General features: G+C 69.5%; 56 protein-coding genes and 4 pseudogenes. 29 read left to right on the top strand and 31 right to left on the bottom strand.

Going from position 1 to position 55,876, the window contains the following annotated elements; all coding sequences use genetic code 11:
* The first annotated feature begins 435 nt into the window (after positions 1-435).
* The gene (locus ALI22I_RS08090) at positions 436-1,251 is read left to right on the top strand and encodes a hypothetical protein (protein WP_143532053.1); all 816 of its coding nucleotides are present in this window, start codon (positions 436-438) and stop codon (positions 1,249-1,251) included.
* Here the strand turns inward: ALI22I_RS08090 and ALI22I_RS53265 are convergent.
* The 4 genes from ALI22I_RS53265 to ALI22I_RS08070 form a co-directional block, all read right to left on the bottom strand.
* Positions 1,248-1,517 carry a hypothetical protein gene (locus ALI22I_RS53265; RefSeq protein WP_238598201.1) on the bottom strand — a complete coding sequence of 90 codons (270 nt, stop codon included), beginning with the start codon at positions 1,515-1,517 and terminating at the stop codon, positions 1,248-1,250. The genes ALI22I_RS08090 and ALI22I_RS53265 overlap by 4 nt on opposite strands.
* Before the next feature lie 518 nt (positions 1,518-2,035).
* Positions 2,036-2,173 (bottom strand): winged helix-turn-helix domain-containing protein, encoded by a 138-nt coding sequence (locus tag ALI22I_RS55475; protein WP_083751541.1) that lies wholly within the window; start codon positions 2,171-2,173, stop codon positions 2,036-2,038.
* 15 nt (positions 2,174-2,188) lie between these two features.
* Positions 2,189-2,518, bottom strand: coding sequence for a helix-turn-helix domain-containing protein (locus ALI22I_RS47520; RefSeq protein ID WP_083751540.1), 330 nt, complete (start codon positions 2,516-2,518; stop codon positions 2,189-2,191).
* 181 nt (positions 2,519-2,699) lie between these two features.
* Complete coding sequence (locus ALI22I_RS08070; RefSeq protein WP_077004854.1) at positions 2,700-3,323, bottom strand: PadR family transcriptional regulator; 624 nt, start codon at positions 3,321-3,323, stop codon at positions 2,700-2,702.
* A gap of 469 nt (positions 3,324-3,792) precedes the next feature.
* Here ALI22I_RS08070 and ALI22I_RS08065 point away from each other — a divergent pair, with 469 nt between their 5' ends.
* Positions 3,793-4,173, top strand: a complete 381-nt coding sequence (locus ALI22I_RS08065) for a hypothetical protein (protein WP_077004853.1) — start codon at positions 3,793-3,795, stop codon at positions 4,171-4,173.
* A 69-nt stretch (positions 4,174-4,242) separates the two neighbouring features.
* Here the strand turns inward: ALI22I_RS08065 and ALI22I_RS08060 are convergent, their stop codons facing one another.
* Together ALI22I_RS08060 and ALI22I_RS08055 are read right to left on the bottom strand one after the other, a co-directional pair.
* Entirely contained in the window at positions 4,243-5,325 is a 1,083-nt protein-coding gene (locus ALI22I_RS08060; protein ID WP_077004852.1) for an integrase core domain-containing protein, read from the bottom strand.
* A 141-nt stretch (positions 5,326-5,466) separates the two neighbouring features.
* Positions 5,467-7,443 (bottom strand): NACHT domain-containing protein, encoded by a 1,977-nt coding sequence (locus tag ALI22I_RS08055; protein WP_179118145.1) that lies wholly within the window; start codon positions 7,441-7,443, stop codon positions 5,467-5,469.
* 501 nt (positions 7,444-7,944) lie between these two features.
* Between ALI22I_RS08055 and ALI22I_RS08050 the strand changes: the two genes are divergently transcribed.
* Entirely contained in the window at positions 7,945-9,030 is a 1,086-nt protein-coding gene (locus tag ALI22I_RS08050; protein WP_077004850.1) for a GTP-binding protein, read from the top strand.
* Between the two features lie 20 nt (positions 9,031-9,050).
* Here the strand turns inward: ALI22I_RS08050 and ALI22I_RS53260 are convergent, their stop codons facing one another.
* Positions 9,051-9,728, bottom strand: a complete 678-nt coding sequence (locus ALI22I_RS53260) for a hypothetical protein (protein WP_238598200.1) — start codon at positions 9,726-9,728, stop codon at positions 9,051-9,053.
* Between the two features lie 88 nt (positions 9,729-9,816).
* Here ALI22I_RS53260 and ALI22I_RS50555 point away from each other — a divergent pair, with 88 nt between their 5' ends.
* Complete coding sequence (locus ALI22I_RS50555; protein WP_179118144.1) at positions 9,817-9,966, top strand: hypothetical protein; 150 nt, start codon at positions 9,817-9,819, stop codon at positions 9,964-9,966.
* Positions 9,967-10,147: 181 nt separating this feature from the next.
* On the opposite strand, the gene ALI22I_RS54540 is transcribed toward ALI22I_RS50555, so the two are convergent.
* Complete coding sequence (locus ALI22I_RS54540) at positions 10,148-10,270, bottom strand: hypothetical protein (protein WP_274522765.1); 123 nt, start codon at positions 10,268-10,270, stop codon at positions 10,148-10,150.
* 567 nt (positions 10,271-10,837) lie between these two features.
* Entirely contained in the window at positions 10,838-11,131 is a 294-nt protein-coding gene (locus ALI22I_RS48900; protein ID WP_443216905.1) for a hypothetical protein, read from the bottom strand.
* On the opposite strand from ALI22I_RS48900, the gene ALI22I_RS55470 reads away from it, so the two are divergent.
* Positions 11,130-12,086: a hypothetical protein gene (locus ALI22I_RS55470; protein WP_443216904.1), complete on the top strand. Its 957-nt coding sequence runs from the start codon at positions 11,130-11,132 to the stop codon at positions 12,084-12,086. The genes ALI22I_RS48900 and ALI22I_RS55470 overlap by 2 nt on opposite strands.
* Entirely contained in the window at positions 12,083-12,406 is a 324-nt protein-coding gene (locus ALI22I_RS50550; RefSeq protein WP_077004849.1) for a hypothetical protein, read from the top strand. Before ALI22I_RS55470 ends, ALI22I_RS50550 begins: the two co-directional genes overlap by 4 nt.
* A 157-nt stretch (positions 12,407-12,563) precedes the next feature.
* Here the strand turns inward: ALI22I_RS50550 and ALI22I_RS08020 are convergent, their stop codons facing one another.
* On the bottom strand, positions 12,564-13,283 hold the full coding sequence (locus ALI22I_RS08020; protein ID WP_238598199.1) for a hypothetical protein: 720 nt from the start codon (positions 13,281-13,283) through the stop codon (positions 12,564-12,566).
* A 213-nt stretch (positions 13,284-13,496) separates the two neighbouring features.
* The gene (locus ALI22I_RS08015; protein WP_077004848.1) at positions 13,497-14,387 is read right to left on the bottom strand and encodes a LysR family transcriptional regulator; all 891 of its coding nucleotides are present in this window, start codon (positions 14,385-14,387) and stop codon (positions 13,497-13,499) included.
* Positions 14,388-14,481: 94 nt separating this feature from the next.
* On the opposite strand from ALI22I_RS08015, the gene ALI22I_RS08010 reads away from it, so the two are divergent.
* Genes ALI22I_RS08010 through ALI22I_RS08000 form a run of 3 tightly spaced genes read left to right on the top strand, consistent with a single transcriptional unit; the run spans position 14,482 to position 16,006 of the window.
* Entirely contained in the window at positions 14,482-14,982 is a 501-nt protein-coding gene (locus ALI22I_RS08010) for a cysteine dioxygenase family protein (protein WP_077004847.1), read from the top strand.
* 12 nt (positions 14,983-14,994) lie between these two features.
* Complete coding sequence (locus ALI22I_RS08005; protein ID WP_077004846.1) at positions 14,995-15,492, top strand: pyridoxamine 5'-phosphate oxidase family protein; 498 nt, start codon at positions 14,995-14,997, stop codon at positions 15,490-15,492.
* 52 nt (positions 15,493-15,544) lie between these two features.
* A complete protein-coding gene (locus tag ALI22I_RS08000; protein WP_077004845.1) occupies positions 15,545-16,006 on the top strand; it encodes a VOC family protein in 462 nt (153 codons plus the stop codon).
* A 339-nt stretch (positions 16,007-16,345) separates the two neighbouring features.
* On the opposite strand, the gene ALI22I_RS07995 is transcribed toward ALI22I_RS08000, so the two are convergent.
* Positions 16,346-16,636, bottom strand: a complete 291-nt coding sequence (locus ALI22I_RS07995; protein ID WP_077004844.1) for a DUF4342 domain-containing protein — start codon at positions 16,634-16,636, stop codon at positions 16,346-16,348.
* A 1,224-nt stretch (positions 16,637-17,860) separates the two neighbouring features.
* Between ALI22I_RS07995 and ALI22I_RS07990 the strand changes: the two genes are divergently transcribed.
* The 3 genes from ALI22I_RS07990 (at position 17,861) to ALI22I_RS52220 (ending at position 19,325) form a co-directional block, all read left to right on the top strand.
* Entirely contained in the window at positions 17,861-18,352 is a 492-nt protein-coding gene (locus ALI22I_RS07990) for a DUF5662 family protein (protein ID WP_238598191.1), read from the top strand.
* A 6-nt stretch (positions 18,353-18,358) separates the two neighbouring features.
* A complete protein-coding gene (locus ALI22I_RS07985) occupies positions 18,359-18,751 on the top strand; it encodes an AbfB domain-containing protein (protein WP_274522764.1) in 393 nt (130 codons plus the stop codon).
* 136 nt (positions 18,752-18,887) lie between these two features.
* Positions 18,888-19,325 carry a rhamnogalacturonan lyase family protein gene (locus ALI22I_RS52220; RefSeq protein WP_202970864.1) on the top strand — a complete coding sequence of 146 codons (438 nt, stop codon included), beginning with the start codon at positions 18,888-18,890 and terminating at the stop codon, positions 19,323-19,325.
* A gap of 145 nt (positions 19,326-19,470) precedes the next feature.
* On the opposite strand, the gene ALI22I_RS07975 is transcribed toward ALI22I_RS52220, so the two are convergent.
* Complete coding sequence (locus ALI22I_RS07975) at positions 19,471-21,816, bottom strand: hypothetical protein (RefSeq protein WP_143532050.1); 2,346 nt, start codon at positions 21,814-21,816, stop codon at positions 19,471-19,473.
* A gap of 265 nt (positions 21,817-22,081) precedes the next feature.
* Positions 22,082-23,176 carry an SGNH/GDSL hydrolase family protein gene (locus ALI22I_RS07970; protein WP_077004842.1) on the bottom strand — a complete coding sequence of 365 codons (1,095 nt, stop codon included), beginning with the start codon at positions 23,174-23,176 and terminating at the stop codon, positions 22,082-22,084.
* A 1,275-nt stretch (positions 23,177-24,451) separates the two neighbouring features.
* Between ALI22I_RS07970 and ALI22I_RS47515 the strand changes: the two genes are divergently transcribed.
* Positions 24,452-25,762: an RICIN domain-containing protein gene (locus ALI22I_RS47515; RefSeq protein ID WP_202970857.1), complete on the top strand. Its 1,311-nt coding sequence runs from the start codon at positions 24,452-24,454 to the stop codon at positions 25,760-25,762.
* A 178-nt stretch (positions 25,763-25,940) separates the two neighbouring features.
* Positions 25,941-27,392: an RICIN domain-containing protein gene (locus ALI22I_RS07955; RefSeq protein WP_238598185.1), complete on the top strand. Its 1,452-nt coding sequence runs from the start codon at positions 25,941-25,943 to the stop codon at positions 27,390-27,392.
* A 322-nt stretch (positions 27,393-27,714) separates the two neighbouring features.
* Here the strand turns inward: ALI22I_RS07955 and ALI22I_RS54535 are convergent, their stop codons facing one another.
* Together ALI22I_RS54535 and ALI22I_RS54530 are read right to left on the bottom strand one after the other, a co-directional pair.
* Entirely contained in the window at positions 27,715-28,056 is a 342-nt protein-coding gene (locus tag ALI22I_RS54535; protein WP_274522769.1) for an Ig-like domain-containing protein, read from the bottom strand.
* Positions 28,030-28,686: pseudogene (locus tag ALI22I_RS54530) on the bottom strand (glycosyl hydrolase 53 family protein); the annotation flags it as partial. The gene ALI22I_RS54535 and the pseudogene ALI22I_RS54530, both read right to left, overlap by 27 nt.
* Positions 28,687-28,784: 98 nt before the next feature.
* Between ALI22I_RS54530 and ALI22I_RS07945 the strand changes: the two are divergent.
* A complete protein-coding gene (locus tag ALI22I_RS07945; protein ID WP_202970855.1) occupies positions 28,785-29,399 on the top strand; it encodes an RICIN domain-containing protein in 615 nt (204 codons plus the stop codon).
* 424 nt (positions 29,400-29,823) lie between these two features.
* Here ALI22I_RS07945 and ALI22I_RS07940 read toward each other — a convergent pair whose 3' ends face one another.
* Positions 29,824-30,219 (bottom strand): ATP-binding protein, encoded by a 396-nt coding sequence (locus ALI22I_RS07940; protein ID WP_077004840.1) that lies wholly within the window; start codon positions 30,217-30,219, stop codon positions 29,824-29,826.
* A gap of 632 nt (positions 30,220-30,851) precedes the next feature.
* On the opposite strand from ALI22I_RS07940, the gene ALI22I_RS07935 reads away from it, so the two are divergent.
* On the top strand, positions 30,852-31,292 hold the full coding sequence (locus ALI22I_RS07935; protein WP_077004839.1) for a DUF6292 family protein: 441 nt from the start codon (positions 30,852-30,854) through the stop codon (positions 31,290-31,292).
* A gap of 246 nt (positions 31,293-31,538) precedes the next feature.
* Here the strand turns inward: ALI22I_RS07935 and ALI22I_RS07930 are convergent, their stop codons facing one another.
* Positions 31,539-32,543, bottom strand: coding sequence for a zinc-binding alcohol dehydrogenase family protein (locus tag ALI22I_RS07930; protein WP_083751553.1), 1,005 nt, complete (start codon positions 32,541-32,543; stop codon positions 31,539-31,541).
* Between the two features lie 209 nt (positions 32,544-32,752).
* Between ALI22I_RS07930 and ALI22I_RS07925 the strand changes: the two genes are divergently transcribed.
* Genes ALI22I_RS07925 through ALI22I_RS07915 form a run of 3 tightly spaced genes read left to right on the top strand, consistent with a single transcriptional unit; the run spans position 32,753 to position 34,030 of the window.
* Positions 32,753-32,947: a DUF1918 domain-containing protein gene (locus tag ALI22I_RS07925; RefSeq protein ID WP_077004838.1), complete on the top strand. Its 195-nt coding sequence runs from the start codon at positions 32,753-32,755 to the stop codon at positions 32,945-32,947.
* Positions 32,913-33,629: a hypothetical protein gene (locus ALI22I_RS07920; RefSeq protein ID WP_077004837.1), complete on the top strand. Its 717-nt coding sequence runs from the start codon at positions 32,913-32,915 to the stop codon at positions 33,627-33,629. Before ALI22I_RS07925 ends, ALI22I_RS07920 begins: the two co-directional genes overlap by 35 nt.
* Positions 33,626-34,030: an Imm32 family immunity protein gene (locus ALI22I_RS07915; RefSeq protein ID WP_077004836.1), complete on the top strand. Its 405-nt coding sequence runs from the start codon at positions 33,626-33,628 to the stop codon at positions 34,028-34,030. The genes ALI22I_RS07920 and ALI22I_RS07915 overlap by 4 nt, the downstream gene beginning before the upstream one ends.
* A 765-nt stretch (positions 34,031-34,795) precedes the next feature.
* Here the strand turns inward: ALI22I_RS07915 and ALI22I_RS54525 are convergent.
* The 7 genes from ALI22I_RS54525 to ALI22I_RS07885 form a co-directional block, all read right to left on the bottom strand.
* A complete protein-coding gene (locus ALI22I_RS54525; protein ID WP_274522763.1) occupies positions 34,796-34,921 on the bottom strand; it encodes a hypothetical protein in 126 nt (41 codons plus the stop codon).
* 3 nt (positions 34,922-34,924) lie between these two features.
* Entirely contained in the window at positions 34,925-35,950 is a 1,026-nt protein-coding gene (locus ALI22I_RS07910) for a TerC/Alx family metal homeostasis membrane protein (RefSeq protein ID WP_077004835.1), read from the bottom strand.
* Between the two features lie 298 nt (positions 35,951-36,248).
* Positions 36,249-36,638: a hypothetical protein gene (locus ALI22I_RS07905; protein ID WP_077004834.1), complete on the bottom strand. Its 390-nt coding sequence runs from the start codon at positions 36,636-36,638 to the stop codon at positions 36,249-36,251.
* Between the two features lie 9 nt (positions 36,639-36,647).
* Entirely contained in the window at positions 36,648-37,943 is a 1,296-nt protein-coding gene (locus tag ALI22I_RS07900; RefSeq protein ID WP_077004833.1) for an MDR family MFS transporter, read from the bottom strand.
* The gene (locus ALI22I_RS07895) at positions 37,940-39,862 is read right to left on the bottom strand and encodes an ABC transporter permease subunit (protein WP_083751536.1); all 1,923 of its coding nucleotides are present in this window, start codon (positions 39,860-39,862) and stop codon (positions 37,940-37,942) included. The genes ALI22I_RS07900 and ALI22I_RS07895 overlap by 4 nt, the downstream gene beginning before the upstream one ends.
* Before the next feature lie 17 nt (positions 39,863-39,879).
* Positions 39,880-41,412 carry an ABC transporter substrate-binding protein gene (locus tag ALI22I_RS07890; RefSeq protein WP_077004832.1) on the bottom strand — a complete coding sequence of 511 codons (1,533 nt, stop codon included), beginning with the start codon at positions 41,410-41,412 and terminating at the stop codon, positions 39,880-39,882.
* Between the two features lie 32 nt (positions 41,413-41,444).
* The gene (locus ALI22I_RS07885) at positions 41,445-41,960 is read right to left on the bottom strand and encodes a GNAT family N-acetyltransferase (RefSeq protein ID WP_238598184.1); all 516 of its coding nucleotides are present in this window, start codon (positions 41,958-41,960) and stop codon (positions 41,445-41,447) included.
* Between the two features lie 190 nt (positions 41,961-42,150).
* Here ALI22I_RS07885 and ALI22I_RS50545 point away from each other — a divergent pair.
* The 8 genes and pseudogenes from ALI22I_RS50545 to ALI22I_RS07845 form a co-directional block, all read left to right on the top strand.
* A pseudogene (locus ALI22I_RS50545) lies at positions 42,151-42,297 on the top strand (GTP-binding protein); the annotation flags it as partial.
* A 492-nt stretch (positions 42,298-42,789) separates the two neighbouring features.
* Complete coding sequence (locus ALI22I_RS07875; RefSeq protein WP_077004830.1) at positions 42,790-43,818, top strand: FecCD family ABC transporter permease; 1,029 nt, start codon at positions 42,790-42,792, stop codon at positions 43,816-43,818.
* Positions 43,815-44,627, top strand: coding sequence for an ABC transporter ATP-binding protein (locus ALI22I_RS07870; RefSeq protein WP_077004829.1), 813 nt, complete (start codon positions 43,815-43,817; stop codon positions 44,625-44,627). Before ALI22I_RS07875 ends, ALI22I_RS07870 begins: the two co-directional genes overlap by 4 nt.
* Positions 44,620-45,621 carry an ABC transporter substrate-binding protein gene (locus tag ALI22I_RS07865; RefSeq protein WP_077004828.1) on the top strand — a complete coding sequence of 334 codons (1,002 nt, stop codon included), beginning with the start codon at positions 44,620-44,622 and terminating at the stop codon, positions 45,619-45,621. Before ALI22I_RS07870 ends, ALI22I_RS07865 begins: the two co-directional genes overlap by 8 nt.
* Positions 45,618-47,282 carry an ABC transporter ATP-binding protein/permease gene (locus ALI22I_RS07860; RefSeq protein WP_077004827.1) on the top strand — a complete coding sequence of 555 codons (1,665 nt, stop codon included), beginning with the start codon at positions 45,618-45,620 and terminating at the stop codon, positions 47,280-47,282. Before ALI22I_RS07865 ends, ALI22I_RS07860 begins: the two co-directional genes overlap by 4 nt.
* Entirely contained in the window at positions 47,279-48,931 is a 1,653-nt protein-coding gene (gene cydC / locus ALI22I_RS07855; RefSeq protein WP_077004826.1) for a thiol reductant ABC exporter subunit CydC, read from the top strand. The genes ALI22I_RS07860 and cydC overlap by 4 nt, the downstream gene beginning before the upstream one ends.
* 118 nt (positions 48,932-49,049) lie before the next feature.
* Positions 49,050-49,364, top strand: a complete 315-nt coding sequence (locus tag ALI22I_RS07850) for a transcriptional repressor (RefSeq protein WP_077004825.1) — start codon at positions 49,050-49,052, stop codon at positions 49,362-49,364.
* 29 nt (positions 49,365-49,393) lie between these two features.
* Complete coding sequence (locus tag ALI22I_RS07845) at positions 49,394-49,777, top strand: copper amine oxidase (protein ID WP_077004824.1); 384 nt, start codon at positions 49,394-49,396, stop codon at positions 49,775-49,777.
* A gap of 83 nt (positions 49,778-49,860) precedes the next feature.
* On the opposite strand, the gene ALI22I_RS07840 is transcribed toward ALI22I_RS07845, so the two are convergent.
* Positions 49,861-50,547: an RICIN domain-containing protein gene (locus tag ALI22I_RS07840; RefSeq protein WP_238598183.1), complete on the bottom strand. Its 687-nt coding sequence runs from the start codon at positions 50,545-50,547 to the stop codon at positions 49,861-49,863.
* Positions 50,548-50,780: 233 nt separating this feature from the next.
* Here ALI22I_RS07840 and ALI22I_RS07835 point away from each other — a divergent pair, with 233 nt between their 5' ends.
* The gene (locus ALI22I_RS07835; RefSeq protein ID WP_202970851.1) at positions 50,781-51,296 is read left to right on the top strand and encodes an HAD-IA family hydrolase; all 516 of its coding nucleotides are present in this window, start codon (positions 50,781-50,783) and stop codon (positions 51,294-51,296) included.
* 79 nt (positions 51,297-51,375) lie between these two features.
* A complete protein-coding gene (locus ALI22I_RS07830; RefSeq protein ID WP_202970849.1) occupies positions 51,376-51,894 on the top strand; it encodes a GntR family transcriptional regulator in 519 nt (172 codons plus the stop codon).
* Between the two features lie 132 nt (positions 51,895-52,026).
* Here ALI22I_RS07830 and ALI22I_RS07825 read toward each other — a convergent pair whose 3' ends face one another.
* The 5 genes and pseudogenes from ALI22I_RS07825 to ALI22I_RS07805 form a co-directional block, all read right to left on the bottom strand.
* Positions 52,027-52,761 (bottom strand): SDR family NAD(P)-dependent oxidoreductase, encoded by a 735-nt coding sequence (locus tag ALI22I_RS07825; RefSeq protein ID WP_077004823.1) that lies wholly within the window; start codon positions 52,759-52,761, stop codon positions 52,027-52,029.
* 64 nt (positions 52,762-52,825) lie between these two features.
* Complete coding sequence (locus ALI22I_RS07820; RefSeq protein WP_083751533.1) at positions 52,826-53,932, bottom strand: alanine racemase; 1,107 nt, start codon at positions 53,930-53,932, stop codon at positions 52,826-52,828.
* Between the two features lie 104 nt (positions 53,933-54,036).
* A pseudogene (locus ALI22I_RS52215) lies at positions 54,037-54,291 on the bottom strand (RidA family protein); the annotation flags it as partial.
* 620 nt (positions 54,292-54,911) lie between these two features.
* Positions 54,912-55,679 (bottom strand): amino acid ABC transporter ATP-binding protein, encoded by a 768-nt coding sequence (locus ALI22I_RS07810; protein ID WP_077004822.1) that lies wholly within the window; start codon positions 55,677-55,679, stop codon positions 54,912-54,914.
* A pseudogene (locus tag ALI22I_RS07805) lies at positions 55,676-55,876 on the bottom strand (hypothetical protein); the annotation flags it as partial. The pseudogene ALI22I_RS07805 and the gene ALI22I_RS07810, both read right to left, overlap by 4 nt.

The raw sequence follows: 55,876 nt of genomic DNA, 5'->3' as shown, positions 1-55,876 counted from the left end.
GAGGTCTCCGACGTGCGCAGTCGCACACCGGGAGCCACTCCACCCGCGCACTGTCCGGCCGCCGCCTATCCGGCCGTCGCTATCCGGCTCGGCCTACACGCAACCCTGCCTGATCTCTTGGAGGTCTGAGTGCCTATAAAGAAGCTTCTCGCGATGATCGGGTCTGGCGCGACCATCGCTTCTGTCCTGGCATTGCCCGGTGCGGCTGCCGCCAGCACCCCGGTTCCAGTCGCTGCCGTCGTCGCCGACCCCGGCCATGCCCTCGATGACCACGCCCACGCCGACGGCACGGCTCCGCACTCGCATGAGCAGTCGACGCCGGCTGCAGAGCGTTGCCAACGTGCCGATGAGTTCGCACCCAAGCCTGGACTGGGCGACCGTGTGTGCGCGATCGGCAACGGCCAGTTCAAGGTACGCACCGCGTACGGCGACCAGGTGACTCACTTCGACGCCCCGCTCCCCAAAGACAAGGGCGCTCGGGACACGGTGACCTCGCCGGCGATCACGTCCCTGGCCGCGCGTTCTCATTACTGCGCTCCGGACTCGTACCGGATCCAGCTCGTCTACATGATCCCCGCCGGCGCACCCGACGCGTCGGCGGCGATGGTCCCGCTGATCAGGCAGCACTTCATCCAGTCCAACGACATGGTGTCGAACCGCGCCGCGCAGTACAGCGGGGACCTGTCGCTGCGCGTCGCGTGCGACTCCGCGGGCCAGCCCGCCGTCCGAGTCCTGCGCAGCAGCCACAACAACAGCGACATCGGCGCCATCGACCAGGAGGTTGCGCGCCAGGGCCAGCGGATCACCGGTCAGGACAACGTCGTGTACTGGGGAGACGGTGGTTGCGGCGGTGGCGTCGCCTACGGCAGCGGCGACACGCGGCCCGGCGTGGAGAACGCCGTCAACAATGCGCCCGGCATCGCGGTGGTCTACGGGCGGTGCCCCTTCACCTACATGCTGCACGAGCAGGGGCACTCGATGGGCGCTGTGCTCCCGAACGCGCCCAACACCTCGGGCGCCGGTCACTGCAACGACGACGCCGATGTCATGTGCTACAAGGACGGCGGTCCCAACTCGGGGAACTACCGCTCGAACGTGTGCCCGTCTCCGAACGGGAACCTGGACTATTACTGGGACTGCAACGTCAACGACTACTTCCACCCGAACCCGCCGGCCGGGTCGTTCCTCGCGAGGAACTGGAACCTCGCGAGCTGCTCCAATCGGATGGTGTACCGCCCCAACTGCGGCTAGGCACCACCGACGGCGGGGATCAACCGGCTCCAGTCGTACAACCTCCCGGACCGGTAGCGGCCACCGAACGGGTTGACGCGACCTTCCGGGTCCTGAGCTAGCGGCACCTGTACACCGAGCACGACGAAGCCCCTTCGCTGCGCGGAGGGGCTTCGTCCTGTGGGCAAGTCGGTCATTGGCGTGCAGCAGGCGGTGACGCCGGTGATGTGCAGGCGCTTGGTGCCGTGTTCGAGGAAGGCCAGTGCGTAGAGGCGTTTGCCGAGCACGGTGTCCAGGTGGAAGAAGTCCGCAGCGATGATGCTCTCGGCCTGGGCGGTGAGGAACTCCCGCCAGGTCGGGCCGGTGCGGCGCCGGGTCGATGCCCGCTTCGTGCAGAATCCGCCAGACCGTCAAGTGGGCGATGCGGTGGCCGAGCCGGTTCACCCTGGATCCGTCGGTGCCCCCATCGCGGGTTCTCTCCGGCGAGCCGCAGCACGAGCGTCTTGATCGCCGCTCGTGTCGGTGGGCGTCCGGTAGGTCGCCGCGCGGAGTAGTCCCACTTGCGGGCCACGAGTTTGCGGTGCCAGGCGAGCAGGGTGCCCGGAGTGACCGGGAAGACCTCTGGCCAACGGCGACGATCCTGCGCCCACGATCTCAATCGACTGCTCACCAGGATCGGCCGCCATGATCGCCACGCGCCACAACCACACGGGCGGGTGGCCGCGGCGGGACCAGGTGCGTGCCCTCGGCGGGCGCGGCAACTGCCCGGACTCGTCGACGAAGCACTGCCACGCATCCCGGTCCCTTACCGTTTTCCCACCCGTGGCCAGGTCTTTCGCACCCACGTGGTCACATCCCGCTCGTTGCGTTCGGCGGCCCGCCGCACCCCGACCTGCACCGTGAAGCCCATCTGCCGCAGGATGCGCCAGGTCGAACCGGACATGGAAACCCCGGGCGATCACGGTGCCCACCCGGGCCAGGGTCCCCCCTGGTCCTCGGTCCAACCGTGCGCGGCCGGTCCCTTGTCCAGCTCCGTCGCCGGCCACGCCCGCCACTGCGGCCGCATCCGCGACCGCCGCCCGGACGGCCCCTTCGACCACAAGGCCTCCACGCCGCCGCCCTGCCAGCGGGCGTACCAGGCGTAGGCGGACTTGCGGGACACCCGTAGCCGCCGCGCCACCTGCGACGGTCTCTCACCCTGGGCGAACAACTCGGCGGCCTCCAACCGCACCCGCTCCCGCTGTGCCCGCTGCTTCGCGGTCAGACCGCCACCATCGGAATATCGCATGTCACCGGCATACACCCGCCATCAAGGGCCATCGTCACCCCGAACCGAAAAGGTCGGCCTTGGGGTAAGGCCCCTGAGCCAATCAGAGGCACTACCGGGTGGTTGTGTTCGGGCAAGGCGCGCGAGAGTCGGCCGTGCGGGTCACGCGCACGGTGCGGGGAGGTTCGCCGGTCGCCGCGCGCTACCAGGGTGTCCGGCCGGCGCCCAGTCGGGTCAGCAGGTCGGCGGGGGCGGGGCCGTTGTGGGTGTCAGGCCAGTTCCGGACCTGCTGTTCGGCCCAGTCCGCCCACTGCCGGGTCATCTGCGCCAGTCCGACCCGGTATGCCTGCGTCAGGCCGACGATGTGCGCCCGGTCGGGGTAGGGCTCGTCGCCGGTCGTGTAGTCGTGCGTGATCGTGGCCGCGCCGGCCTGGGTTCGCTCGGCCCAGGCGCGCATCGCCTCGATCGCGCCGAGCAGGTCCTCCTTGTCACCGAGGTCGGAGAACAGGACCTTCATCATCGCGTCGAACTGGAACTGCGGTTCGACGGCGGGGTCGGACAGCCAGCGGCGCAGCTCCCGACGCCCGGCCGGGGTGATCGAATAACGGGTGCGGCGCCGCCCGCCGTCGGCCTCGGCGGCCGCCGAGGCCAGACCGTGCGCCACCAGCGCCTTCGGTTCGTTGTAGACCACGCTCTCGGCCGAGGCCCAGAACGTGCCGCTGCGCCTGAACTGCTGCGCCAGTTCGTAGGGCGTGTGCGGGCGCAGTCCGAGCAGACCCAGGATGCCGTAGGACACGGTGGTGAGCTTCTTGGTCCGACCGGCCAAATCCGCCTCCCCGGTCTTGTCAGGTACTCCGTTCCGGAGTATAGACATACTCCGAAACGGAGTATCTACCGCGAGGTGTCCCATGATTCAGACACCACCCACCCCCGCCACCGAGTTGTCCCGCCTGAGCCGACCCGCCCTGATCCTGTCGACGATCGCCGCCGCGGTGTTCGGCCTGCCAGCCGGCTGCGGCGCGGGGTTGCGCGGGTTCGGACTCACCGACCCGCCGACTTTCCCGAGGCGTACACCGCCCTGGCCTGGGTGTCCGTCACCGTCGCCGGCCTGGATCTTCGTCGGCCTCTCGAACAGCGCACCGATGGTGTCGCAGGTGCGACGTGACCGCTTATCGCCGTGCTTCGACGGACATTCAAGGAGCCACGTGAGACATCCAGCCCGTAGGCGATCACCACGATTACTCGGTGTCCTGCTCTGCGTCCTCGCAGCTGCGGGGTGCGTCTCGATCGCCGAAATGGAGAAACTCGAATCCCGCATCGAGGATGCGGGCTACACCGAGGTCGGGGTCGGCCACATCGTCAACACCAACGGCTTCGACACGGTGGACATCATGGCCAACAAGCCCTCGGTCACCGACGAGGGCGCCGACATCGCCCGCCTCGTCTGGCACACCTACCCGGAAGAAGTGGACGAGGTCGTGGTCACCCTCAACGGCACCACCCGATACGCCACCAGGGAGTACATGCAGGAGGCGTTCGGCCCCCGCCAGCTCCAACCGAACCCGGACGAAGACACCGACCTGGGCGACATCTTGGTGTGGGTGGTCGTCGTCGTCCTGATCATCATCGTCCTGATCAAGGTGCTGAGCTTCCTGGGGCGCTTCCGACGCCGCTGAGGGCCGAACCTGCCGTGAGCGGATGATCCCGCCACCCACCTGTGCCGCTCGAAAAGTCATCGCTGCTGGTCAAGCGGCATGTCTGTACTCGTTGATGAGTCCGCCCAGGATGCGGGTGCGCAGCGGTCTGTGGGTGTCGAGCTCGTGTACCGCAGCGGGGTGGTGCTGAGCCTCGGGTGGTAGTTGGTCGCGGGCTTGGTGGGGTCGGTGTCGGTTGTAGTGGTTCTCGTAGGTCTTGAGGATCTGACGTGCGTGGGCTTCTCCCGGAACCAGGACGTGGTCGAGGAGTTCGCGTCGGATGGTGCCGATGACCCGTTCGCAGTGGGCGTTCATCCGGGGCGCCTGCGGCGCGCTGGTGATGACGCGTAGGTCGTCGGCCTCGAAGACGGTGTCGAAGGTCTGGCCGTACTTGCCGTCACGGTCGCGGAGCAGGAAGCGCAAAGACTCCAGGCGGATGCCGAGGTCGGCGGTGAGGTTTCCGGACTGCTGCGCTGTCCATGCCTGTGTCGGGTGGGCGGTGACGCCGGTGATGTGCAGGCGCCTGGTGCCGTGTTCGAGGAACGCCAACGCGTAGACGCGTTTGCCGAGCACGGTGTCGATGTGGAGGAAGTCCGCCGCGATGATGCCCTGGGCCTGGGCGGTAAGGAATTCCCGCCAGGTCGGGCCGTGACGGCGTAGCACTGGGTCGATGCCCGCGTCGTGCAGGATCCGCCAGACCGTCGAGCGGGCGATGTGGTGGCCGAGTCGAGCCGGTTCACCCTGGATCCGTCGATGACCCCATCGCGGGTTCTCCCTGGCGAGCCGCAGCACGAGCGACTTGATCGCCGCTCGGGTCGGTGGACGTCCGGTACGTCGATGCGCGGTGTAGTCCCACTTTCTGGCGACGAGTCTGCGGTGCCAGGCGAGCAGGGTGCCCGGAGTGACCGGGAAGACCTCCCGCCAACGCCGACGATCCACCAGTCCGGAGAGGGCAGCGAACCAGAACCGGTCCGCGGGCTCGTAGCGCACGGGACCCGCGAGTTGCCGACGAAGTACCGCGTTCTCGTGCCGCAGCACGAGGAGCTCGGCGTCCTTCGCCGCCTCGTTGCGCAGCAGCACCGACGGGACGGACAGCAACCTCCGGGTCACCTTGTACAGCAGGGACACGATCACCCAGGCATGCTCTCAAGCGGTGTCTGCGCCGCTCTACCAGCGACGATGACTTTTCGAGCGGTACAGGCACCGTAACGCGGTGCGCAGCACCGTCGCACTGCGGTCCGCACCGATGCCGGTCGCCCGAACCATCGGAGCGCGTCATCGCCCTTCATCCGAGTCAGGACTCGTGGTCAGGTGGTCTTGTAGTTCGGCGTGTCGGAACTGGTAGACCGGCCCGACGGCGCGCAGTAGGCCGAGGCGGTGCATGTCGTCCAGGAACCGCATGGGCCGCAACGGCAGCTTCCGGCGCAGCCCCAACCGCACCGTGACGGCGAGGTACGCCGACCACGGCTTGGCACCGTCGCCGACAGCACGCAGGACGAGGCCTGCCGCGGCGGCGCCCATGCCCCCGAGCAGGAGCACGTCGTGGAGGCCCGTGTCGCCCTCTGCGACAGCCACGCCGATCAACAGCGCGCCCGCCACGGCGCCGGACGCTGCCTGTCGTCTGCTGAGCTTGCGGCTCAGGCGCCAGTCGTCCTGGGGTGTGCGGCCGGTCTTCGCGTCGGTGAAGATGTCCAGGTCATTGGCGAACGCGTAAATGATCGCGAGTCCCGCCACCAAGAGCAGTGCCACGCCGAGCACTTCGGTAACGCTCCAATCGATTCCCAGCGATCCAGTGGTGAACAGCGACCACAGCGCGCTCGGCACACCCGTGATCAGGCCGATCGCCAAGCCGAAGAACGCGATCCACAACACCTGGAAGCTCAGGAGTTGGACGGTCTGCACCGCTCCGGTGAGGGCCTTGCGTGGCGTCCAGTGGCTGCCGGCCGGCCTGCCGCCGTCGAACTGCAACACCAGACCCGCGCCGAACAGCACACCGAGGAGCCCGGCGAGGGACCGCGTCCCGTCCAGCGCCTCCGCCACTCCCCAGAACACCGTGCCGAACAACGCGGCCGACAGCGCGTACACCCCGAACGACAAGGGCGGCAAGTCGCTGCCGAGCCGCCACCACTCCAGGTCGCGGCCGGGTTCGCCGTCGTGGTCGAGGTGTCGGGCGAGGCGACGCAGCCAGCGCAGCACGTCGTCAGGACGATACCGGCCTCGCGGCCGGAAGGGTGTCGGCACCGCACGCTCGCGCGGCGCGACGACTTCGGGCACCACGCGAGCAAGCAGGTGGCGGCGCAGCGCGGCGGCATCGGGCAACGCCGCCCGATCGAGCAACGGTCGCGGGTCGGCGTGCGCGTAGCCGACCCGAACCAGCCACAACCCCAACGGCGTGGCACAGACCTCGGCCAACGGGTCGGCGGTCCGCACGGTGGCCAGCAGCGTTCGCCACGATGCGGATTCGCGGTCGGCCCGGGTCAGGGCGGACGAGAGGTACTCGACAGCCGTGGCACGCGTCAGCGGCTCCGGTTCGATCGCCACGGCGTCCGCGATGAGGCCTGCGGCGGCGTACTCGGCCGTGCGGCAGGTGAGGATGAGCTGGTCGGAACGGGCGAGCGAGGCGTTGATGGCGTGGACGACGTCGGCGCGTGAGTCGGCGGGCACCTCGTCCAAGCCGTCGAGGACGGGTAACACGCGGCCGTCGGCGAGCAGGTCGGCCACCGCTCCGCCGAGTTCCGGGTAGTCGGCGGCGAGGCGGTCGGTCAGCCAGCCAGCGAGGGTGGGATGGGCGGCAAGATCCCAGCTACCCACCGGTAACAGCACCGGCACGGGATCGCGGTCGGCGCGGGTCTCGACCAGTTCGCGCACCAGCAGCACAGCCAGGGTCGTCTTCCCGGAGCCCGCGTCACCGAGCACGACGAGCCGCTTGCGGCGCAACGCCCGGAACCCGGCGGCCAGTTCCTCAGGCCGGGCACTGGAACCGGACACCGAGCCATCGGTGTCGTCGGACAGCTCGGGCCGCGTGACAGGTCGCCAGCGAGTGGCGATCGGGTCCGGGTCGTCCAGTGCGCGGACCTTCGCCTCATACCGCCACTGCCGCGTCACGATGTCCGCGAGCACCACCACGGCGGCCAGATCCGGCCGCCGCGTCGCCCGCTGAAACCACCAGGCGAGCACCACCAACAACACAACCGCTGCCCACGTCGCCCACGACCACCACCAGGCGTCCACGCGGACCGTGCCGGTAGCCAAGTTGCCGACCAAACCGATCGCAACGCCTGTCGTGAAGATCGCAGTGTGCGGCGGTCGACGATCCCCAGGCGATCTCGACACGCGCACAGCATCACGGCCCGCCGACCAAGCACGCAAGGTCGACACCCGGACCGCGACCTGATAGTTCGGAAACGTCTCGCGCACTCCAATCGCAGGGTGTCGCCGGCCTCGACGAGATGGCGGTCGGGCAGCCCGCCTGGCTTATGCGATCCTGGGCGGCACCCCGATCCCGATCAACCGGATCGCCGACCGGAAGCCCTCGCGGGTGCCGAAACCTCGTCCACGGCGCACGACCTGAAGCGATGACTTCCGAGCGGCACAGGTTGCCGTCAGTGTAGGTCGCCGAGCGGCATCGCGTGGCCCGGTCACAACATATTAGGTCATGCGCATGTATGCCACGCCTCCACTGCCCACTCGAACGGCCTAGCACTCGCCGAACCGGCCTTGAACTGAAAATGATTGTCGTTTACAGTGCAAGCCATGGAGACCTCCGTCATCCTCGTGGCCGGGTTGGGCGAGCACGTCGTGGCAGAGGAGGTGTGGCGGGCGCTGCCGGGCTCGGTACTGGTCCGCCACGACCTGAGCGGGCTGGCCGAGGGCGTGGTGCGACGGTGGGTCGACGGGATGCTGACCGAGCTGCGTCTGGAGCACGGCTGCGTGTCGTGCACGATGCGGCTGGACCTGCTGCCGCTGCTGCGACAGCTGGACGGACCGGTGGTGGTGCACCTGGACCCGGCGCTGGAGCCCGAGGCGGTGTGCTTCGCGCTGATGGACGAGCCGATCCGCGTCGAGGCCGTCATCACGGTCGTGGACCGGGCCACATGGCTGACCGACGCCACCGGCGGCGACCTCCTGGCCGAGCGGGGGCTGGGCGCCGCCCCTGGCGACGACCGCACCGCGGCGCAACTGGTCGTGGGCCAGACCGAGTTCGCCGACGCCCTCGTCCTGACGGGACCGCCCGACGAGCGGGTGAGCGCGGTCCTCGACCGGCTCAACCCGACCGCGGCACGACAGGAGCTGGCGCATCTGGACGTCGCGGCGCTGCTGGCAGTCATCCCTGCCGACGCCCGGCGCGGCGAGGTCGACGACACCTTCGGCCTCGTGCTCCACGGCCAACCTCCGTCGGAGTCCGCCCACGGCGTGCATCTCGTGCACTTCACCGCCCGACGCGCCTTCCACCCCGCCCGCCTGCACCGCGCGCTCACTGCCCTCTGCCAAGGCGTCGTCCGCGTCCGGGGCCGGGTCTGGTTGGCCAGCCGCCACGACACCGTCATGTGGCTGGAGGCGGCGGGCCGATCCCTGCGGATCGGTGAAGCGGGTCCGTGGCTGGCCGCCGTCGACGACTGGTCCGAAGTGGACGAACTGTGGCGGGCCGCGGCCGCCGCGATCTGGGACCTCGACATCGGCGACCGCGCCCAGGAGTTGGTGGTGGTCTCGCACCGCTCGTCACCCGAGGTGATCACCTCCGCGCTGCGGGAAGCGCTGCTCACCGACGAGGAGTTGGCGCTGGCGGCCGAACTGCGGTTCGCCGACCCGTTCCCCGGATCCCGGGAGAAGCTCACCTGAGCACCGTGGCGGCACGCCGTTCAGCGCACGGCGACCTGCACGACGTCGTCACCGCTCTGCCAGACGACCCCGACCTCGCGGAACCCCGCGTCCCGCAACATCGCGGCGTGCCGCTGCGGGCGAGCCCGTTGCCGTGCCCGACGCTGCCGGACGTGAGCTCGGACCGGAACGACCCGCTCAACATCGGATCGGCACGCACGGCCTCCCACCACGCCGACCACTCCTCGTTGCCGGTGACACCCGACCGCCGCGCCCGCTCCTCCCGCACGTGGGCGGTCAACACGCGCACCCCGAGATTGGTCGTCGTAGAGGTGGTCGCCGTTGACGAGCACCCCTCCGGGGCGGATCAACTCGGCCAGTTCGGCGTACAGGTCGACCAACCTCGAGGACTCGACCCAGTGCAGCGCCGTCGTGGACACCGCCGCGTCCCACTCCCCCACGCCGTCCAGTGCGTCCCGCCACCCCTGCGCTCCCAACTCCACCCTCCGGTGGAGGCGGTCCACCGGCCCGGACAGCGCGGCGAACCGGAACCGGTCCGAGGGCTCGTAGCGGACCGGGCCCGTGACCTGCCGACGAAGGATCGCGTTCTCGTGCCGCAGTACGAGCAGTTCGGCGTCCTTCGCCGCCTCGCTGCGCAGCAGCACCGACGGGACGGACAGCAACCTCCGGGTCACCTCGTACAGCAGGGACACGATCACCCGGACATGCTCTCAACCCGCTGGTGCCGCCGGTCTACCAGCGACGACGACTTTTCGAGCGGCACAGGTCAGGGCGTGCCCACCGGCCTTGCGGAGCGCGTCCACCCTGGACAACCGACGCGCGGCCGCGGTCGCCCCGTCGAGCTACGCACAGCCCGGCACGTTCACCGTCACCGGGCAGGTGCCCGACACGTCGCTGACCGCGCAGGCCATCGTGGACGTGAAGCCCGGCGGCTGAACCGGCCGCGGTTGTCGCCGACCACCCGGAGCGATTGTCGATGAGCGTTTCCAACTCCAGGTTGAGGGAGGTCAGCCCGATCACCACGCGCTGAAGTGCCGGCCACTGCCAGGTGTGGCCGTCCTCGGCGACCAGCAGCCACGGCAGCGACAGCGAACCACCGTCCGGGCCGTCGCCCCACCTACGTGGACACCTTGATGCCGGACAGCACCGGTTCGGGGCGGGCAGCAAGCCGGCCGCGTAGCACGCGAACTGCCGGCTCGGCCAGGTCGCGCCACTCGATGCGGGTTGCAGGTGCCCCCATGCGGTGCGGCGGACGGCGTCGGGGCCGTAGTCCCAGGTCGGAGCGGGTTGTCGTACTCGTCAGTGACCTTCTCGGGGGTGAGGATCAGGAAGTGGTGGGGAGCTGGACGGCGCACCTCATTCTACTGCGAACGGGTGAACAGGACATGAATGTGTTTCGCGGAGATCGTGTGCGCCGATAGACCTGGCAGCGCCGGGGGCACGCCCCCCGACCCCCGGCGCTTCCGCTCCCGGTCAGACCGTCCAGACCGAGAACGCTCCGCGCGGCGCGGCCGGGGGTGGGAGCAACAGGTCCAACTCGTCGTCGGTGAGGTTGCTTGTAGCGGCTGCTGCTGAACTTCACGCACCACCTCCGGTCGGACCGCTACCCCCTTTCGGGCGATGCGAACAGGTGACGTGCGCGTGGGACCATCAACGCGTGAGGAATCGGCCAAAGCGCACATCCGCTGTCGCAGCGCTTCCCGCTACCTCAGCGGTGGGAAGACATGAGAAACCAGAAACCCGCATGGACGCGACTCCCAAAGGCAGTCGTATGCACCGGTTCCGCATCTATTGCCTAACGCGCTCATCAGCGTAGGTATCCGGAGCAGCGGAGCTGCCGGATCAGCTCGGCCTGGTCCTTGCCCACGGCGTTGACGAGTTGGGCTTGAGCGGCGGTCGCCCGCTCGACGGCCTTCTCCGCGTCGGTCTTGTTCGCGGCCTCGATCTCATCCGTGCGTGCGGCCTTGGTTCGGTGCTCGCGGGCGGTCTGTTCCGCGCGGGTCAGCGAGTGGTGCCCTGGCAATGGACACCGCCGCAGGCCGGTGGCACCGGCATCGCCAGCCTGCTGCTGCCGGCCGGGCACGAGACGGACCTCCAACATGCTCGCCCTGCGCACCCTGGCCCTGCTCCGCCATCCGGACCAGCCGGCCATGATCCGCGAGGATCCGGCACGGATCACGCCCACCGTCGAGGAACTCTTGCGATGGCTGTCCATCGTGGAGTCGCTGCCACCCCGCGTGACCACGACGGATGTGGAACTCGCCGGGCACGCCATCCTGGCGCTGGTGCGCTCGGTGCGCGTCGCGTCGTTCGTGGGGCCGGGGTCCGGTAGAGCGACGCGGCCGAAGGTGCCGGCCGACGTTCTTGCCGGTCTTGATGGTCAGCTTCTTCACAGTGTCGGGCATCGGGACGCCCTTCTCGCGCAGTGCGCGGGCGAACAGCACGTCGTCCTCGTCGATCACCTTCGGGCGGCTGCCGTGATTGCCGCGTGCGTGCTGTGGGAGAGCATGCATTATGGCCGTATGACGGATCTTGATGAAGCGCGGTTCGGGCAGTCTCCGGTGCCTGGCAATCCGGACGCGTTGCGTGCACTGGCCGATGGCTACCACGCCCGAACCGTGCGCCCCCTGAGCAGCTCTGAGTCTGCCGGGCACGTGGTGAAGTCTTACGCGATCGAGGCTCCCGGTCGGATCGTGACGGATCAGGATGCACGTGCCGCGCTGCGGATCGCGGCCGATCACCTGTCGTCGGCATACCTGCGGGGCTCACTCGGGCTTGCCGTGCTGCTGGTGCACGCCGGTGGCGACGGTGACTACGTTCTGGTGCACACGTGGATCGAGGGGTACATGTCCGACCTCGCCATCTTCACCGGGCCAGCCGGTGACATCAGCCAACTGCGGCCCGGCCGATCGGGTCTTGCCCCCTGCGTCTGGGAGGCGGCGGTACTGGCCCACGAGCGGGACGCGTTCAGTCGGCATGTGCTGGGCGGAGACGGCGCGCTCGAAGAGCGGCTGGCCATGTGGCGCGGCGATGTACTGGAAGGCGAGGTTCGATGACGGCCGTCGGGGTGCCGCGGGTGCGGCATGCACGCCCCGCCGATCTCCCGCGTATCGCCCTGTTGGCGGCTGAGCACGCTGCGTACGAGAACGCGGCGCAGCCGCCTGCCGACCTGCCCCAGCGGCTGGAGGCACTGCTCTTCGGTTCTGCGGCTGGGCGGCTGCGCTGCTTCGTCGCGGAGCTGGACGACGGCGACATCATTGTCGCGTGGGATGTCGAACGGTTCGTGCCGCTCTGCCGCAGCAGATTGCCGACGTCGTTCCAGGCTTCGAGCGATCCGCTGTTCGAGCCTGGTCCGGCAGTCCGGCCATTCCGCTGAGGTGACCGAAAAGATCGTGGAGTCACGGAGATGCCCTTCCTCGCCCGGTGCCCCCGACTGACAGTCAGGGGACGGGCTCGCCGAATGCACGGTCATGCCGATGAGCGCGCTGACGCAAATGCTCAGCAAGCGGATTACGGCTGCGGCTTCGGGCAGCTCACCAGTGGAGGTTGCAGCATTCGACGTGCAACTGCGAGTACGGATCGCGGGCGTCGGGGAAAGGTGCCTTGCAGCGTCCCATCTCGATCTCCGCGCAGCAGTGCGTGTCGGGTGACTCGGCGAGGTGGGCCGGGCAGTCCTCGGCAAGTGCCCGCACGCCGTCACCCTGGAGTTCGTAGGCGTGACGGCTGCCGACGAGGAACAGGGTGTCGGCGGCGATGGTCCAGCGGAGGTGGTCCTGAAACCCGCGGTGAAAGCACCTCCTGTGTTCCTCGCGGCCGACCGTGCGGAACGCCCTGGGGGGAAGCGTCACCTTGTGGGTCGCCGACGGGGACAGGTGGGCACGGACCCGCTTCCACCGAGACACCGGAAACCGGAGGCTGTGGTGCAACAGCACGAGATCGAGCTTCCGGCCGCCGTACTCCTCCCCGCAGGAAGACCCGCTCGACCGCAGCGGCAGGTAGACGAGGCTGCGAGGTGAACGCGCGGCCAACCACCAGGCGAACGCGAGATCCACGGTCGCGGCCTTGTCCACGGACAGTTGCGCGCCGAGTCGACCCTCGTGCAGCGACGCGTGGGTGATCGGACGTGCGGGACGGATCACCCGGTAGCTGTCGCCGCCCAACCGCACGGCGCTGACCAGTGTCCGCCACTCCCTTCCCGCCAGCCGCACCCTGCCCCTCCCCCAGTACTCGATCGCCGACGACACCGTAGACATCGACACCCCTCGGCGACCAGCGAATTGCTTGCTGCCCGCCCGTCGTCTCCTCGCATGCCGATGTGAGTGAGTGACTTTGCGCTTGTCTTGGCGTGCTGCGCCAAAGCCGGCTTGATCTCGGTCTTCGCAGCCCTTGGCCTGACAATCCACTTGAGACTTTGTGGATTCGCTGGATCTTCTGTCGCCTCCTTGGTGCTCGTCGAGTGCGGGCCCCTACGTGGGTGGGGTCGGCTCGCCGGGTCGGGTCTCCTGGACGGCGTGGTGCAGTGCGGTGATGAAGGCCGTGGTCGCGGGCGGATCCGGCGGGTCGCCATAGGTGGCCAGGTAGACGTGCCGCCGGAAGTCGCGTAGGACGCTGGCCTCGATTCCGGGCGCGCGGTGGGTGCGCAGTGCCAGCCCCGGCATGGTGGTCACGCCCATGCCCGCGGCGACCAGTGCCTGCTGGACGATGATGTCGTCGCTGGTGTATGCGATGGGCGGGACGAAGCCCGCCTTGCCGCAGGCCTCGAGGAACTCGCGGCGGCAGTTCTCGCAGCCCGCGATCCAGGCGGAGTCGCGGTTGCCCGCCAGTGTCTGGCCGGGTTCGAGGCTGAGCAGGTACATCGGGTCGTCGAACAGGTGCGTGGCGCGGATGCCGTCCGGGGTCGTGTCGTCGTAGCGGAAGACGACCGCGACGTCGACCTGCCCCGCCCGCAGCAGATCGAGTGCCACGCGCGGGTGGGCCTCGATCAGGTGCAGTTCGAGGCCGGGGTGCTCGCGGCGCAGGGTGCCCGCGGCGTGCGGCACCAGTGCCGCGAGCGCCGACTGGAAGCCGGCGACCCGGACGCGGCCGGTGCGCAGGCCCACCATCGCGGACAGTTCCGCAGCCGCGGTGTCGACGCGGCCGACGATCTCGGTGGCGCGGCGGGCCAGGTGCTCGCCCTCCGGGGTGAGCCGGATGCCCCGGCCGACCCGCTGGACGAGCTTGGCGCCGGTCGCGGCCTCCAGCCTGGCCAGATGATGGCTGACGGCGGGCTGGGAGTAGTTCAGGTGCTTGGCGGCCTTGGTGACCGAGCCGTGCGCGGCGATCGCCGCGAGGACCCGTAACCGCAGGATGTCCAGCATGCATAAAGAGTACGCATGTGTTCTCCCAAGTACTGTCATTGGACGAATGCGTCCGTCGACGAGAGGCTGAACGGGACACGAGGAGGACCCCACCATGACCCGCTCACTGACTACGCTCACCGATCTCGTCGTGGCGGTGCGGCAGGCGATCGACGTGCGAACCGGCTGGACGGACACCGCGGAACTGGTTGCCGACCAGCTCCGCGCGCACTTGCCCGGCCCCGAGATCCTGACGCCCGACCAGCGTCTCGGTCAGCCCGACCGGGTCGCGGACCACCTGCTGCACGCCGAGCCCGCCGGCACGTTCTCGATCCTCGGTCTGGTCTGGCGTCCCGGACAGACCACGCGGATCCACGACCACATCACCTGGTGCGTCGTGGGCGTGCTGTCGGGCGTCGAGCACGAGGAACTGTACGACGAAGCGCTCAACCCCATTCGCACGCGGGACAACCCTCCCGGCGAGGTCAGCGGCTTCGCGCCGCCCGGCGACATCCACCGCATCCGCAACGTCGGCGACGAGACAGCCATCAGCCTGCACATCTACGGCACCGACATCACCCGCGTCGGGTCCAGCGCCCGCCGCTTCTACAACTGAGGAGCTCGAACCATGGACCAGCACGCCGTCGACGAGGTGCTGAACCGCCCGCTCAGCCAGGAACTGCTGGCCCGTGACCTGGCCAGACTGGCGTTCACCGCGCTGGACGGCACCCCGCGGGCGATCCCGATCGGAACCGTCTGGAAAGGCGAGGAAATCGTCATGTGCACCGCGACGAACGCGCGGAAACTCCCGGCGTTGCGCCGCAATCCCACGGTCGCGCTGACGATCGACACCGAGTCGCACCCGCCGAAAGTCCTGCTCATCCGCGGCAAGGCGGAGCTGGATGTCGTCGACGGCATCCCGGACGAGTACCTCCAGTGGAACGGCACCTACGAGATGACGCCCGAGCAACGGACCGAGTGGGAGGCCGGCGTGAAGTCGCTCTACGACGGCATGGTCCGGGTCGTGGTGAAGCCGACCTGGGCCAAGCTGATCGACTTCGAGACCACCCTGCCCACCGCCATCGAAGAACTCATGCAGCGGCAGAAGGAACGTCAGCGCGCCTGAACACGCACACGCGCAGCCGAATCGGAAACGCTTGCCCCAAAAGGAGATCATCATGAACGACACCGCTCCTGAGCGCGGGACGATCCAGCGGATGGACAACATCGCCATCGTCGTCGACGACCTCGCGGCCGCCAAGGCGTTCTTCGCCGAACTCGGACTGGAGCTGGAAGGCGAGGCGACCGTCGAGGGCAGCGCGGTGGATCGCCTCGTCGGGCTCGAGGGAGTCCGATCGGACATCGCGATGATGCGCACCCCGGACGGCCACGGACGGCTCGAGCTGACCAAGTACCACACGCCTTCGAGCCGAGACGGCGACCCGCACGCTCCGGCGAACACGCTGGGCACACATCGCATCATGTACGCCGTCGAAGACATCGACGACACCCTCGACCGCTTGCGGCCACACGGAGCCGAACTCATCGGCGAGCTGGTGCAGTACGAGAACAGCTACCGGCTCTGCTACCTCCGCGGCCCCGCAGGCATCATCATCGCGCTGGCCGAGCAGATCAAGTGAACGGCCCAACGCCAGCTGGGGTCATCCCCAGCATCAGGGCAACCCCTCAGCGCTCCCGAGACCGCTCACCGCCGGGCTCACCACCACATTCACAATGGGTCGGAGCCCGCAGCCGGACACGCCGTCCGCCCAAGCCACGACGCCCACGTCGTGTGGCTGGTGAGCTGTTGCCGATCGGGCGTTACCACCCGACGCACTGGTTCGCCGCAGTCCACCAGCACACCCAAGCGGTCCCCAGCCACAGCGCCATGCGCGGTGCCGTCACCACCACTGGCGACGGCACCAGCCCGCGTCCCGCCCGCATGGACGTCAGCGGCCACGGGAACCCGCGGCCGCTGACTACACCTGCTCGGTGTCGACCGTCGTCGCGGGCTGACCACCGGGCTGCCGGCGGTTCTCGAGCTTGATTCCGCACTTGCCGACCAGCGCGACACCAACACCGATCGTTGTCACCACCGGAGCGGCCAGCGCCGCGACCAACCCGAGAGCCACCGGCACCTCCAGCACCACGTCGTCCTTGCTGTCACGCACGACCACGCGACGATTGATGCCCTCTCCGACCAACCCGCGAACGGCGTCGACCACCGAGTCGACGGCGGCACGGTTGGACTCGGACTTGGATTCGCTCATTACTCTCCTCGAACTGCGGATGTCCCTTGACACCTCCAGCATGTCCGCGTCGAGGCACCCTGCCATCAGGGTTTCCCCTGACCCCCGCCTGATTCACCCCTCAGGAGTGGCCGAGCACCTCGAAGGCGCGCACCACGTGATCAAGCCGGATCGGTAGGCACTTCGATGCGATCTCGGGCGACGACTGTGCAGACACGTCGCGCCTGAAGAGACGACCACTTGTCCACACGGTAGAACTCCTCCCTCAGCGACGGCCGAAATCATTCTGAACTGCGAAAACATTCAGGTCGACGAGCCGACAACGCCGCTGACGCAGGTTGAACGTCGTTCGTCGCATTCGAGGCACGACCTGCTCTCCGGATTCGCTCCTTCTCCTGTCCACTCGAGCACGTAGCGCCATCGCCGGCACGGCGCCGAACCATCCGCTTCTGCCGATGTCAGTGCGGACTCAACGCAGCACTGTTAATGGGCCCTCGACTCGATGAGCGCCCCTCCTCCGCCGTGTTCGCTGCGACAGCAAGGGAATGGCGGCAAGTGTCGCTGTGACAGGCACCGTCCACGCGGGCACAGCCTGGACCACGAGGTCACTGCGAGCAACCATGACGACGCCCACCAGCGTCGCCGTGCCACACACCGAAACCAGCACGGCCAACCCGACCCGCGCCGGCCAGACGGTCGCCCCTCGGTGGTGGACATGGTGCTCAACAGTGACCATCGCGTCCCGACCCGCCTGCACGACTGCGCCGGAGGACGAAGAGTGCCCCAGCTGCGACCCGACCGCACCATCGGGACTGCCCACGGCGCTGTCGCCACCCCGTCCGCTGGCGGCACCGGGACGGCCGTCTTTCACGTGTCGGAAATCCTTCCCCATGGCGCGTTCCCCCTCACGTCCGACGCCGGTGTGTAGACGCAGGGATAGCCGACTCCGCCGACTTCGATCACGCACTATTGCGGTAAGGACTTCGCACGTTCGCCGCAAGGCATCGAGAAGTGTGGGTCAGCGGCGCCGCCCTACGACGAACCGCCAACGCCCTCACATGCCACGGGTCGCGCGGTCCCGGCTGGGCGTGGCGGGCCAGGGGGGAGAAGCGCTGGGCCGTGGTGAGATTGCCGACGTGGGCATTCCGGATCAGGTGCAGACTGCACACTTGATCCTGCGCGTTGGGAATCGCATCACGGGCGTCCTGGATGATGGGTTGAGGAGGCCCACATCAGAGGGGGTACATGACCATGTCGTACGACTCCACGCCAGACACTCTGTGGCATAGCCTGCGAGTCGCCGAGCTGATGGGCGAGCTGATCAAGGAGTTGCTTGACCGGTCGGTCCGACACGACCTGAGCAAGACCCGCGAGCCGGAGCGGGCCGTCTACGACGAGGTCGTGCCGCAACTGCGTGCCGCGACCTACGGCAGCGTGGAGTATCGGACCCTGGTCGACGCGATGGGCGAGGGGCTGCGACACCATTACGCGCACAACCGTCATCACCCAGAGCACTTTGCCGACGGGATCAGCGGCATGACCCTGGTCGACCTGCTTGAGATGCTGGCGGACTGGAAGGCGGCCACCGAACGCACCTCGCATGGTGACCTCGCAGACAGCCTGACGATCAACCGCGAACGGTTCGGTATCGCACCACAGCTGATGGACATCCTGGCGAACACCGCTCGCCACTTCGGGTGGCTGGCCGCGGAGCCAGACCGAAACGCAGTGCCATGACACGGCGTGGCCGCCGAGATCGACAGTAGCCACATCATCGACGAGGCGTCCGAACACCCTCTCATCAGCGTAAGTCAGGACGCGATGTGGCAACTCGTCCCGGGCCTGGCCTCCTCGGCCGGAGTGTCGTTCCGGTCGGTCAACCACCCCGACCGCTACCTGCGCCACACGAACTACGTGCTCACCCCGGCGGCGAACGACGGCAGTTCGACCTTCGCCGCCGACGCCACCTTCCACCGGGTCGCGGGCCTGGCCGACCCGACGTGGACCTCGTTCCGCTCCCACAACTTCCCCGACCGCCACATCCGGCACGCCGACTACGTGCTGCGCATCGACCCGATCTCGACCGCGTCACCCGCAGTGGATCGCCAGGACGCCACCTTCCGGACCGGCTACTGACCCCAGCGATCAGAGGCACGGTGGCCGCGCCGTCTTGTAGCGCTCGGTTCGTCGGCCCAAGTACTCCGCCGACACCGTCACCGGTCTGCGCCACCGGCAACCCGATGTCATCCGACTTACCTTTTGGAGGTCCGTCATGCTTTTACACAGGCGGCGAGCAGCACTGCTCGCTGTCGGCGTCGCCTTGACCGTGACCGGCAGCGGTGTCGTCATCCCTGCGGCGTCGGCGGCAGCGACCCGTTACGAGGTGGAAAGCGCACCTGCCACCTGCGCCGGTGTCATCGAGTCCAACCACGCCGGCTACTCCGGCAGCGGGTTCTGCAATGGAGACAACGCAGTCGGGGCGGCAGCGCAGTTCGCCGTGACGGCGTCCGTGGCGGGCTCCGCGACCATCGCCGTCCGGTACGCCACGACGACGCAGACCGACCGGCGGATCCACACCCTCATGCACGACGCCCAGTACCGCGTGGCCATCGCGTGGCAGAACACCTCCTACAACCAGCCGCCACACCCGAGCTTCTTCCTCGGCAACGGCATGAGCACCCCGCCCCAGCCGAACATCTACGTCCGCTGAACCCGATCGGCGGGCTGGCCGGTCAACAAGGGGACAAAGGTGCTCCACCTTCCTGACGGGGGCGTGACCCGTCGGCTGGGCCGACGGGCCACGCGGAACCTCGTGGTGAAGCGCTGGCCAACGCAAGGCGTTCATCAGGCGATCGTCACGGGGACACGTAGAAACCCTTGTACGCCGTGCCCGACACCGTGCCGTCCGGCGTCCGGCTCGACACCTGCACCACGAGGTTGCCCTGCGACTGCGGGACGTGGGTGAACCTCGCCTTGCCGTCCGGTCCGACCGACGCGACGAACTCGCCGAAGCCGACGCTCCAGACCACCTCGTGCGACCCGGCCACGTTCGGGGTCGCTACGAACTCGATGGGCTCGCCCACCTTGCCCGTCGACGGCCCGCCCTCAGGGTACTGCGGGCTGGTCAAGGTCGGCGGCAGCGCCTTGACCGCGAACGAGTGGTACCGGGGTTCGGTATCGAAGCCGCTCGCGGACACGCCGACCACCCGCAGCCCGGCCGGCCCCGGCGCCTTCGGCGTCCACCGGACGGTCGCGGTGCCGTCCGGGCCCGCCGCGACGGTGTGCTCCTCGCCGCCGTTGAACCGGTAGCGGAAGGACGCCACCGGCAGGTGCGGCGACGAGAACGTGAACGAGCCCTCCACGCCCGGCCCGCCGGCCTCCTGACCCGTCGGGTAGTCCGTGCTGGTCGCGGTCGGGGCGGGGGCCGTGGCGTCGAACCAGTCCTCGCCCCAGCCCGACCGGATGCCGGCGCCGTTGACACTGGCCGCGCGGGCGAGGTGGAACCCGGGGGCGACGACGGTGTACTCGTAGGTCGCGCCGCCGTTCGCGTCGACCGGGACCGTCACCTCCGCGCCCTCGCGTACCTGGAAGACGTAGGCCACCACGTCGGGCCGGTCCCTCCACGGCGTCGCGGTGACCACGACCCGGTCGCCGACGGCCGGTTCGTACGCGTCCGTGGTGACCATCGGCTCGTACTGCTCGACGCGGATGTCCCAGTCGGTGATGCCCGACTTGAAGCCGCCGGCATCGACGGTCCACACCTCGAACGGGTGCTCCGACTGGCCGGCGAGGAAGGTCAGCGTCACGCGGCCCGTGCGGTCGGCGCCGACCGGCACCGTCTGCTCCGGGCCGTCGTCCAAGCGGTAGACGAACGCGGTCGCGCCGTCCTGGTTCGCGGTGAGCACGACGTCCGCCGGCACGCCCAGCTCGAACAACGGCATCCGCATGGCCGGCGCCGTGGTGCGGATCCAGTACCGGTAGGAGCGGACGGGAGAGCGGTTGCCGGCGCGGTCGACGCCGGACACCTCGATGGACACCGGACCGTCGGTGGTCGGCGTCGTGGTGATCCTCGCCGAGCCGCCGGGCCGGTCGGCGGACACGCGGCCGTAGCCCACGGCGTGACCGGAGTACTCGAACGCCACCACGTCCTCGTCGCCGGCGGCGTCGAAGGTGAACTCGCCCGGGACGCCTTCGCCGCCGTCACCGGGCGGGCCGGCGTCCTCGCGGTAGACCGCGGAGGTGACGGTCGGGGCGTGGGCGGGCGCGGTGAAGTCGGCGGTGAACACGCAGGGCGCGGACCACTCGGAGTTGGCGTGACCGTCCTCGGCGCGGGCGGCGAAGGCGAACTTCCGGCCGTCCTGCACCATGTCCGCCGGGAAGTAACCGGCCAGCGAGCCACCGCCGCCGTAGACGGCGTACTCGACGCGCTGGTCCGGCGTGTCGACCGGCCAGAACGCCAGCCGGCCGTCGATGCCGCCGGGGTCCGGGTCGGACACCAGGGCGCCGGCGAACGGCCTGCGCGACGCGGTGACGGTCTCCGCGCCGCACGGCCGGTTCTCCAGTGCGAGCCCCGTGGGCGTGCCCGGCGGGGTGTTGAAGGTGACCTCCAGCCCCGGACCGGTCGCCAGGCTCCGGCCGTAGGCGACATCGCCCTGGTGGTCTCGGGTGATGCGGGCGACCAGGGTCAGCGACGTGCGGCCCTCGGCGACGGCGTTCTTCACGATCTCGCCCAGGTCCCACACCAGCCACGGGTCGGTGCACGGCGTCGAGCCGGCCGGGTCGGGGGCCTTGACCAGTTCGCGCGGCTGGAACGCCCAGGTGATCGGTCCGTGGGGCTTGGCGGTCCACAGTTCGAGCGCGCGCGGCTTGGCGCAGTCGCCCACCGCCGTCTCGTAGGCGCTGAACCTGGCCGTGAACACCGTCGTGCCCTTGAACCGGGTCAGGTCGTAGGTGAAGTAGGTCTTGCTGATGTGGTGCTCGCCGTTCCCGTCGCGCCACGAGCCGACGCGGGCGTCACCGGTGGTGATGGTGCGGAACGGGGTGCGGGAATCGGTGCTGAGCCACTGGGCCGGGCGCAGCGTGGTCCAGTTCGGGTTCTGGGCCGCGGCGGCGGTGCCGGGCACCGCGACGAGGCCTCCGACCAGGGCGGCGAGGAGCAACCCGACGCGCGCGACGCGCCCGGGTCTTCCGGACGATCTCATGTCCCCCCTCAGGGATCATGCGACGGTGTACCCCCGCCGCTGCGGAGGATCTTCCCAGGTGGATGGCGTGCTGTCCGGGGATTCAGGGCGTCGGGAACATCTTCGCCATATCTCCCCTCCACCACGAAAACAGCCGCACGATCTGATTGGGACGTGCCACTGGCGGTGCGGGCGATCAGCACGGGTGGCAGGCGGCACCTACCTCCCGCCACCCGTGCTGAGGCGCATCCCCGTCCGCACCGCCGCGGACGAAGGTGTCATCCGGTCAGCGCAGGGCCCACTGCTGGTTGGTCTGGCCGCTGCACGACCAGAGGACCAGCTTGGTGCCGTTGGTCGTTCCGCGACCGGAGGCGTCCAGGCACAGGTTCGACTGGACGCCGGTGATGGTGCCGTTCGAGTTCACGTTCCACTGCTGGTTGGTCTGGCCGTTGCAGTCCCAGACGACCACCTTGGTGTCGTTGGCGGTGCCCTTGCCGGACGCGTCGAGGCACTTGCCGCCGGACATCAACTGCTTGCCGGACGTATAGGTCCACGACTGGCTCGACTGGCCGTTGCAGTCCCACAACTGGACCTGCGTGCCGTTCGTGGTGTTCCCGTTCGGCACGTCCACGCAGCGGCCCGACCCCGCACCGACGATCTGCCGACCCGACGGAACGGTCGGGTCGCCGATCGATCCCGGAACGGACCGCAGCGCCGAGTACCACCTGGCGGCCATCTTGTCGTAGCCGGTGGCGGTCGGGTGGATGCCGTCGGCCAGGTCCGCCGTCGTCAACGCGGCGTGCATGTCCACCAGGCGCACGCGCTTGCCCGCGTTGACCTTGCTCTGCACCATGCCGGGTATCGCGGCGTTGTACGTGCGGACGGCGGACTGCTGTGCGGAGTCGGACAGCGGGGTGATCGTCGCGACGAACACGTCGGCGTTCGGCACCGTCGCGGTGATGCGGTCGACGAGCGCCGACAGCCGGGCCGGCGCGTTGGCGAGGTCGCGGTTCTGGATGACGTCGTTGGTACCGATGTGCAGCAGCACCGTGCGCGGGGTCGTGTTCCGCAGCCAGGTGACGACGTTCGCGTCGATCTGGTCGATGCGCCAGCCGGAGTGGCCCTGGTGGTCGTGGTCCCCGAGCGAGGCCGGACCGTTGAACTGCGAGCCGACGAAGTCCACCCGGTAGTTGCCCGACCCCAACCGCTGCCACAGCCCGACCCGGTAGCCGCCGGGGACGTTGAACCCGTCGGTGATCGAATCACCCAACGGCATCACCCGCACGCCGCCGTTCGATTCGGCAACCGCGGATCCGGTCGACGACACCACCCCGGCGACCAGGGCCGCGACGGCGACCAGCGATCTGACGAGTGTCCGCATTGTTCCTCCTCCGTGATCAGGGTTTCAGCATCGATCCCCTGCTGGTCCGTCCGGCCGTTGCAGTCCCCCATCGGCCGCCCGGTCCGCGCCGTGGCCCGTCCGATGGAGTCACTGACGGCGAGCGCCGACCGTCCGGCGGCATGCATGGAAGTCCTCCTGCCCGTCTCGTTGGCTACTTGGGTTCGAAGATCCAGACCGTGTTGGTGTCGGTCGCCCCGGTATTCCACCGCACTTGGCTGGCCGAGGAAGGCGTTGGTCAGGCCCCGCACCGCCACGCCCGCCTACGCAGTGGGTGCCACATGCCACGACCGATGCGCTGTCGCGCCAAGCGCGTTGCCGGCGCCGCAGTAGTCGCCGTGGTCGGCCTTAGTGAGGCTGTCGCATGTGGAGGTCGCTGCTGCGGCTTCGTAGCGGACCGCCGTCGCGATGGGACCTCCGGGGCGCTCGGGCAGCCCTCGGTGATGAGGCGGTCGAGTGCCGGTCATCACCGCGGGGAACGGCGAGATCGTCCGTCTGGTCCACGAACAGGGCCCACCGCGGCGCCGTTGCGGATGGAGGTGACTCCGTCTTACTTGGGTGCGGCCACCGTGATCTCCGACAGCAGCGGGATGATCCGGCGATAGCCGTACCGCGCGATAGCGACCTGCGTGTCGATGTGTTCGATTCCTTATTCGACACGGATTCGACCTTCCTGCGAAAGGCCAACAGGTGACATGGCAGCCGACATCGCCACGACTGGGGCCGACGGTCTGAAGAAGCGATGTTACGGAGCTCGCGGAAAGCGCTTACCTGTCGTACCATAGAGCGGGCCTGAGGAGACCGTCAAGCTGCCACCTGGCCCTTCTCCTGATGGCGTGCCAGGCACGAGAAGTAGCCGGGTCCAGGTTGTACGCCCGGCGTTCGGGGCGGATCTCGCTCCGTGCGGACCGCAGGTGTGCGACCATCGCATGAGAACGGCCGACGCGCTCTGTTAGCGATAACAGAGGTCGCGAAGCGTTCGACAATCTGCCCGGAGTCCGTTGCCTGCACCCGAATCCGCTCTTGAGCGGACAGGCAACGGCCTGTTAGCGTTCGCACAGATCAGCGGCGCCCGTCACACACCGCCAACAGTGCCCCTCGCGACAGGGCCACTGCACCGCCCCGGGTTCAGCCGCCGCCTACGCCGACCACGTCGGCGGACACACGAGTGGAGACGCCGATGTCGACCGCCCAGTGCCGCGCACACCTAGCCCCAGGCCGACTTTCGCCGGCACTTCACCTGCGAGGAGATCATCCGTGAACAGACAGCTGAAGGTCAGACGTTGGCTGGCCCGACTCAGCCTCGTGGCGCTCACTGCCGCCGCCACTGCGGTGGCCGTCGCATCACCCGCACAAGCCGCCCCCGGCTACGTCTACACCACGTTCAAGGGAGACGCCGCTGCCGACCAGGAGCTCTGGGTCTACTCATCGGCCAACGGCACGAACTTCAGCGTGCTGGCCGACACCAACTACCGCGGCCCGTCCGGCGTGCTGCGCGACCCCAGCATCATCCAGCACAACGGGCTCTACTACATCGCCCACACCGTCCAGTCGTGGACCACGAACTCGACACACTTCAACATCGCCTCCAGCCCCGACCTGGTCAACTGGACGCACGTGACCAGTGTCAACTCCGGCGTCGCCAACACGCGATTCACGTGGGCGCCCGAGTTCTACGTCGAGGGCGGCACCATCCGGATCATCGTGAGCATCTCCCAGACGACGTGCTCCGACTGTTTCCGTCCCTACATCTTCACCGCCCAGAACAGTTCGCTGACCTCCTGGAGCGGACCGGCGCAGATGGGTGGCCTCGGCTACAACTACATCGACACCTACGTGGTGAAGTCGGGTAGCACCTACCACGCCTTCACCAAGAACGAAACCTCCAAGTACATCGAGCACTGGACCAGCACGAGCCTCACCGGCGGGTGGAGCAACCAGGGCCAGTTGTGGAGCTCGGGCTACGAGGGACCGGCCGTGTTGCGGATGAGCGACGGCTCCTGGCGCATCTGGATCGACAAGTACACCAACGGCGGCATCTGGACGGCCACCAGCTCGAACCTGAACTCCTGGTCGGGCCTGAGCCAGATCACGTGCCCCGGTTGCCGCCACGGCACGATCCTGCCGGTAGCCGACGTGCCCGCCCCGGCGCCGGCCTACCGCGTGACCAACCGCAACAGCGACAAGGTGATGGACGTCGTGTCGGCCTCCACCGCGAACAACGCCGAGATCAAGCAGTGGACCTGGAACGGCGGCGGAAACCAGAAGTGGGAGTTCCAGGACGCCGGCAGCGGCTATTTCCGCATCGTCAACCAGAACAGCGGCAAGTGCCTCGACGTGGCGAACAGCTCCACCGCCGACGGGGCCAACATCATCCAGTACACCTGCGGCAGCGGCGCCAACCAGCAATGGCAGTGGCAGGCCACCGGAAGCTACTTCCGGATCGTCGCACGGCACAGCGGCAAGTGCCTCGACGTCGTCAACTCCGGCACCGGCGACGGCGCCGACATCCAGCAGTACACCTGCGGCAGCGGCAACAACCAGCAGTGGAGCCGCACCCAGGTCTGAGCACGACCGGCAAGTCGAGCGCCCGCGACGGCCCCGACTGGCACAACGCCATAGCACATCGGGTCACCATTTGGTAAGCGCTTTCCGTTCGGGAAAAGATCTAGCGATTGGACATTTCATGACACTGACCATGGCGTCTGATGGACACCCATCAGGCCCGTCGCGGAGCACTCGGTCGTTGCGCCGGTTGCTGATCGCCCTTGTGGTGACCGCGCTCACCCCAGTGGCAGGCCTCGTCGTCTCCGCGTCACCGGCCAATGCCGCCACCAGCCAATTCCGCGGCATGAACTGGGCCGTGATGGGTGACAACTTCAGCACCGGCACGCTCGTCGTGCAGGGCCTGAGCCAGTCCGACAGCAACGCGACAGTACGGGCCAAGGCCAACGCCCTCTACGACGACATGGTCGCCACCATGGGGGTCAACACCGTCCGGCTGCCCATCAACACCCACACCGTGGCCAACACGACCTGGTGGAACGCCTACCGCGGCGCCATCGACGCCGCCACCGAGCGTGGGTTCAAGGTCATCCTCGCCTATTGGGAGGACGGCGCGGCCTCCGGCGGCAGGATCACGAACATGGCCGCGTGGAACTCGATGTGGTCCAGCGTGACCAACACGTACGGCTCGAACAGCAACGTCTACTTCGAGCCGATGAACGAGCCGCACGGTTACTCGTCGACGGACTGGCGCAACGTCGCGGCGAACTGGCTCAACTACCACACCTCGGCGGTGCCCGGCCGGGTGCTCATCGGCGGCACCGGCTTCAGCCAGGACCTGCGGGACATCTGCAACGACAGCCGCTTCAACTCGACGCTGCTGTCCTTCCACCACTACGCCTTCTTCTACGGCGCGATGACCTACGACCAGTTCCGCAGCCACATCCAGACGCGTCTGGGCAACTGCGCGTCCCGCGCGATCATGACCGAGTTCGGCGCGCCGATGTCCACCGGCCTCAACTACGGCGACGCGAACAGCTCCGAGAACTTCGTGCGCTACCTCCGTGCCATCGCGCAGGTCATGCGTGACAACCAGATGGGCGGCACCTACTGGCCCGCACTCGGTGGCAAGTACAAGGACAACCTCGGTTATGACTGGTACTCGATGTACGCCCTGAGCGGCAGCGGCACCAATCTCAACCTGACCATCCGCAACACCTCCGGCGCCGACCGGATCCGCTACGGCTGGGGCGACAACGTCACGACCCCGCAGCCGACGGCCTACCGGATCGACGTGCGCCACAGCGGCAAGGCCATGGGGCTTGCACAGGCGACCACCGACAACAGCGCGCGCGTCGGCCAGTACACCTACGGCGGCAACGCGTGGCAGCAGTGGCAGTTCCAGGACGCGGGCAGCGGCTACTGGCGGATCGTCAGCCAGCACAGCGGAAAGTGCCTCGATGTGCTGAGCGCCTCCACCGCCGACGGTGCCGAGCTCGCCCAGTACACCTGTGGCACCGGCACCAACCAGCAGTTCCAGATGGTCGCCAACGGCAGCTACTTCCAGCTCCGGGCACGACACAGCGGCAAGTGCGTGGACGTACCGTCCGCATCGACCGCGGACGGGGTGATCCTCAAGCAGTATCCGTGCAACACCGGCACCAACCAGCAGTGGTCGCGCACGGCCGTCTAACGGTCGTCTCGACGTGACCGCGGATCCGCGGTACAGCCCTCACACCCCCGGTGCCGAGCTCGTGCTCGGTGCCGGGGGTGTCCCTATGTGGTTGTCAAGCCGCAGCCGGGGCGGGGAGCGGTCTTGATGGTGCACGATCACCGCAAGTCGACAGCCCAGTGCAGAGTATTGACACCCCACAGGCTCGGTGTCGATCAGCTCCTGGGCGGCGCCAGGTGTAGATCGTCTGATCGCGGGTGTCGAGATCAGAGGACCCTCCAGATGGTCTCCGGAGGGTCCCCTTCTTTGATGGCAGGGCACGATTGTGTCTTGGGATGTCCGGTTATGAGGTGGTCGAGTCGAGTTCGTCGTGTTTGCCGCGTCCGGGTACGACGTCGATGACCGCCGTGACCTGTCCTACCTCGGTCATGCCGTTGACTGTCACCTCACCCGGCGTGTCGGTCGCGCCGGCCGGCAGCGACTGCCAGCGGACGGGGACACTGGTGATCTTCTTGGTGGCGGTGGTGAGCAGGTGGACGGAGGAGGGCAGCTTCGGGGCGGCGCGCACTGCGGTGGCGGTGTAGACGGTGTCCTGGAGGATGTGCTTGGCGCGGCTGGCGTTGAAGACGTTGATGGAGGCGTGCGGCTCCCAGGTGTTCGCCAGTTCGGGCACGGCCCGGAACATCGTCTGGTAGCCGGCCGGCTCCCACACCAGCACGCCGGCGCCCTGGTTGTCGACCACGTCGTTGGCGGCCTGGAAGACCCGCTGGATGGCGTCCGCCTGCCCCTGGATCGTCCGGGGGAAGGGCGAGTTGGGCATCGGTGAGCCGTCGCCGCCCGAGGCGGGGTAGGCGGTTTCGGCGATGTCGATCTCGTAGTCGGGGTAGGTGGTGGCCATGGTGTGCAGGTTGGTGTCCAGCGCCTCGGGCGTGCCGTGCCACTCCGAGTAGTACGAGATGGCCAGCACGTCCGGGTTCTGGCCCTTCGCCTTCACCCGGGTGAGGAACTGGTGCCAGAACTCCATGGTCTTGGCGAGCCGGTCCTTGTTGACGATCACGTGGATCTCGACCTTGGACTTCGGCGACGCGTCGCGGACGGCCTTGATCCCGGAGGCGGCCAGGGTCGTGAACCGGTCCCACGCCTGGTCGTAGAGCTGCTGCTCGACCGGGACGGTCGAACCCCAGTACCGCCACAGCAGGCCGCCGCCGGGCTTCGACTGGTAGAGGTCGGCCTGGTCGACGAAGTACTGCGGGCTCGTCGTGCCGATGAGGGCCGCCTCGCTGCCGTACATGAAACCGTTGATGATCTCGTTGCCGACGGCGACCTTGTTCGATCTCGGCCAAGGTCCTGTTCGTCCACGGCGACCGCGACACCCTCACGGGGTACAACTCGGCCCGACAGGCCTACAACGAGATGACCTGGCCCAAGGCGTTCCTCACCTTCGTCGGCGGCAGCCACACCAGCTTCTGGAGCGACCAGCGCTTCCCCAGGACCGTCGTCGACTGGGCCCGCTGGACCATGTACGGCGACACCGCCGCACGCGACCGCCTCCCCGCCGACGCCGCCGGCTCCAACACCAGGTGGGAAGCCCAGTTGGGCACCACGCCCACCGTGCCGGGCACCTACACCCTCATCGCCCAGCACAGCGGCAAGGCCGCCGAGATCAGCGGGGCCTCCACCGCCGCCGGCGCGGGACTCGTCCAGCGGACCATCACCAGCGGCACCAACCAGCAGTTCGAGCTCGTCGCCGCCACCGACGGCCACGTCCGCCTCAAGGCCCGCCACAGCGGCCTGTTCCTCCAGGCCGCCGGCAGCGGCTCCGACGTCACGCAACAGGCCGACACCGGCGCCACCAGTCAGCAGTGGCGCGTGGTCGACCACGGCGGTGACGTGATCAGCCTCGTCAACCGGGAGTCCGGCCTGGCCATGGACGTCTGGGAACGCTCCACCGCCGACGGCGCCCGCATCTCCCAGTACACCTACAACGCCAGCAGCCCCAACCAGCGCTTCGCCCGCCGCAGCGTCTGACACGAGACCTGTCGGGGCACCGCTCGGGCAACAGGGCGGGCGGTGCCCCGACATGGCGCCGACAACCCTTCGCAATCACACTGGACGGGTTCAATGACACGGCCTTTCCACGATCCGACCTCACCTCGACGTCCGCACAGACGCCGCACCGCATTCGTCCTCGTCGGCGCACTGATCGCGAGCGGCGCCGCCGCACTGGTCGCGGGACCGTCGGCGAACGCGGCCGTGATCGACCCGGTGGCGTCGTCCCACACCAGGCGGTCCTGGATGTCCTCCGCGGCGCGGATGTCGACTTCCCCGGACACCGTGATCACCGTGGTGCCGTCACGGGTCCGACAGTCGCACGCGAAGCCCGCACCGGAGTGCGGCGTACCTGAGTCGGGTGTCACCGATCGCCTTCCGGCTCCCGCCGCGCCGGAACGATTCAGACGAGTCGGACTTCGGCCCAGACCGTCTTGCGGTCACCGCGGGGTCGATATCCCCAGTTGACCGCCAGCCGGTTGACCATGAGCAGGCCGCGACCGTGCTGCGGGGTGTCGAGCCGCCCCAGGACCGGCAGCAGGCTCGGGCTGCCGTCGTCGACCTCGACCAGGACCAGGCCGCGGTCGGGCAACCGGCTCAGCCGCAGCCGCCGTGGCGCGAGGGCGTGCCGGTAGGCGTTGCCGACCAGTTGCGCGGTGACCACCTGGACGTCCACGAGCTGGTCGTCGCCGGTTCCGGGGAACGTGCCGGCAACCAGTCTCAGCAGCTCGTTCGGGGTGGGAGGGGTATCGGGCAGGTCGAGATCGACACCGTCCCGAGGGAGATCGACAGTGCTCATGACCCATCCCTTCCCGCCCTAGTGGTCTCAGGGCGGAAACACGCCGGAGGGGTACCCGATCGCAGAGTCGGCCAAACGCCTGGGCGACGTCGTCACCGAGAAGCACTTCCCCCGTACGGCGTCCCGACCGACCGCTACGACGCCCGCCCGCGCCGCGACCGGGGCAACGCGGTCCCGATCCGGACGGCGCAGCCACACCCGGGATGTTCTGGCTGGACGACCGAGGCCCCGGGTGAGGGCCGGCCGTCCCGCCCGGCGATCGGTCACCTCATGCGGCAGCCCCGCAGTGGGACCTCCGGCAGCCGCGGCTCGACGCGCTGGTCCGCCCGGGTGGGGCGCCGGAACCTGCCCAGCCCGCAGCGTCGGTGCCGAGGACACGATCTCGGCCCGGCGAGCAGGTCGAGTTGGCGCAGGGTGTGGGCCAGGTGCGCGGGCGCCCCGGTGATCACCACGGTACCTCAGCGCCTCTCCCCCGAAGGCGTTCGACGAGCCCGGGACCGCCCACCCGCGCTGAACCGGCACTGGATCGGAACAGTGCCGCCCGCGTGGTTTCGCTTGTCACCCATACGGGGTAGATAGCCCGTCCTGGCGTTGAAGGGCCGGGAGTTCGAGCCGAGCGGAGCAGGGAAGAAGTGGCGGAGTTGGACCGCGACGAGGTCTTGGCGCGGGGGTTGCGCGGATATGTCCGGCTGGTCACCGAGGCACTGGATCTGGACAGCGAGTGCTCGTACGTGTGGGACGAACGGCCCGCCCGCGCCTACCTGGCGGTGGATCGACGGTTGCCGACCCGCCCGGACCGCGAAGCGGCCCTGCTGTGGGACGAAGAGCGCGGCTGGTCGGCCGCGATCGAGACGCACAGCGGCGAGGACCTGATCATCGTGGACCACCTCGGCGGGGACGTGCTCCCGCCACCGCGACGGGTGGCGAAGTGGGCCGGGAGGCTGTTCCGCGGCGAACGGCGTGACGCACCTCGGCCGGTGCCGGCTCGCGTGAACCACGCCGCCGGGGACCTGACCCGCCGCTTGGCCGCGTACGCCGACGCGGTGCCCGTGCCGATGTCCAGGAGCGCCTGACCCCGTCACCGAAAACCCCGCTCGTGGTACGCCGCAGCCACGACCGGTCCGGTCAACGGGTTGGCCACGTCCGACCGGTCGTGAGTGCCGGGCGGCGGCCTGCTTCCCGGCGCCCCACTCCATGCCTGACGGGGACACGGACAGACCCGCGCGCAGTTCCACTGTGTGGAAGTGACAAGTGCGGAAAGGAGTTGAACAACGATGCGCCGCCGGGGCAGGTGATGCCTCGCGCCACCGTGCACTCGATCACGTCGACGCGCCGCCCACGAGCACGGCGGCGCCGTCGACGCGGTCGGCGGCGAGGTCGGTCAGGGCCTGGTCAGCCGCGTCGAGCGGGTAGGGCGTGGTGGTGACCTCCAGCCGGTGCGCGCCCGCGAAGCGCAGGAACTCCGCGGCGTCCTGCCGGGTGTTGGCCGTGACGCTGCGTAGCTGCCGTTCCTGGAACAGGTGCGTCTCGTAGACCAGCGGCGGGATGTCGGTGAGGTGGATACCCGCGATCGACAGCGTGCCCCCGCGGTCCAGCGCTTCGAGCGCGGGCAGGACGAGCGTGCCGACCGGGGCGAACAGGATCGCCGAGTCCAGCGGCTCCGGTGGCGGGTCCGCGGCGTCGCCCGCCGACGCCGCGCCGAGTGCCATCGCCAGCTCACGAGCCCGCACGCTGCGGGTCATGACGTGCACGACGGCCCCACGGGCCAGCGCGACCTGTGCCGCGAGGTGCGCGCTGGCCCCGAAGCCGTAGATGCCCAGCCGTCCGCCTTCGGGCAGTTCCGCCCGCCGCAACGCCCGGTACCCGATGATCCCGGCGCACAGCAGCGGGGCCGACTCGGCGTCGGAGTACCCGGCGGGCAGGTGGTGGGCGTAGTCGGCGGGGACCACGGTGAAGTCGGCGTAGCCGCCGTCGGCGTCCCACCCGGTGTAGACCGAGTCGGGGCACAGGTTCTCGTCGCCACGCAGGCAGTACCTGCAGCGCCGGCACGTGCCGCGCAGCCAGGCGACACCCACCCGATCGCCGATCGCGAACCGGTCGTCATCGGACCCGACGACCTCGCCGACGACCTCGTGTCCGGGCACGACACCCGGACGGTGCACGGGCAGATCGCCTTCGGTGACGTGCAGATCGGTGCGGCAGACCCCGCAGACCAGCACCCTGAGCAGCAACTCCCCCGGTCCCGGCTCGGGCACCGGGTCCCGGCGCATCGCCAACGGCCTGCCCGTCATCGGGCCGGGCCGGTCCACGTGCCACGCCCGCATCGTGCTCACGGGTCGATCGTCACACCGATCCAGCCCGTCAGCCATCCGCACTCCGGTCGGACGCCGGGCCGGCACCTGGAGGCCAGTCCTCCGGCGCCGCCGCTACCGCAGGTGATCCCTGTTCGTGTCGAACATTCGCCCGGAGGCTCGGCACGGCCCGTTCGGGGGTATCCGATGCTGGAAGTCGGCATGCAGAGGAGGGATGTGCCATGCGGGCAAGCGTCGGTGACGAGCTGTTGGTGCACGGCAAGGTCGTCGGACAGCACGACCGCACCGCCGAGATCCTCGAAGTACTGGGACCGGACGGCAAGCCGCCTTACCGGGTGCGGTTCGAGGACGGGCACGAAGCCGTCATGTTGCCCGGTCCCGATGCCATCGTGCGCCACGCAAAGGGCGAAGCATGAGGCGGCCCGGCGCGAGGGCGGGCTGGCGCGCAGCTACACCTTCCGCACCGGCTACACCCCCGTCACCGGGCTGGTCTCCTCCAACACCATGCCGGAAGCGGGTGGCTTGCCCGCGGAGGCGGTGTTCACCGACTACAACGAACTCGGTGTGCCGACCAAGACGTCCGGCATCGAGGTCGACGCGCAGGAGCACTTGTACTCCAAGTACGGCGAGACGCTGCGGCTCACGCTCGGCGACGGCGCGGACAAGTCGTGGGTGACCAACTACTTCCAGGAGGGCACCCGCCGCCCGGACCAGACGATCGTCGACCGCAACACCACCACCGGCTACCGACTGGCCGACCGCACCTACACCTACGACCCGGCGGGCATCATCACCCGCATCGCCGACCAGCCCAAGGGCCCCAGGTCGGACGTGCCGTGCTTCGGCTACGACCACCTGCGCCGGATGACCCGCGCGTTCACCCCGGCCTCCGGTGACTGTGCGGTCGCGCCGAGCACCGCGACACTCGGCGGCGCCGCGCCCCACTGGTACGACTACACCTTCGACAAGACCGGCAACCGGGTGTCGGAGGTCAATCTGGAGACCCAGGTCAACGGCACTACCATTCGCTCCGGGCCGCTCAAGGACCCGCACACCCCGATCGACCCTCCGACCCTCCGACCAGGTGACATCCCATGACCGAGTTGCGAGTGCTGTACGCGCCCGAGACCGATGAGATCAAAGTGAGCGGTGACCGCGACGCGCTGGCCGAACTCGGCCACGCCATCGACGCCGGAACCGGGAGGTTCGTGCTCGACCAGTCCGGCGACCCCGCGCCCTACGACCTCGTGTTGGGAGCCGTCGAGATCGACACCGTGCCGAGCGGCAAGGTAGTGGTCGCTTCCGACGTGGACCGGTCCACGTTGACGATCAGCGGGGAGCGGTCGGCGTTGAGCCTGCTCGCGCGCAATGTCCTCGGCTTGGCCGAGGACGGGACGGTCGGTGAACACGCACACATCGACTACTTCCCCGATCACTTCTACCTCTCGCCGGACTCCGCTCCGGCGGTGCTGACGCTGGAATCCACGACAGCCGGGTAGGGCTGATGCCTGCGTCAGAGAGGATGGTGCCGAGCAGGAAGGGGTACTTCCCTGGGCGTGTTCGGTGAGCCTGCTCGGCTCGAATCGGCCGAGCACGGGGAACAGCGGGTCGGTCCTGGACGTGATCACCGCGATTGAGGTCTGGCGTCGCAGGAGGCGGCGCATTTCGAGCAGTAGGACGATGCCGCAGGTCAGCGGGAGCAAGCCGCGGACGAACCTGTACACCCGCCGAACCCGCGCCGCCCGGGTTCTCGTCGTCCGCGGAGAGCGCAACCGCCGACTTCAGCTGCGTGGTGGAGCGGCCGCGATCAACTCTCCTGTTCGGTCCGCCGATGCGCGAGGTCGTCAACCGAGGTCTTCGCGCACGAGCTGCTTCAGGGCCTCTCCGTCGATCTTGCCCATGGCGCAGAGCAGCCGTGCAGCACCGCTTCCGGAACGCTGACGAGTGCCAGAGCGAGCGCGGCGGGCGGCACGGGGTTCAGTCTCTCCGTGACGGCGATCTCCGCGAGGTGTCGCAGTGCGGTGAGCAGGTCACCGGAGGGCGTGATCGAGTACCCGGATCGGCCGATCGGGAGAGGCGGAAGTGTTGCTTCCGCGAGGGTGTCCCGGGCGCGGTTGAGGTCCGGGGGGTCGGGGAAGTTGGTGTGCAGCCAAACGGGCCCAGTTCGCGCTGCCGAGGACATCCTCGTGGGCGAGGGCGGCCAGCACCGCACCGGTCTGCACCGGGCGCCCCTGGGCCGCGGCGGACTGTTCGACGGGGTTGGTTCAGTGGCGTGGTCCGCGCGGTGGCCGGGGCGGGTACATGGCCCCGCAGGTGATCACCAGCGCGGCGAGGACGAGCACGGTGAGGATCAACTCGATCAAGCCCGCGAGGAGAAGGTCGGTGAGCATCGTTCACTCCCGCGGTGCGACAGCCCCGAACCGGCGTCCGCGTTCCGCTGCGCGACGCCCGGCACGCAGGCTGGTCACCGTCACGGCGGCCAGGACGACCACGATCACTCCCAAGGAGACCGGGGTGGGGATCTCCGGCACGCCCGGCCAGATTCCGTGGGCCCAGTGCAGGACGAGTTTCACGCCGATGAAGGCGAGGATGATCGCGAGGCCGTGGTTGAGGTGGACGAGCTTGGCCAGCGCGTTGTGCAGCACGAAGTACAGGGCGCGCAGGCCCAGCAGGGCGAAGGCGTTCGTGGCGAACACCAGGTAGGGGTCTTCGGTGATGCCGTAGACCGCGGGCACCGAGTCGACCGCGAACACCACGTCGGTCGCGAACACCGCCACCACCACGACCGCCAACGGGGTCAACGCGCGCCGCCCGTTCTCGCGGACGGTCAGTCGGGCGCCGTGGTAGTCGTCGGTGACCGGCATCAGCCGGCGCAGCAGCCGCACCGACCGCATCCGCGAGGTGTCCCGGGCGGCACTCGCACCCGTCAGCGCCTCGTGCAGGATCTTCACCGCCGAGGCGAACAGGATCGCGCCGAAGACCAGGAACGCCCAGGTTCCGGCCGCCAGCAGCGCCGCGCCGGCCGCGATGAACACGCCACGCAGCACCAGCGCGCCGACGATGCCGTAGAGCAGCACGCGCTGCTGCACCGCCGGCGGGACCGCGAACGCCGCGAGCAGCAGCATGAACACGAACAGGTTGTCCACCGACAGGGACTTCTCCACCACGAACCCGGTCAGGAATTCCATCGCCTGACCGCCGCCGAACGCCGCCCACAGCCACAGTCCGAACACGACCGGCAGCGCCAGGTAGAACACCGACCAGCCCGCGGCCTCCCGCATCGACACCTCGTGCGGGCGGCGGGTCACGACGAAGTCGGCGACCAGCAGCCCCACCAGGACCGCGATGCTGACGAACCACAACCCCGGCGACCCCACCGACTCGGCGGGAGCGGCCAGCACAACAGGCGAATAGGGCACAGGTCCTCCTCGAACACGAATGTTCGAGGTCTCCTTCACCCCACCGGGGCGGTCTCCCGAGGACACCAACGGGGTGTCCGTACTGACCGGGCAGACCCTGCGGAAGTACTCCCCTCCCGCCCAGTATCACCCGGCCCGGGCCCAAGAGTAAAGAGCTGGTAAAGCACTGTCCTCGATCGACGCGGTCGCACTGCCGGAGTGGCCGGGGGTGAGCCACGCTGGCCACTCCGGTGTGGCTCACCCCCGGCCGTCCACGGCACGACTCCGATGTTTCCCGGCTGTCCGAGTGCCATCCGGGTTACAGGAGTTGGACGTGCCGCTCGCCGTCGGCGATGGCACGCCGCAGGTCGGCTCTCGACAACGTCCGCGGCCCACAGCCGCACCACGCCGGCAGTCGGTCGTCCATCACCCGTGTGTCGATCTCGGTGAGCAGGTCGACGTGTTCGGCACCGTGACGGTCGCCGTGGTGCGGGGTGTCGACGCGTGCACGCGACCCGTGTGCCTGAGTCCCGGCCGATGCCGCGTAGACCAGTCCCGAACTCGTGTCGTACACGGCCGCCACGTGGTGGCTGCGACTGCACCGGACATCCAGCCGTCGGTGGTCCGCGCGATGGGCTCCCAACGCGTGCAGCGACACCCTCGCGACCTCACGCCGCTGAGCCGGGATGAGGTGTTCGTACACGTTCATGGCACCACGCTAGAACCGTTCGGTGCCGACTGCTCGTTCCGGCCGTTCGTCGAGCACTCCCTTGCCGCGGGGCAGCAGTGCGATGGCCAACGCCGGGATCGTGGCGAGGACGAGCCAGGGCACGGCGTGCGGGAGGCCCAGGTCGAGGAGGTAGCCGGTTGCCGCGCTGCCGACGAGGACGATCAAGCCGGAGACCGAGGACAGGGCGCCGATGTAGAGGCCGAGCCTGCCCTCCGCGGCGAGGTCGGGAACCCACGCACGGGCTGTCGGGACCACCAGCATCTGGCCGACGGTGAGCAGGACGACGAAGCCCGCCGCCGGTGCCAGTCCGGCGACTCCCGTCCACGCGGACGGACCGACGGCGACGACGACGAAGCCCGCGGAGATGAGCAACAGCCCGATGGCCATGGACCTGCGCAGGTCCAGCCGGTTCCCGGCCCACCGGGTGACCGGCAACTGGGCGGACACGACGAGCAGGGAGGACAGGGCGAACAGCCACGCCAGGGGCGCCTGCGATCCCGCGGCGCGCGCCACCTCGTCCGGCAGCGCGAGGTAGAACTGGTTGTAGGCCAGCAGGTAGGCACCGTACGCGCCGCACAGTGCCAGGAAGCGGCGGTTGCGCAGCATCGCCCGCACACCGCCCCGCCCGGAGACCCGGGCTCGGCCGGGGATGTGTTGCGGCATCAGCCACGCGTGCCCGGCGAGGACGAGGACGAAGACCACGGCACCGGCGAGGCAGACGGTGCGGAAGTCCACGGCGAGCAGCAGCGCGCCCAGGAGCGGGCCGACGAACGCCCCGGCCTGGCCCGCCACGGTGAACAGGGCCAACACCCTGGTCCGCGGCCCGTTGCCCGCCTGCTCCCAGGTCACCGCCTGCCGTGCGGCCTCGGATTCGACCGCCGGGGAGAACAGGGCGGCGGCGAAGCCGATCAGCAGCACCGCGCCGATGACCGCCGCGGGCCGCTCGGCGTACCCCAGCCAGGCGAACCCGACGATCCGCAGCGTGCAGCCGGCGAGCACCACCGGCCGCACCCCGTAGCGGTCGACGAGCGCACCACCCAGCACGAACAGGCCCTGCTGGCTGAAGGTCCGCAGCCCCAACACCAGCCCGACCAGCCAGCCGACCATCCCGATGGAGCCGAGGTGTTCGGAGAGGAACGGCAGGACGGCGTAGAAGCCGACGTTGAAGGCGAGTTGCGTCAGGATCAACAGACGCAGCAGCGGGGACAGGGTCTTCCAGGTCCGCTCGCGCCGTAGCCCTCGTTCCCGGGAACGCTTCACCGTCCCGGAGATCACCTCTGTCATGCGGAATCCTCACGGGTAGTGACGGCTGTGGTGTGCCGCATCGGGGTCGTTCCTCGCTCTGGTCGCCGCGGTGTGGGTGGGTTCGGCACGGGAAGGGGATCGACGCGTTCTGTCGTCGAGGAGCCGCGTGCCCGTGTCCACCGTGGGAGGCGGACTCCGCCTGCTGCGGTGACCGCCAACGCGCCCAGCAGGGCGAGCGCGGCGGCGGGGGCCAGCACCGCCCACGGGGCGCGCTCGGCGTAGGGCAGGTTCTCGGCGAGCAGCAGGCCCCACTCGGGTGACGGCGGTTGGGCGCCCAGACCGAGGAAACCCAGGGCGGCCAGGGCGAGCGCGATGCCGGGGATGCGGAGCAGGGCATGGCGGGTGACCGGCGGGAGGACGGCGGGCAGCAGGTGCCGGCGGAGCAGGTACCGGGGCCCGGCTCCCAGGGCGCGGGTCGCCGCCACGTGGGTGGTGGCGCGTTCCTGCCGCAGCAGCGCGGAGGCGTGGGTGGCCAGTGGGGACCAGGCGACGGCGGCCACGGCGAGCGCGGGTGTGTACGGACCGCTGCCGGCGATGCCCGTGACGAGGAGTCCGGACAGGACCGGCGGTACGGCGTTGACGGCGTCGACGAGCGGGCCGGACAGTCTGGGCAGCAGGCCGAGCAGCACCCCGGTGACCAGCGCGGCGACACTGATCGCGAGCGCGACGGAAAGCGTGGCGAACGCCCCGTGCGCGAGACGGGCCAGCAGGTCGCGGCCCAGCGCGTCGGTGCCGAACGGGTGCGCCCACGACGGTGCTCGCAGGCGCGCGGCGGTGTTCACGGCCAGCGGGTCGCGCAGCAGGCCCAGCACGATGGCGCCGAGCAGCACGATGCCGTACATCAAGGGCAGCGTTCGGGGCGCGGGTGGTGCCGGCTGGTGCAGGGACTGCAGGGCGCCGTCCCGCAGCGCCGGCCCCAGGAGCAGCGGGGCGGCGCGCCGGGCCAGTGCCCCGGCGGCGGACGCGAGCAGGATCAAGGCGAGGCTGCCGGTTTGCAGCACGGGGAGGTCCTGGGCGATGGCGGCCTGCAGGGTCAGCCGGCCGATCCCGGGGATGTCGAAGATCTGCTCGACCGCGACGGAGCCGCCGGTCAGGCCGACGACGAACAGCCCGAGGTTCGGCAGCATCCCCGGCACACAGCGCCGCACCGCCTGGCGGGCGAGGCTTCCTTGCGGGATACCGCGGCCGGCCGCGGCCAGCGCCCACGGCTCGGTGAACGCGGCCGGCAGCAGGTCGTCCAGCATCCGCCCGAGGATCGCGCCGGTGGGCACGCCGAGCGCGAGCGCCGGCAGCACCATCCACTGCGACCCGTACCAGCCGAGCGCGGGCAGCCAACCGAGCTGGACACCGATCACGGTGGCCAGCACGGAAGCGGTCAGGAACTCCGGCAGTGCCGCCAGGACCGCCGCGCCGCTACCGCCCGCCGCCCGCCCAACAAGCCCGAACCGCGATCCACGCCGCAGGGAGCGGGCGCACACCGCCGCGGCCGTGAGCACGGCGACGGCGAGCGCCACGGTCATCAGCGTCAGCGAGACGCCGAGGGCCTGGACGACCGAGGGCATGACCTCGGTGCCGGAAAGCCACGACCGGCCCGCGTCACCACGCAACAGCCCACCGAGCCACTGCCCGAGCAACCGCAGCGGCCCGGCGTCGAGCCCGAGCTCGTCCCGCACCGCCGCCAGCGTCTCGGGCGTCGGGTCGCGCTCGGCCGAACGCGCCTTGAGCACGGTCAGCGCCGGATCGGTGCGGGACAGCCACGGCAGCAGCCCGATCCCGCACACCAGGACGGCCGCGAGCACGACTCGCCACAACAGGACCGACGCACCGCGCCACACCACGCCGGCTGTCGTCCCGCCCTCGCCGCCGGTGCCGGAGGCGGGCGTGCGACTGCTCCGCATGAACCCCGTCCGCCCCTTCAGCGCCGGGTCCCGGCCCCGACGAAGGCGCGCTCGTACGGGTCGAGGAGCACCCCCCGCACCGAGGCGCCGACTCCGATGACCGCCTTCTGGTGGACCAGCGGGACCACCGCGTCGGTGCCGAGGATCGCCGCTTCCGCCGCCATCGCCGCGTCCTGCCGCTTGCCGAGGTCGGCGATGGTCGCCGCCTGGGCGACGGTCCCGTCCACCCCCTTGTCGCACAGCAGGGCCATGTTGTAGCTGCCGGCGCAGGTGAAGTCGCTGGTGAGGACCGAGACCGGATCGCCGGTGTCGAGCATCATGTTCCTGGCGCCGACGAACGCGTCGAACTTCCCCGCCAGCGCATCGGTGAGCAGCCGCGACGACTCCCGCACCTCCAGCGCCACCGTGAAACCGGCCCGTTGCAGCTGCTGCTGCAGCACCTGGGCGATCTCGGGCAACTCGGGCCGGTTGTCGTAGGTGGCGAGCGTGATGGCGATCCCGTCGACCCGCGCCGCCTGCGCCCGCCCCGTGAGCTCGACCCGCTTGCCCTGTGCCCAGGTCAGCGCGGGCCCGAACAGACCACGGGCGGGATCGGCATACCCCTCGAACACGTCCTTGGCCAGGACCGAGGTGTCGACCGCCACCCGGGCCGCGGCGCGCACCGCCGGGTCGGCGAACGGGCCGGACCTGGCGTTGAGGAACAGGCCGGTGGTGCGGGCGGTGGCCACCTCCCGGACCGTGCCGGAGTCCAGGGAGGCGATCTGCGACACCGGGATCGCCTCGGCGATGTCCACCTCACCGCTGCGCAGGGCGTTCGCGCGGGCGGCGCCGTCCGCGACGAACTTCGCGTCGATTCCGGAGGTCTGGGCACGCCCGCCCCAGTAGTCGTCGAAGCGCTCGGCGGTGGCCTCGGTGGTACCGGTGGTCTTCGTGAGCCTGAATGGGCCGGTGGCGGTGCCGACCGGGTCCACGGTGCCGCTCTTCTCGTACGCCTTGGCGGAGAACACCGCCAGGCTCGGGTTCGACAGCCGCTGCGGGAGCACCGGATCGGGTGCGGCGGTGCTGATCCGCACCTGCCGATCGCCTGCGGCCTCGGCGGTCAGGCTGATCCCCGCGAGCGCGGCGGGCGCCGGCTTGGCTTGCGTGGCGTGGGTGAGAGCGGAGACGACAGCGGCGGCCGTCACGTCGCCGCCGTCGTGGAACCTCGCTTCCCGCAGGGTGAACAGCCAACCGCGGCCGTCCTTCTCACTGCTCCAGGACTGGGCGAGCGCGGGTACCGCGGTGCCGTTCTCGTCCAGCCTCGTCAGACCCTCCGCGACGCCCAGCCGGGACAGGCTGAACGCGTCCTGTCCGTAGGGCGAGTAGTTCTGCGTGGGAGGGAAGGCGAACGCGACGCGGAGCCGACCGCCGTCCCCCGAGCCGGACGAGTCCGACGCCGACGAGCCGCCACCGGGGGCGAAACAGCCCGAGACGAGCAGGCAGGCCAACAGACCGGCGGCCAGTCGGTGGTGGCGGTGGAAGCGCGTGGTCCTGGTTCTCCGAGGTGTCACAGGCAGGAAGTGTAAATGAAATTCATTATCAATCAATGGAGGGGTACTTCGAAGTGGACGACCCCACTCCCGCCACCGGACACCTCGTGCCGCTCGTCGCACACCACCTCGCCCAGCGACTGCCACAGGGCCAACGCGCCGGGCGCATGCGGGTAGGCGTGCAGGTACACCGCGCGGTAACCGCCGTCCGCCTTCGCGAAGTCCAGCAGCTCGCCCACCATCCGCCGGGCCAGACCCCGCCGCCGGTGCTCGGGGCGGACGTACACGCGCCGCAACTGGGCGGTCTCCCCCGACGGGTAGCGCTCGGCCAGCCACCGCGGACTCGGCGGATGCGCAGGCCCTCGCGAATCCAACGCCCCGGTGGCGACCACCGTCCCGTCCTGCCCGTCGACCGCCACGAGCAGGGTGTGCCGCTCAGACCGCAGGTAGAACGCCTCGGGATCCAAGATGTCGCGGTGCCAACGAGGCACGTAGCCGGTACCGAAGTCCCGGTAGACGGCGTCGAGCATCACCACGCGGGCGCCGTCGACGTCATCCCGCGTCGCCACCCTGATGCAATAAGTATGCACTTGCGAAGAGTAGGCAATAAGCTCGGCGCAGGGAAGACGCGCCAGTGACCAGCGGCTTGATCAGCGTCACAGCGAACACGGAGAACTGCACACTCCCGGACGTTGACCGGACGGGCCGCCACCACCGGCGGCCCGCATCCGCCACCGTCCCTACACCGAGATTGTGATCATGTCCGCTGCGCCCAAGCCCCGTCGCGTCCCCGTCACCGTGCTGTCCGGTTTCCTCGGTGCGGGCAAGACCACCCTGCTCAACCACGTGCTGGCCAACCGGGAAGGACACCGGGTGGCGGTGGTGGTCAACGACATGAGCGAGGTGCTCGACACCGGTCGCCAGGAGCTGGTGTTCATCGGCGTCGACCTCGACCGCGACGAACCACGCCGCAGGCTCGACCCCGCACTGCTCACCGACGCCGAACTCGCGGCGGGTCCGACCGCGTGGCGACGGTTCGACGACCCCCTGCCCTCGTGGGACGACCTCGAACCACACCTGCACGAGCACCCGTTGCCCGCTCCACGCTGGTCGGCGGAGCGGGAGTAGGACCACCGAGCCAAGCCGATACCGGGGAGCGCTTGGAGGCCTCAGCCCGGGCATCACCGAGGCCCGGCCTCCGGCCAGGCCACCGCAACGGGTTGGCCTCGATCAAGGTCGGAATCCCCGTTGATAACGATTATCAGGTGCGGTTAAGCTCGCGCGGTCCCCCGGTGCAGAGTGATCGGCTTGCTCATGGTTGTTCGTCCGCGGTCGTCCGCGTCGTCGGTTGATGCCGACCGGCGGGCGTCCGTTCGCCGGTCTCGGATCGGGCAGCGGGTGACGGTCGTGGCGCTCGGCGTCGCGATCCTGCTGATGGTGGTCGTCTCCGGCTCGGTCGGGACGGTCGAGGTCGGGTTCGCGGACGCGGCGCGAATCGTGGTCGGGCACCTGGTGCCGAACATGCCGTGGATGTCGGACGGCAGCCTGACCGTGTTGCAGGACCAGGCGGTGTGGCAGTTCCGCCTGCCCCGTGCGTTGCTGGCCGCGCTGGCGGGCGCCGGTCTGGCGTTGGCGGGGGCGATCATGCAGGTGATCGTGCGCAACCCGCTGGCCGAGCCCTACTTGCTCGGTGTCTCCTCCGGCGCGGGGGTCGGCGCGGTCCTGGTCATCACCCTCGGCTCGGCCGCCGTCGGTGGCCTTCCGCTCGGCGTCGCGGCGTTCGCCGGCGCGTTGGTGGCCAGTGCGTGTGTCGCGCTCACCGCCCGGCACCGCGGTGTCCTGTCGCCGACCAGGATGATCCTCTCGGGTGTAGCCCTGGGTTCCCTGTTCAGCGCCATTACCAGCTACCTGACGTTGACCACCGAGGCGCAGAACGTGTTCAGCGTCCTGTTCTTCCTGCTGGGCAGCGTCTCCGCCGCGTCCATGGGCTCGTTGGTCGTGCCCGCGGTGGCGTTCGCGGTCGCATGTGTTGTCGTGGGGCTGCGGACCCGGGCGATGAACGCGTTGCTGACCGGTGACGAGTCGGCGACCGCGTTGGGTGTGGACGTGAACCGGCTGCGTGCCGTCCTCCTGGTGACCTCGGCCCTGTTGACCGGGTCGATCGTGTCGGTGAGCGGGGGCATCGGCTTCGTCGGTCTCGTGATCCCGCACGTGGCCCGCATCCTCGTGGGCGCGGACCACCGGCGGATGCTCCCGGTCGCCGTGCTCGGCGGCGCCGCGTTCCTGATGCTCGCCGACCTGCTGTCGCGCACGGTCGCCGCGCCCGCCGAAGTACCGATCGGCATCCTCACCGCAGTGGTGGGAGCGCCGTTCTTCCTGTGGCTGATGCGCCGGGACACGGCGACGCGGGCGGGACTGGACCGGTGAGGGTGCGCTTCGACCACGTCAGCGTCTCCTTGGGTGGCCGCGAGGTGCTGCACGACGTGGAACTGGAGATCCACCCCGGCCGGTTCCTCGGGCTGGTCGGCCCCAACGGCAGCGGCAAGTCGACGTTGCTGCGCACGCTCTACCGGGCCGTCGCGCCGTCGTCGGGCCGGGTGCTGCTCGACGAGCGGGACGTGTGGCGCACCGATCGGCGGACGGTCGCCCGGACGGTGTCGGTCATGACCCAGGAGACGTCGACCGAGTTCGACCTGACGGTCCTGGACGTGGTGCTGCTGGCCAGGGTGCCGTTCCAGCGCGGGTTCGGTCGCGACACCGACGCCGATCTCGACCTGGCGTGGTCCGCGCTGGAGCGGGTGGGCGCCGCCGACGTCGCCGACCGACCCGTCGGCCGGTTGTCCGGCGGGCAACGGCAGCGGGTCATGCTGGCCCGCGCGCTCGCCGCGGACGCCCCGGTCCTCGTCCTCGACGAGCCGACCAACCACCTCGACATCGCCTTCCAGCTCGAACTCATGCGGATCGCGACCGATCTGGACCGCACGATCATCGCGGCACTGCACGACCTCAACCTCGCCGCCACCCACTGCGACGACATCGCGGTCCTCGACGCAGGACGGCTCGTCGCCACCGGCACACCGACCGAGGCGCTCACGCCACGCGTGGTCGAAGACGTGTTCGGGGTCGCCGTCGACCAGCTCACGCACCCGCGCACCGGCCGTCCCGTCCTGGTCTTCGACCACCCGCCGCAGACCCGCCAAGATCCCACCGACCGCAGAGATGAGATCAATGCGTAACACCCTGTCCCTGCTCGCACTCGGTGTCAGCGTCACGCTGGTCGCAGGCTGCGGCTCCTCGGTCACCCCGAACACCTCGACGACCTCCACCACCGGCCAGGCTGTCACGATCACCAACTGCGGCCGGGACGTCACCGTCGACGGCGCGCCGAGCGCGGCGGTCGGGCTGAGCCCGTCGCAGACCGCGCTGCTGTTGCGGTTGGGCCTCGCGGACTCGCTCGTCGGGCAGGCGCAGACGGCCACCGCGCCGCTGCCCGACGACGTGGCAGGCCTGGTCGCCGACGTCCCGGTGCTGAGCGAGTCCGGGCCGCCGAGCCGGGAACAGCTGCTGAACACGAAACCGGACTTCGTGTTCTCCCCGACCATGTACGAGTTCACCGCCGAACGGGGCTTCGCGAGCCTGGAGCAGCTGAAGGAGGCCGGCGTCGCGGCGTACGTCGCCACGGGCGGGTGCGCCGAGCGCCGCATGAAGGGCACGGTCGAGGACGTCTTCACCGATCTGGAGAACCTCGGCCGGATCTTCGCCGTGCCCGACAAGGCCGCGCCGCTGATCGAGAAGGGCAAGGCGGACCTGGCCGCGGTGGACAAAGCCGTCGCGGACCGCGCCAAACCGACCGTCGCCCAGGTGTACCTGGAGGGCACCACCGTGACGGCGATCGGCGCCGGTATCGAGTACGACATCATCCGGCGGGCCGGCGGGGACAACGTGTTCTCGCCGGAGGACCCGCAGTTCGCCAAGTTCTTCGCCGCGCAGATCACCCCGGAGGCGCTCGCCGCGTCGAACCCCGCCGCGATCGTGTTCGCGGTCAACTCACCCGAGCACAAGCAGGCGACCGTCGACTACCTGACCCGCACGTTCCCGGACATGACCGCCGTGCGCGAACAGCGGCTGATCTCGATCGACGCGGCCGACACCTACCCGGGCACCCTCGGCAACGTCTCGGTCGTGCGGGAGATCGCCGAGCGGCTCCACCCGGACGCCTTCACGTCGTGATCCACCGCAGGCTCCTGCAGCTGGCGGGTGTCGTCGCCGGACCGGTCGCGCTCCTGGCGGCGCTGTCGACGCTGGTGTCGGCCTGCCACGTCGCCGGAGCCGTCCTGGCGGCCGCCGTCCTCGCCGACCTCACCGGCGGGGACCGCGCCGCCGTGGCGCCCGTGATCGCGGTGCTGGTCGGTGTCGTCGCGTTGCGTGCGGTCCTGGTGTGGTTCCGGGAGGTCGCCGCCGCCCGGTTCGGCATCGCGATCCGCACCCGGCTGCGCGGCGACCTGCTGCGCCGCATCGCCTCGCTGGGGCCGGCGTGGGCGCAGGGAGAGCGGTCCGGCGCGATCACACACACCGTCGTGGACGGTGTGGAGGCCCTCGACGCCTACTACAGCCGCTACCTGCCACAGCTGCTCGTGACCTGTGTCGTGCCCGCGGCCGTCACCGGATGGCTGTTCACCGTCTCCGTCCCCGCCGCCGCTGTTCTCGCTGCGGCGGTGCTGTGCGCCGTGGTCGTCCCCCGCTTCTGGGACGCCCGCCTGCTCAAGACCGGACGAACCCGTTGGCGCGCCTACGAGAAGCTGGCGGCGGACTACCTCGAAGCCACCCAGACGATCGGTGTCCTGCGCGTGTTCGGCGCGGGCCGACGGACCGGCCAGGCACTCGCCGAACGCGGCGAACACCTGCACCGCTCCACGATGACCCAACTGCGGGTCTCCCTCGTGGAGTCCGCCGTCAGCTCGCTCGCACTGCACCTGGGCACCGCCGCAACCATCGTCGTCGCCTGCGCCGGAGTCCTCGGTGGTTCGGCACCGGCCGGGTCGGTGTTGCTGTTCCTGCTGTGCGCCAGGGAGTGCTTCCGCCCGGTGCTCGACCTGTCCGCCCACTGGCACCTCGGCTACCAGGGACTGGGCGCGGTCGAGGGCATCGACGAGATCCTCACCGCGCGCCCGGCCGTCGGGGACACGGGCACGCGCACCGATCCCGCCCGTCCGGGGGCGGGGCTTCGGCTGCGGCAGGTCGGTTACCGGTACCCGAACGGGGCAGGCGTCGCCGACATCAGCTTCGACTGCGCACCGGGGAGCACCACCGGGATCGTGGGCCCGTCGGGTGCCGGCAAGAGCACGCTCGCCCGGCTCGTCGTCCGGCACGCCGACCCCCAGCACGGGACGATCGAACTCGACGGCACCCCGATCGCCGACTACACCCTCGCTGCCCTGCGCGCGAGCATCGGCGTCGTCGGCCAGCACACCTACCTGTTCCACGGCACCGTGGACGAGAACCTGCGCCTGGCCCGCCCCGACGCCACACCGGAGGAGGTCCGCGCCGCCGCCCACGTCGCGGACGCCCTGGCATTCATCGAGGCGCTCCCCCAGGGCTTCGCCACGGTGCTCACCGAGAACGGCGCCCGGCTGTCCGGCGGGCAGCGACAACGGCTCGCCATCGCCCGGGCCGTGCTCGCCGCGACCCCCGTGCTCCTGCTCGACGAAGCGACCTCCGCCCTGGACGTCGACACCGAGGAACGCGTCCTCACCCGGCTCGCCGAGCACTGCCCGGACACCACCCGGATCGTGATCGCGCACCGTGAAAGCGCCCTGCGCGACGCCGACACGGTCGTCACGATCGGGTCCGGCCGCGTCGCCGGCATCACCTCCCCGGCAGCACGGCGATGAGCGGGCCGCTCCGGCGCCTGCTCCCGGTGGTCGCCGAGCAACGGGCGAACTTCGTCTGGACCATCACGTCCAACGCCGTCGTCCAGCTCGGTGCGCTGAGCATCGCCGTGGTCGGTGCGTGGCTCGCGGGCCGGACGGCCGCGACCGGCACCGCACCACTGGTGGCCGTGGCAGGTGTCCTGTGCGGCCTCGCGGTGCTCACCGCCGCGATGACCTGGCGGGAGTCGTGGGTCTCCCACGACCTGGCCTATCGACTGATCGGCGTTCTGCGCGCCCGCGTGTTCGACCGCCTGCGGGTGAGCCTGCCCGACCGCCGCAAGCCGCGTCGGAGCGGCGATCTCGCCTCCGTCGCCTTCGCCGACGTCGACCGCCTCGAATGGCTCTACGCCCACACCGTGGCCCAGGTGCTCACCTGCGTCGTGCTGGTCGCCGCCACCACGACGCTGTCGCTGTTCGTCACACCGTGGCTGTTGCTGGTGTGGGTGCCGTTCGTGGTCGTGACCGCGGCGCTGCCCTGGCTGTTCGGCCGGGTCAGCGCCCGGCAGGGAGCCCAGCTGACCGAGGCCGCCGCCGCGCTCAACGCCGAACTCGTCGACACCGTCCGCGGACTCGACGAGCTCAGCGCCGCGGGCGCCCTGCACCGCCGCACCGCCGCGCTCGACCGGCACACCAGCGTGCTGACCACGGTGCAGGCACGGATCGGCTCCCGAACGGGCCTGGAACGCGCGGTCACCGACACGGCACTGTCCCTCAGCGCGATCGGCGCCCTCGCGGTCTGCGCGGTGAACCTCGACGCGGTCGGCCGCGCGCTCACGCCGGTCGCCATGGTCCTGGCCACCGCGGCACTCGGTCCCATCGCCCAGATCTCCGACCTGCTGCGCAACCTCGGCACCCTGCGCGCCGCCGGCGCCAGGATCGTCGGCGTCCTCGACCGGGCACCGGCGGTCCGCGAAGCCCACGCGCCCCGGTCCCTGCCACCCCGCGACCGTGCGACCGGGCTCGTGTTCGACCACGTGACGTTCCGCTACGGCGACGAAGGGCCGCCCGCGCTGCGAGAGGTGTCCTTCGCCGTCCGCCCCGGCGAACGAGTCGCGCTCACCGGTCCGTCCGGCGCCGGCAAGACCACCTGCGCGCTGCTCGCCGTCCGGATGTGGGACCCCGACGCCGGCCGGATCACCCTCGACGGCGTCGACCTCGCCGAGTTGGCCGACGACAACCTGCGTGGCGCGATCAGCGCCGTGCCCCAGGACCCCGGCCTGCTAGCCGGGACGATCGCGACCAACATCCGGCTCGGCCGCCCCGACGCCAGTGACCACGATGTCGAGCAGGCGGCACGGCGAGCCGGAATCCTCGACTCCCGGTCCGGTCTACCCGCCGGGATCGACACACCGGTCGGAGAGTCCGGTGCCGGACTGTCCGGCGGTCAACGGGCACGGGTCGCCGTCGCCCGGGCCCTGCTGACCAACCCGCGCATCCTCATCCTGGACGAGGCGACCGCCAACCTGGACCCCGACGCCGACGAGGCCATCACCGCCGCGCTCGGCTCGGCCGACGACAATGTCGGCGTCCTAGTCATCGCCCACCGGCCCGCCACCCTGACCCGTTGCGACCGAACCGTCGCGCTGCGGGAAGGGCAGTGCACCACCTGATCCGGCCGGGCTGTCGATCCCATCTCCGCCACACGGACCTTGACGAATTTATCGGTAATCATAATCATGTTCAGTAGGGTCGTGGACGGATGAGGGCCGTGATGGTGGAGTTACAGGCGTGGGTCCGGACCAGCATCTGAGTAGCAAGACCAACTCCGTGCTCGAAGCCCTCGTCCGGGAGGACAGGTTCATCTCCGCCGGAGAACTCCACCTCGGCATGCGAAGCACGGGCCAGACGATCTCGCTCATCACCGTCCACCGCGCGCTCCACACCCTTCGTCTGATGCGACTGGTCGACACGGTGGTCGACGAGGACGGCAGCCACCGGTACCGCCACTGTTCCCCCACTCCCCCACCAGCACCTCGTCTGCTCGGCGTGCCGGTCGACGGTGGAGATCCCGGCACCGGGGTGGTGAAGGTGACGTACGCATAGCTGCCGGTCGTGGGCGGCACCGCCTGCTCGTGCAGCAGCACGCCTCCCGGTCCCCAGACCCGCGCCGTGACCGGCCCCCGGCCCGGCGCGCGGAGTTCGCCCGCCACCACCTCTGGGTCACCCGCTACGACCCCGCCGAGATGCACGCCGCGGGCGACTACCCCAACCAGCACCCCGGCGACGGACTCGGCGAGTGGGTCAAACAGGAACGCGAACTGGTCAACGAGGACATCGTCGTCTGGCACACCTTCGGCACCTCACACCTGCCCCGCCCCGAGGACTGGCCGATCATGCCCTGCGACTACGTGGGCTTCTCCCTCAAACCCGCGGGCTTCTTCGACCGCAACCCGTCACTGGACGTGCCCCCGCCCAGCGTCCACGGCACAGGTTCCTGCCACATCGACTCCGCCTGAACCCGACCAAGCTCACCCGACTGGGTAGCCGTTCCGTGAGGACCACGGCTACCCGGTCGGAGACCCTTGGCTTGCGCTGTGGGTCAGCCCATGCCCTGGAGGCGCCAGATCTGGTTCCTCTTGTTGTTCAGCGCGCTCGCCGGGTCGCAGGGCCACTGGTGGATCTTCGCGCCGGCCGCGGTGGAGATCTCGCTGACGTCGACGCACTTGCCGCTGTGCACGGCGACCAGCTGGTAGTCCTTGCTGTTGCCCAGCGCGGTGACCGGGTTCAGGGTGAACATCTGGTTCGCGGCGCCGGTGCAGGTGTACTGGATGACGGTGGCACCGTCGGCCGTGGAAGCACCCGAGACGTCCAGGCACTTGCCGCTGTGCTGGTTGACCACGGTGTAGGTGTTCGCCCGTCCGGCGACCGGCTTGAGGTCGAGCATCTGCTGGTAACCGCCTTCGCAGTGGTACTGCTGGTACTGCGTGCCGTTGGCGGTGGAGGGGTTGGTGTCGTCCAGGCACTGGCCGCTGTGCTGGGCCACCGCGACAGTGGAGACGGTGGTGTTCGACGGCGGGAGCAGGGTGACCGTGTAGCCGTCGGCGGCATTCGTCCACGGCACGTTCACCGAGGCCGAGTTGCCGCTCACGGTCAGAGTCTGGTCGGAGACGGTGACCGGGCCGGTCACGGCACCGCCGCCGTTGTTCGGGATGCGCTGGACCATCGCACGGACCCGGCCGTTCTCCACCACGGAGGTGGTGTCGAGACGGTCGAGGTCGACGGTCACGGTTCCGGTGTTGCCGTTGCTCCCGAGCAGGATTTTGGCGTTCCGCGCGGAGTTCGACTGGAGGAAACCGTGGGATTTGAGCGCAAGCCGAAGTTCGTCTCGTTTGACATGAACGGGACGCTGATCCACTTCCACATCAACGAGGTGATCCCTCGGGTCCTGGGTGACCGGCTCCCAGCCGAGATCGCAGGCGACTTCCTGCGGACGGGAACCAATACCGGATCGACGAGTGCATGGGCGAGTGGAAGCCGTTCCACCAGGTCGTCGCCCGCTCGCTGGAACGGACCATGCGCTGGTTCGGCCTGGAGTACCGCCAGGGCGACGGCGAGGCGGTGTACGAGGAGATTCCCACGTGGGGCCCATACCCCGGCGTCAGCGAGGCACTGCGGCGCTTGGCCGAGGAGTACCCGCTGGTGATCGTGACGAACTCCGACGACGTGCACGCGTCGCGCCTCGTGGAGAACCTCCAGGCCCCGTTCGAGGTCGTGATCACCTCCGAGCAGATGGGCATCTACAAGCCACAGCTCTACGCGTTCGAGTACATGCTGGACAAGCTCGGCGTGGCACTCGACGAGATCGTGCACGTCTCGGCGAGCCCGAAGTACGACCTGCGCCCTGCCGCCGACATCGGCATCAAGAACAAGGTGTACATGGACCGCGGCTTCGAGCACGACGAGCACTGGCTCGGCTACAAGCGGATCACCGACATCGCCGACCTTCCCGTCCTCCTCGGCCTGCCGCGCCCTTGACGGGAGTGGTGAGCACCGCATCACCAGCCACCCGTTGGGAGGGCTCACGTTGTCGGGAGCTCAGGGATCACGGCTTGGAGTGACAGCCGGCCCGACCGGACTCCGTGCAGATACGGGTCACGGGAGACTGTTTCTGGATTGCCGAGAGGTAAGCGCTCACGACGTCGCCGAGATCGCGTCGGTCCGCCTACTTGTCGAGCCGTATGCCGCTGAACTCTCCGCCGAAGCGCTGCGCGGTCCTGCGCGGCCGAGGTTGATGCAAACCATCGAAGACCTCCACCTGGCCTTGGAGAAGAACGACATCCCGGCCAGCATCGACGCGCACCTCGGCTTCCACAGACTCTTCTACGACCTCTCGGGGCACGGCGTTCTGCAGAGTCTTTGGAATGGCTGGGAGACCAAGCTGCGGCTCTACCTCAGCCTCGACCATCGCACTTACAGCGACCCGCACGATCTGGCCGTCGAACACGAGAAGTTGGCCGCGGTTGCCCTGGAGGGCGACATCGACGAGTTCCGGCAGGAACTGGCCTGCCATTTCCAATCGGCGCTGCGAGCCCGGACGGAAGACCAGGGGAAACGTAGACCCCGGCGTGCATGAGGTCATGCCGCCTGGGTGAAGTGTCTCTGGCCCGCCTCGGGAACCTCCCGAACTGAGCTTTTCAAATATTGAGCCGAAAGTGATCAAGCAGGCAAGTGATCACTTTCGGCTCAATACTTGTCCGGGCGGCGTTCAGAAGGCGGTGTACCCGCCGTCGACGGGGAGAACCGCTCCAGTGATGTACGACGACTCCGACGACGCGAAGAAGAGGACCGCGTCGGCGATCTCTTCCGGGGTGGCGAGGCGTTGGAGCGGGATCTGGGTCTCGCGCTCGCGGCGGTAGGCCTCGGGGTCGGGGCTGCGCTGGATCGATGCTTCGATGATCGGGGTGGCGGTCAGGCCTGGAGCGACGACGTTGACGCGGATGTTGCGCGGGGCCCATTCGATCGCCGCGCCCTTGGCGAGCATGATGAGGCCGCCCTTGGCAGCGGAGTACAGGACCTCGCCCGCCTTGCCGACCATGCCGAGCCGTGAGCTGACGCAGACGAACGAGCCTCCCGCGGCGGGCATCAGCGGCGCGAAGTGCTTCATCACCAGGAACGCGCTGAGCAGGTTGCTGTCGAGCACGTTCTTCGCGTCGTCGTAGGACATCTCGGTAAGTGGGCCGCCGGCCTGCAGTCCATGGTTGAGGACGACGACGTCGACGGTGCCGAGGGACTCGGCGGCCTGGTGGGCCAGGGCCTCGACGAACGCCTCGTCGTTGAGATCTCCGGGGACGTACAGGTCGTCGGGCCGGGCGGTGTCGAGTCGCTCCCTACGGCCGGTGAGCAGCAGTCGCGCGCCCTCGCGGCGGAAGTGGGAACTCACCGCCTCCCCGATTCCGCTGCCGGCGCCGGTCACCAGTGCCGCGACGTTTTCTAGTCTCATGTCAGGCAACTCCTGTAGGTCGGTCGGGCGCGGGCTCGGGTACGGGGTTTCGCCCCGGGGCCGGTCAGCTGAGAAATCCGCGGGCGTCGACCGGCCACCGCTCCAGCGACGTGCCAGTGCTGTCGGTGACGATCAGCTCCTCGAAGTTGAGGACGACCGGGCAGACGTGGTTCGGCACCACCGGTACCACGGTGCCCACGCTGGGGCGGAAGTCGTCGGCGGGCAGCGCGAGGAATCCGTGGTACTCGTTGAGCTTGGCCAGGACGGCTTTCGTGCCGGCGACGCCACCGTAGCCGCGCTCGACGCTGCCTTCGCGGCTGAGGGCTTTGGTGCCCACGTCGAGGATGACCTGGTCGGGGACCCACTCGCTGACCACCGTGGCAGCGACGAACAGCGCGATCTGGTCGTCCGTGCAGGCGCCGAGCCGGCTGTTGTTCAGGTCGCAGAAGACGTACTCGCCGGGACGGATCTCGGTGATCACGCTGCTGGTGGTGAACTCGACGGTGGGTGTGGAGCCGGCGCTGACCACCTCTGCGGTGACCCCGACGCGGGCGAGGCTGCGTACCGCGGTGACGAGCGCGGCATCCTGGTCCCGCGCGGCGCGCAGGCGGGCGTCCCGACCGGAGCTGCCGTGACCCGGATACGTGAAGACGCCCACCGGCACCAGGCCGCGCTTGCGGGCGGCGAGTGCGAGGTCGCCCGCGATCTCGGGCGGCGCTCCGGATCGGCGGGCACCACAGTCGACCTCGATCACGACCTGCAGCCGGTCCGGTTCGCCTCCCATCGCGTCGGCGATGGCCTCGATCGCCGCGACGTTGTCGACGCCGACCCGCAGCCGGATGGACTCGGCGAGCCTGCGAATCCGCGTCCCCTTCGTTCCCGCGGGCCAGATCGGGTAGGCGAGGAAGATGTCGTCGAAGCCGGCCGCGGCGAAGACCTCGGCCTCACCGACGTTGCCCGCGGTGATGCCGACCGCCCCTGCCTTGAGCTGGCGCCGACCGATTTCCACGCACTTGTGCGTCTTGACGTGAGGCCTGACGTCGAGACCGCGCTGGTCGGCGAAGCTCTGCATGCGGTCGATGTTGCCTTGCATGACGTCGACCAGCACGATCGGCGCGGGGGTGTCAACCCGCTCGACCAGAGCGTCGAGTGCTCGTTGGAGCCGGTTCACGCTGCACTCCTCGTGCTTCTGTCTGGGAATGACCGAGGGGCGCGGATGCCGACTCCCTCGAATGCTGAACGTGCGCGACCCGCCACACCGCCGTTGTGCCCGCCCTACGCCGCGGTGCAGACCATCTGGATCTCGACCGGACTGTTGCGCGGCAGCCCGGCGACACCGATCGCGGTGCGCGCGTGCCGTCCGTTCTCGCCCAACACCTCGACGAGGAGTTCACTGGCCGCGTCGGCGACCCGCGACTGCTCACCCAGTTCCGGTGTACTGGCCACGAAGACCAGCATCTGCACGATCCGGACGCGGTCCAGATCCCCCACCGCCTGCACAGCGGCGGCGAGCGCGTTGAGCGCGGCGTGGCGCGAGCCCCCGTGCCGCCTGCACCTCGACGTCCCGGCCGACGACGCCCTGTCCCAGCAGCACGCCGTCCTGGTACGGCAGTTGGCCCGAGATGTGGGTGCTGGAGCCCACCGCCCGGTGGTTCACGTAGTTCGGGTTGTCAGTGAGGCTCGGAAGGTCCAGACCGAGGGCGTGGAGCCGATCCAGGGCCGAGCCGGTGTCGACGGCCGACGTCCTGGGCCGGCTCACAGCGCCACCGCCGTGGCCGGCGCAGGACGTGAACCGCCCGAGTCTGCCGCGGAATCCCGCTTCGTACGGATCTCGATCATCTGCTCGGTCCTCCTTGGGCAGCAGTGCGGACGAAATGCCGTGTGACCAGCGGATGCGTCCGGCTTGTCGATTGTCGACCATAATGCGCCCGTCGTTCACCGTCAACAGGAACTTGGGCCCCGGGCGCACAGCATCCGCAGCACTGCCCGGCAGCGATCAGCTTCGTGGCCTCGTCCGGCTGCACATGGAGGCAGCGGGGGCGACGTGCGGCTTCATCAGCACTGTGACCTCAGCCGCGGCATCGACGATGTCGCGGGCGAGGTCGCCTTCCCGAGGCGCGTACACGACTCGGCCAGAGCACGATCGAGGTTCACAGCACCCGTTCCAGGAACTCCTGGGTTCGTCGTTCGCGCGGGTTGGCGAGCACCTCGCGGGCGTCGCCGCGTTCTACCGCGACTCCGCCGTCCATGAACAGCACCTCGTCGGCGACGTCGCGGGCGAATCCCATCTCGTGGGTGACGACGAGCATGGTCATGCCGTTGTGGGCGAGGTCGCGCATGACCGCGAGGACTTCACCCACCAGCTCCGGGTCCAGTGCGCTGGTGGGTTCGTCGAACAGCATGATGCTGGGCTCCATCGCGAGTGCGCGGGCGATGGCGACGCGCTGCTGCTGGCCGCCGGAGAGCTGGGCGGGGTATTTGTGGCCGCACCCGTCGAGCCCGACCTGGGCCAGCAGTTCCCGCGCCCGTGAACGGGCGACCTTGCGGTCGATCTTCTTGACCAGCACCGGCCCCGACATGACGTTGCCCTCCGCAGTCATGTTGGGGAACAGGTTGAACTGCTGGAACACCATGCCGATGCGGGCGCGCTGCTCGGCCAGCCGTTGCGGGCGCACCGCGTGGTAGGCGCGTTCGGACTCGACGTAGCCGAAGTCCTCGCCGTTGACCCGCAGCACGCCGCGGTCGACGGTCTCCAGCCCGTTGACACAGCGCAGCAGTGTCGACTTCCCGGATCCGCTCGGCCCGATGATGCACGAGATCTCCCCTGCCGAGACCGACAGGTCGATCCCGCGCAGGACCTCGTGGTGGCCGAAGCTCTTGTACAGCTGGCGTGCGACGATCGTTCCGTCGGCCTTCACAGCAACGACTCCCTCGTGGTGCTGACGGGTTGGCCGGCCGCGGGCTCGACCGCGGCGGCAGCGGCCGTCCTCCTGGTCGAGCGGGAGAACCGGCGCTCGATCATGGACTGCGGCACGCTGAGCAGCATCGTCATGATCAGGTACCAGAGGCTGGCCACGATCAGCAGCGGAATGGTCTGGTACGTGCGGGCGTAGAT

Origin of the sequence: Saccharothrix sp. ALI-22-I, assembly GCF_001984175.1 — a bacterium.
Taxonomy (GTDB): domain Bacteria; phylum Actinomycetota; class Actinomycetes; order Mycobacteriales; family Pseudonocardiaceae; genus Actinosynnema.
The sequence above is the reverse complement of the archived record's forward strand: the minus strand, read 5'-3'. Positions and strand labels throughout refer to the sequence as shown.

What these genes read in the sequence shown, in the direction of transcription:
- ALI22I_RS48900 (WP_443216905.1), bottom strand. Translation starts at nt 11,131, where the DNA reads ATGTTGGAGGTCCGTCTCGTGCCCGGCCGGCAGCAGCAGGCTGGCGAT.
- ALI22I_RS55475 (WP_083751541.1), bottom strand. Translation starts at nt 2,173, where the DNA reads ATGTCCGGTTCGACCTGGCGCATCCTGCGGCAGATGGGCTTCACGGTG.
- ALI22I_RS08020 (WP_238598199.1), bottom strand. Translation starts at nt 13,283, where the DNA reads ATGTCTACGGTGTCGTCGGCGATCGAGTACTGGGGGAGGGGCAGGGTG.
- ALI22I_RS07925 (WP_077004838.1), top strand. Translation starts at nt 32,753, where the DNA reads ATGCGGGCAAGCGTCGGTGACGAGCTGTTGGTGCACGGCAAGGTCGTC.
- ALI22I_RS07975 (WP_143532050.1), bottom strand. Translation starts at nt 21,816, where the DNA reads ATGAGATCGTCCGGAAGACCCGGGCGCGTCGCGCGCGTCGGGTTGCTC.
- ALI22I_RS07920 (WP_077004837.1), top strand. Translation starts at nt 32,913, where the DNA reads ATGCCATCGTGCGCCACGCAAAGGGCGAAGCATGAGGCGGCCCGGCGC.
- ALI22I_RS55470 (WP_443216904.1), top strand. Translation starts at nt 11,130, where the DNA reads ATGCTCGCCCTGCGCACCCTGGCCCTGCTCCGCCATCCGGACCAGCCG.
- ALI22I_RS07905 (WP_077004834.1), bottom strand. Translation starts at nt 36,638, where the DNA reads ATGAACGTGTACGAACACCTCATCCCGGCTCAGCGGCGTGAGGTCGCG.
- ALI22I_RS07990 (WP_238598191.1), top strand. Translation starts at nt 17,861, where the DNA reads ATGACCATGTCGTACGACTCCACGCCAGACACTCTGTGGCATAGCCTG.
- ALI22I_RS07945 (WP_202970855.1), top strand. Translation starts at nt 28,785, where the DNA reads ATGACCTGGCCCAAGGCGTTCCTCACCTTCGTCGGCGGCAGCCACACC.
- ALI22I_RS07825 (WP_077004823.1), bottom strand. Translation starts at nt 52,761, where the DNA reads ATGAGACTAGAAAACGTCGCGGCACTGGTGACCGGCGCCGGCAGCGGA.
- ALI22I_RS47520 (WP_083751540.1), bottom strand. Translation starts at nt 2,518, where the DNA reads ATGCGATATTCCGATGGTGGCGGTCTGACCGCGAAGCAGCGGGCACAG.
- ALI22I_RS07930 (WP_083751553.1), bottom strand. Translation starts at nt 32,543, where the DNA reads ATGCGGGCGTGGCACGTGGACCGGCCCGGCCCGATGACGGGCAGGCCG.
- ALI22I_RS07835 (WP_202970851.1), top strand. Translation starts at nt 50,781, where the DNA reads ATGGGCGAGTGGAAGCCGTTCCACCAGGTCGTCGCCCGCTCGCTGGAA.
- ALI22I_RS07900 (WP_077004833.1), bottom strand. Translation starts at nt 37,943, where the DNA reads ATGACAGAGGTGATCTCCGGGACGGTGAAGCGTTCCCGGGAACGAGGG.
- ALI22I_RS07995 (WP_077004844.1), bottom strand. Translation starts at nt 16,636, where the DNA reads ATGAGCGAATCCAAGTCCGAGTCCAACCGTGCCGCCGTCGACTCGGTG.
- ALI22I_RS07895 (WP_083751536.1), bottom strand. Translation starts at nt 39,862, where the DNA reads ATGCGGAGCAGTCGCACGCCCGCCTCCGGCACCGGCGGCGAGGGCGGG.
- ALI22I_RS08065 (WP_077004853.1), top strand. Translation starts at nt 3,793, where the DNA reads ATGGAGAAACTCGAATCCCGCATCGAGGATGCGGGCTACACCGAGGTC.
- ALI22I_RS08010 (WP_077004847.1), top strand. Translation starts at nt 14,482, where the DNA reads ATGACCCGCTCACTGACTACGCTCACCGATCTCGTCGTGGCGGTGCGG.
- ALI22I_RS54525 (WP_274522763.1), bottom strand. Translation starts at nt 34,921, where the DNA reads ATGCTCACCGACCTTCTCCTCGCGGGCTTGATCGAGTTGATCCTCACC.
- ALI22I_RS08005 (WP_077004846.1), top strand. Translation starts at nt 14,995, where the DNA reads ATGGACCAGCACGCCGTCGACGAGGTGCTGAACCGCCCGCTCAGCCAG.
- ALI22I_RS08050 (WP_077004850.1), top strand. Translation starts at nt 7,945, where the DNA reads ATGGAGACCTCCGTCATCCTCGTGGCCGGGTTGGGCGAGCACGTCGTG.
- ALI22I_RS07915 (WP_077004836.1), top strand. Translation starts at nt 33,626, where the DNA reads ATGACCGAGTTGCGAGTGCTGTACGCGCCCGAGACCGATGAGATCAAA.
- ALI22I_RS54535 (WP_274522769.1), bottom strand. Translation starts at nt 28,056, where the DNA reads ATGTTCCGGGCCGTGCCCGAACTGGCGAACACCTGGGAGCCGCACGCC.
- ALI22I_RS08015 (WP_077004848.1), bottom strand. Translation starts at nt 14,387, where the DNA reads ATGCTGGACATCCTGCGGTTACGGGTCCTCGCGGCGATCGCCGCGCAC.
- cydC (WP_077004826.1), top strand. Translation starts at nt 47,279, where the DNA reads ATGAGCGGGCCGCTCCGGCGCCTGCTCCCGGTGGTCGCCGAGCAACGG.
- ALI22I_RS08000 (WP_077004845.1), top strand. Translation starts at nt 15,545, where the DNA reads ATGAACGACACCGCTCCTGAGCGCGGGACGATCCAGCGGATGGACAAC.
- ALI22I_RS07940 (WP_077004840.1), bottom strand. Translation starts at nt 30,219, where the DNA reads ATGAGCACTGTCGATCTCCCTCGGGACGGTGTCGATCTCGACCTGCCC.
- ALI22I_RS50550 (WP_077004849.1), top strand. Translation starts at nt 12,083, where the DNA reads ATGACGGCCGTCGGGGTGCCGCGGGTGCGGCATGCACGCCCCGCCGAT.
- ALI22I_RS54540 (WP_274522765.1), bottom strand. Translation starts at nt 10,270, where the DNA reads ATGGGGGCACCTGCAACCCGCATCGAGTGGCGCGACCTGGCCGAGCCG.
- ALI22I_RS07970 (WP_077004842.1), bottom strand. Translation starts at nt 23,176, where the DNA reads ATGCGGACACTCGTCAGATCGCTGGTCGCCGTCGCGGCCCTGGTCGCC.
- ALI22I_RS07865 (WP_077004828.1), top strand. Translation starts at nt 44,620, where the DNA reads ATGCGTAACACCCTGTCCCTGCTCGCACTCGGTGTCAGCGTCACGCTG.
- ALI22I_RS52220 (WP_202970864.1), top strand. Translation starts at nt 18,888, where the DNA reads ATGCTTTTACACAGGCGGCGAGCAGCACTGCTCGCTGTCGGCGTCGCC.